The sequence below is a fragment of the Flavobacterium plurextorum genome, assembly GCF_024638035.1.
In the GTDB taxonomy this organism is placed as follows: domain Bacteria; phylum Bacteroidota; class Bacteroidia; order Flavobacteriales; family Flavobacteriaceae; genus Flavobacterium; species Flavobacterium plurextorum.
The window spans coordinates 403,066-460,736 of record NZ_CP100442.1; the positions used below are offsets into that span (position 1 = coordinate 403,066).

Sequence of the window (57,671 nt, forward strand, 5' to 3'; positions counted from 1 at the left end):
ATTTTGATAATGAAGGTAAAGTTGCCGTTCGCAGAGGAAGTTCTCCTATTGGAGATGATCCAAATGATATGCTTAAAAATGATTTTGGAGTAAATTATTATAATAAACATGGTGAGGAAGCCTACCAAAAGTATATTAGTCTTAAACAGGAAATGGCAACTGAAACCGATCCAAAAAGAAAAAAAGAATTACTCTTGGAAATCGTAAAACTCGGAGATACTTATAATTTCTAAATATGAGGAGAGTTATTAAAAAAGATGATTCAGAAATTACAAAATCCAATTTGAGTTACATAGAAGGAAATTCTAATAATAATTTAAAAATTTCGAAAATCTTATATAAAGAGCAAAAAGGGTTTTGCGTTTATACTGAAGAATATTTAGGAAGAGCTGATGCAAGGGACATTGAACATTTTGATCCAACTTTAAAAGGAACAAAAGATGATTCCTACGCAAATTGGTTTTTAGTCAAACATCAATGGAATAAAGAAAAATCAACAAAATGGGAAGGTTTTCAACCCATTTTACATCCGACAAATGCTAATTTTGATCATAGAATAGTTTATGATGATGGCGATTATCATGTTTCCGATTTAGATGATCAAGAAGCTGTTAATTTAGTAAAACTGTTAAAACTTGACGATATCATTTTAGCAGACGAAAGAAAGAAATATATTAAAAGAAAAACAAAAGAACTTTCATTATATGGTGAATCAGCGAAAGTCTTTTTTAAAATATTAATTGATGACGATATTAAACAAATATCTTATTTGAGAGCAATTGATCAAGAATTTGATATTGACATCAAAAGTCTACTTCCTGATCTATAATAAAAACATATTAAAATTAAGTCTCAGAAATAACTTGAAACCTGAAACAAAACAAACAAAAAACTCATGAGCAAAGTAGCTATTATAATGGGAAGCATCTCAGACATGCCAGTTATGCAGGATGCGATCGACATATTAAAACAATTTAATGTAGAAGTTGAAGTAGATATCGTTTCGGCACACAGAACGCCGGAAAAATTATTCGATTTCAGTAAAAATGCACATACTCGCGGAATTTCGGTAATTATTGCCGGCGCTGGCGGTGCAGCACATTTACCTGGAATGGTCGCTTCAATGTCTCCGCTTCCAGTAATTGGAGTTCCTGTAAAATCAAGTAATTCTATCGATGGATGGGATTCAGTATTATCGATTCTTCAAATGCCAGGCGGTGTTCCAGTTGCAACTGTGGCGCTAAACGGCGCAAAAAATGCGGGAATCTTAGCAGCACAAATCATCGGAAGTCACGATAAAAAAGTCCTTGAAACTATTATTTCTTATAAAGAAGAATTAAAAGCGGCTGTTAACAAAGCTGCTGAAGGTCTTAATAAATAAATTTAGTGATCAGTGGTCAGTTTTTTAGCGTTCAGTAGTTGTCTTTATGAGAACTGAACACTAAAAACTGACCACTGACTGCTTTTAAAAAACTTTACTTATGAGCGTCTTAACTCAATATTTCAATACCAAACATAATACTGCGCCTTTTTCGCAAATAAAAGTCGAAGATTATGTTCCTGCATTCAATGAAGGAATTGCTTTGGCTAAAGCCGAAATTGATGCAATCGTAAATAATCCAGATGCGCCGACTTTTGAAAATACTGTTGTTGCTATGGACTTTTCGGGAGACATTTTAGATCGTCTTTCGAGTATTTTCTTCAACTTAAATTCGGCTGAAACGAATGACGAAATGCAAAAAATTGCTCAGGAAGTTTCGCCTTTATTATCTGAATTCGGAAATGACATTACACTAAATGCAGCTTTATTTGCTAAAATAAAAGCCGTTTACGATCAAAAAGAAAGTTTAGGTTTAAATCCTGAACAAACAACGTTATTAGATAAAAAATACAAAAGCTTTTCAAGAAACGGAGCCAATTTGCCTGAAGACAAGAAAGACCAATTGAGAGAAATCGACAAAGAATTATCGAAATTGAGTTTACAGTTTGGTGAAAATGTTTTGGCCGAAACGAATGCTTTTGAATTGCATTTGACAAACGAAAAAGATTTATCCGGTTTACCAGAAGGAACAATCGAAGCGGCAAGATTATTAGCCAAAAATCAAGAAAAAGAAGGCTGGATTTTTACATTAGACCATCCAAGTTACGTTCCGTTTTTAACTTATGCTGATAATCGCGAATTACGTAAAAAAATGGCGATTGCTTTTGGTGCAAAAGCATTTCAAAATAACGAATTCGATAATCAGGAAAATGTTCTAAAAATTGCTAAACTGCGTTTTGAAAGAGCTAATTTATTAGGATACAAAACACATGCACATTTTGTCTTAGAAGAAAGAATGGCCGAAAGTCCAGAAAAAGTTTTCTCTTTTTTAAATGATTTATTGGCAAAAGCAAAACCTGCAGCTCAAAAAGAATTTGCTGAATTGACTTCTTTCGCAAAAGAGCTGGACGGAATCGAACAACTTGAAAAATGGGACGGTGCTTATTATTCTGAAAAATTAAAACAACAGCTTTTTAATTTAGACGATGAAAAACTGAAACCATATTTTCAATTAGAAAAAGTTTTAGACGGTGCATTTACAGTTGCCAAAAAATTATACGGTTTAACTTTTACCGAAGTTTTTGATATCGATAAATATCACGAAGAAGTTACAACTTATGAAGTAAGAGATGCTGACAACAATTTGGTTTCGATTTTCTACGCCGATTTCTTCCCAAGAAAAGGAAAAAGAAACGGTGCTTGGATGACTTCATTTAAATCTCAATATGTAAAAGACGGCGTAAACGAAAGACCACACATTTCGAACGTTTGCAACTTTACAAAACCAACAGAAACAAAACCATCTTTATTAACTTTTAATGAAGTAACAACTTTATTCCACGAATTTGGTCACGGTTTGCACGGAATGCTGGCCGATACAGTTTATCCGAGTTTATCTGGAACGTCTGTTTTTTGGGATTTTGTAGAATTACCAAGTCAGATTATGGAAAACTGGTGTTACGAACCAGAAGCTTTGGCTTTGTTTGCGAATCATTATGAAACCGGAGAAATTATTCCGATTGAATATGTACAGAAAATTAAAGAAAGTGCCAGTTTCCAAGAAGGTTTAGCAACATTGCGTCAATTAAGTTTTGGATTATTAGATATGGCTTGGCACGGACAAGATCCAACTAATATTACCGATTTAAAAACTTTCGAAACGGAACAATTTGCCAATACACAATTATATCCTGATGTAAAAGAAAATGCAATGAGTACTGCTTTTTCTCATATTTTTCAGGGTGGATATTCTTCAGGATATTACAGCTACAAATGGGCAGAAGTTTTAGACGCTGATGCTTTTGAATATTTCCAAGAAAAAGGAATTTTCAATGAAGAAGTGGCAAAAAAATTCAAAGACAATGTACTTTCAAAAGGAGGAACAGAGCATCCAATGATTTTATACAAACGTTTTAGAGGACAAGAACCAAAACCAGAAGCTTTATTAAAAAGAGCAGGATTGGTTTAGACTTCCTACCCGATTAGATATTTTGAAACCGAAGCAGAAACGCTTCGGTTTTTTTTATTTGGTTTTACTTTAACTATCTTCGTGTTTTTAAATCTTAATCTTACAAATACAAGCCGTGAAAAAATATTTTAAAATAGCCCTTTATCTTGCAATTATTGGACTAATTGCAATTATTTCGGTAAATTACTATGTAAAGTCTTCAACAAAAAAGAACATTTATTATTCGATTAAAAAATTCCCAAAAAATGATGTTGGAATTATTTTTGGCGCAGGAATAAATGGAGATCAGCCAAGCAAATATTTAAAAGATCGCTTAGACGCCGGAATTATGCTTTGGAAAGCAAAACGTATCAATAAAATTCTACTTTCGGGAGATAATGGCCGTGATGAATATGATGAATTAACCGTTATGAAAAGCTACTGTTTTAATCACGGAGTTGACACAACAAAAATATTTATTGATTATGCAGGTTTCGATACATATTCTACAATGTATCGTGCCAAACACATTTTCAAAATCAAAAAAGCCACTTTAATTTCGCAGGAATATCATTTAAATCGTGCCATTTACATTGGTCAAAAATTGGGAATTAAATCAGTTGGATATTCTGCAAATAAAGGAGAATATCTTGGGTATAAATATGTAACATTTAGAGAATACGGTTCTATATTCAAATCCTTTTTTGATGTTTTAAGAAATCGTGAACCTCGCTTTTTAGGCGGTGAAATTAATATTAACGGAGAATCCAATTATTCTAAAGAAGATAAACGATAAGGAACGAATAACATATCGCTCCGCTGGAGCTTTTTTGATATTTGAAAACCATATTTTCTTTAAATATTATGCTCCGCCGGAGCAATAAAAAAATGGGCTGAATCATTTCTGAAACAGCCCATTTTTTAGTAAATAATCTAAAATTAGAAATCTTTTTTCTTTGTTCTTTATTCTTTACTCTATATTCTCTATTTACTCTATATTCTCTAATTTACTCTTTCTCCAAAACTCTCTTTGCTAATTTCCCAACTGTCAATCCTTGAACTACAATTGAAAATAATACCACAATATAAGTTACTTCCAAAAGCAGGTTTTTATATTCGCCTTCAGGCATAGAAAGTACAAGTGCGATTGAAACTCCTCCTCGAATTCCTCCCCAAACTAAAACCATTAAAGAGCCTTTGTTGTAAGCCGATTTAATTCCGAAGAACTTAAATAAATCAAAGAATTTCCAAGGCAAAACTATAGATGTCAATCTTGAAAAAAGCACTATAAAAATCGCAACAAAACCTGTTAATAATTGTTTGTTCAAATCTGGCAGTAATAACAATTCAAAACCAATGAATAAAAATAGAACAGCATTTAAAATCTCATCAATAAGTTCCCAAAACTTCTCTAGATAATCTTTTGTTTCTTCGCTCATTGCCACTTTTTTACCGTAATTACCAATAATTAATCCGGCAACTACCATTGCTAAAGGACTTGAAACGTGTAAACTTTGAGCGATCAAAAAACCTCCCATTACAATCGAAAGTGTTATCAAAACCGAAACTTTATAATCATCAATTTTCTTTAAAACCCTTGATGCCGTAAATCCTAAAACAGCCCCCAATAAAAGTCCGCCAATACCTTCTTTTGCAAATAACCAAGCAATAGAACTAAAGCTCATATCAAATGTTGGATCAGTTGCCATTTTCAAAACAACAGCAAACATTACTACCGCTACTCCATCGTTAAACAAAGATTCGCCAACAATTTTAGTTTCTATTCTTTTAGGAACTTTGGCTTCTTTTAAAACCCCCAACACAACAATTGGATCGGTTGGTGAAATTAAAGTTCCAAAAACCAAACAAAATATATAAGGAATTGTAATTCCCAAAAGAGGTGCTATATAATAAAGAAGCATAGAAATAATCAAAGCCGACAATACTACACTAACGGTAGAATAAATCATAATTGGCACTTTCTGCTCTTTAAGATCAGACATATTCACATGCAGCGCACCTGCAAACAAAAGAAAGTTTAACATGGCTCCCATTAAGATTTCATTGAAATCAAATTCCTTTATTAACTCAAAGAAATGCTTTGTGGTAGCAGGAAAATAAGAGTCTCCTAAAAGGCGAATTCCAACCGAAACCAACATCGCAATAATCATAATTCCGATGGTTCCAGGAAGTTTTAAAAATCTCAAATTTAAATAGGCGAAGAAAGAAGCGAGTACAATAAGTACTGAAAAAGTGTAGTATAATTCCATAAAAGTGATTTTTACAAAAATAGCTGCAGCATTATTTAATCAAAATTTAATGCCTTGAATTAACATAACTTTATAATTCGTTAAATAACTTTCAATTATTTTTGAAAGTTTAAAAACTTTTGCTTACATTTGACTCATGGAATTCAAAGAAGCAAAAAATAAGTTTGTACAAACCTGGGGAGCATTAGGTTCTCAATGGGGAATTAATAAAACGATGGCACAAATCCACGCTTTATTAATGGTTTCAAACGAACCTATTTCTATGGAAGACATTATGGAAGAACTGCAAATTTCTCGTGGAAACGCCAGTATGAACTTAAGAGGCTTAATGGATTGGGGAATTGTTTATAAAGAATACAAAACAGGAGAAAGAAAAGAATTTTTTACTGCCGAAAAAGATCTTGACGAATTAGCCGTAAAGATTTCGAGAGAAAGAAGCAAAAGAGAAATAAAACCAACTCTTAAAATCTTAAAAGAAGTTTCGACAATTGAAGCAAAAGATTCTGCAGAAGAAAAACACTTTGTCGACCAGACCACTAAACTATATGATTTTGTTTTAAAAGCAGATAATATGTTGGATAAAATGACGGAATTTAATGAAAACTGGTTAGGGAAATTGGTTATCAAAATGATGAAGTAAAAAAATTTAATTAAAACTTTCATTTTTTTCTGAAAGTTTAAAAAAATCAATAACTATGAAAACTATAAATTACATCAATTCTTTTCTTCTTGGAATACCTCTAATCATTTTTATATTAGCTTTCTTAAAAATTATAGATTTAACGGTTTACGGTTTATTGTCCGTCATATTTATCGGGCTATTTCAAATTATTGTTAGTGGATATATGTTATTTAAAGAGCCTCAAAATAAATATCTTCAATTGTACATCATAGGAGTTGTTTTTTATTTTGTTATGATTTGCATCGATCCTTTTTCATCTCCTAATTTCAAAACTTATTTCGGAATCGGAATACCAACAATACTGGCATTTTATCTTTCAATATTAATTTATAAAAAAGCTGAAAAATGAATTTCTTAAAAGCAGAGTGGAAAAATTTAGCCTTATTTAACTTTGAAGTTAATAGCGGAATTTTAGAAAAATATCTTCCAGCAGGAACTGAAATAGATATTTGGAACAACAAATGTTATGTCAGCTTAGTTGGATTTATGTTTAAAAACACGAAAGTTCTAGGTTTTAAAATTCCTTTTCATATCGATTTCGAAGAAGTCAATTTGAGATTCTACGTAAAACGTTTTGAAAATGGCGAATGGAAACGCGGCGTAGTTTTTATTAAAGAAATTGTTCCTAAAAAAGCGATCACTTTTATTGCAAATACTCTGTATCAGGAACATTACGAAACTCAAAAAATGAGACATGAAATCATTGAGAATAAAAACACCAATACTTTTATTTATCAATGGAAAAACGACAAAAAATGGAATACAATTCAAATCGAAACCAAAAACAATCCTACAGAAATTGAGATTGATTCTGAAGCAGAATTTATTACAGAGCATTATTTTGGTTACACAAAAATCAATACTAAAACCACTTTTGAATATGAAGTTCAACATCCAAGATGGGAACAATTTGAAGTTTTAGATCATAAAATTGACATTGATTTCGAGAAAACTTACGGAAGCGATTTTGGATTTCTCCAAAACAAAAAACCGACATCAGTTTTCTTAGCCAAAGGATCAAAAATAACTGTTATGAATAAACGAAAATTAGAACCAGTAAAAGTTTCAGCAGAAATGACATAATAGTTTCTCAATTAATAATTTATAAATCGACAGCTATGAACTTTAATATTACAGGCTATTTTGTATATCTCAGCATTACGATTTTCATTATCCTAAGAGTTGGAAAAATCTGTTATAAAAACGGAAACATTTATGTCGCAGATTTGATTCCGAACCACGCTGATATCTGCCAGAAAATCAATCAAATTTTGCTTTTAGCATACTATCTTTTAAATATTGGCTATAGCGCTATGACTTTAATTTCTTGGCAAAAAATTACTTCCTCTACTCAATTAATTGAAACAATCTGTACAAAAACGGCTGTCATAATTTTTATTATTTCTATTCTGCATTATTTCAATATTTTAATCATAACCAAATACATTCAAAAAATCATTCATAACAACAAAAACTAAATATCATGGAAACTACAAAAATCTTAATCGGTTACGGAATTTATTTACCAATCGCTTTATTTCTTACTTATTACGTTTCTAAAACTCTTTTCAAAAACGGAAAAATCTTTATGCTCGATATATTTAAAGGCCGTGAAGATATTGCGCAGGCAACCAACAAACTTTTTGAAACTGGATTTTATCTTTTAAACATTGGTTTTGCATTAATGATTTTAAAATTGCAATTATACAGCAACAGTTATCAAGAATTAATTGAGAATTTAAGTTATAAAATCGGCGGATTTTCTATTTATCTTGGCGTTATGTTATTCTTTAATTTGTATTTCTTCTTTAGAGGAAAAAGAAAAGCAAAAGAAGCACAACGAGAAGAAAGATTGGTTTTTAAAGCTTAAAATTAAAATGGTTTGCCACGAATTACACGAATTAAACTCCAAGTTGACTTTATACATTTTTAAAAATTTGTGAAAATTTGTGTAATTCGCGGCTAAAAAAAACTCAGATGAAAAAACTCATAATCGCAGCAGGAACAGGATTTTTGGGACAGGTTTTAGTCAATCATTTTCAAAATAAATTTGAAGAAATTGTCATTCTAACACGAGGAAAATCGCAGATAATTAACGGAATTAAATACGTAAACTGGAATACCAGAACTTTTTCGGGCTGGGAAAATGAATTAGAAAATGCGACGGTTTTAATTAATCTTGCAGGAAAATCTGTTGATTGTCGTTATACGAAAGAAAACAAAAAAGAAATTCTGTTATCAAGAATTGAAAGCACCAAAATACTTAACAAAGCTGTTTTAAACTGTAAAAACCCGCCGAAACATTGGCTTAATTCATCGACGGCAACTATTTATCGCTTTTCTCTTGACAAGCAAATGGATGAAGTTGACGGCGAAATCGGAAATGATTTTTCTATAAATGTGGCACTTTCTTGGGAAAAAGCATTCTTTAAAACCGAAACTCCAAATACTTTAAAAACCGCCTTAAGAACTTCTATCGTTTTAGGAAAAAATGGCGGAGCTTTTATTCCGTTAAAGAATTTGGCGAAAACTGGTTTTGGAGGGAAACAAGGAAGCGGCAATCAATTTGTAAGCTGGATTCATGAAGACGATTTTGCCAATGCAGCTGCTTTTATTATTGAAAAAGAAATTTCTGGAATTATAAATGTCGTTTCTCCTGAACCTGTCCAAAATACAGTGTTTATGCAGAAACTTCGAAAATCAGTTGGTTTTCCTTTCGGAATTCCATTAAATAAATTCTTTCTTGAAATTGGAGCATTTTTTATTCGAACAGAACCCGAGTTAATTTTGAAAAGCAGAAACGTAGTTCCGAAACGTCTTTTAGAAAATGGATTTCAATTTAAGTTTGGAGATATTGATACGGCTTTTCGAAACTTACTTCGCTAAAACTGCACGCTTTTTTCTCATCTCGACGAAGGAGAAATCACACTAGAGAATCGACAAAGATTGGGTATTTTGATTGTGGAATTTCTGGTATGATTTCTCCTTCGTCGAAATGACAAGACTCTAAAAAAAATACACTAAATTAAATGACAACAATAAACCTGACAACTAAAATAAAAGCTCCAAAACAAATCGTTTTTAACGCTTCACGAAATATCGATATTCATCAGCAATCAGCAAGTCCATCAAAAGAAAAAGCAATTGCCGGCGTAACATCAGGATTAATAAACCTAAATGAAACGGTAACTTGGCGAGGCAGACATTTTGGTTTTTATCTTACACACAAAAGCCGAATTACGGCAATGAATCTCTATGATTATTTTGTGGATGAAATGGAAAAAGGCAAATTTAAATCGTTTAAACACAAACATTTTTTTGAGGAAGAAAACGGCATTACAATCATGAAAGATCAATTACAATATGAAACGCCATTTGGAATTCTAGGAAAACTATTCGATGTTTTACTTCTCAAAAAGCATCTTACTAACTTTCTTTTGGAGCGAAATAAAGTTTTAAAAGAAGTTTCAGAAAAATCTATTTAAAATAAATTTCCTACTTTTAAATAAAATAAATCTTAAAGAGAACTAAAAAATTAAAATATGAAATTGAAATTTATACTATCAACCCTTCTATTAGCTTTTTCTTTTATGGGATTTGCACAAAGCAATTGCAAAGATTTAAAAGGATGTGAAAGAAAATTATGTGAATTAAACATAAAATTAGCTGCAGCTAAAAAAGCTGGAAACCAAAATCAAATCAAAGGAGTTCAAGATGCAATCTCACAAACCAAGAAAAATTGCACCACCAAAACAGTCAATAATGATCTTGACAAGAAAGTAAAAGAGAAACAGCAAAAAGTCAATGAAAGAACTGCCGATTTGAATGAAGCCATCAAAGGGAAAGAAAGCAAAGAAAAGATCGATAAAAAAAGGAAAAAACTAGATGAAGCAAAAGCCGAATTAAACAAGGCCTTAACTGAACAAAAAACAAAATAAATTCAATCTAAACCGATGCTGCTGCTTCGGTTTTTTTTATAAAAAAATCACCATCAGCCACCAAAAAATTGGTACGCTTTCGACCCAAAAAGAGGTATAATATTTGGAGCGATTTGGATTAGCAAAAACAATAAACAACATCAAAGTAATTACCATTATCAAACTAATGAAAAGATCATGAACATTAAATGTTGAAATAAAAAGCTCCAAAGAACAAAATGGCACTAAAAGAAGTAACCCTAAATATTTTGTCCATTTGACTCCAATCGTCTGCGGTACAGTTTGAAGATGCGGATCATCATTTGCCAGATCAATTATTTCGAAAACCAAAATCAAAACAAAAACTAGAATAAACCGTTGTATGCATTTTATGAAGAAATCGGTTGTAAACGGAATTTCGGCATTAATTAACGGCAAAACCAAAGTCGCACCAACCCAGCAAAGTGCTACAATATAAATTTTTACTCCTGCCCAATTTCGGGCATTTTTTCTATTTGGAAAAAAAGGCAAGGTATAAAGCGCGGTTATCGCAAAAATGCCTACCGAAACAATCTGTGTAATTCGCTGCAAATGGAAAAAATAATACCCTACTAAAACCACCGAAACGAGACTCAAAAAAGCGATAATCTTTAGCTGATTTCCAATTGGATTTTTCTTTACTCGAACCAAAGCATCATATTTCACAAAATTATACCCGACAATTGTTCCGAAAAAAACAAACAACGCCATTGGTTCATCATACTGAATATGAAATACATGAAACGTAATTCGCGCCAAAGCATAACACGACAAAGCCACGTGAATACTACTGTTTAAATAAAAATCAAAAATTTGTTTTAGAAGTTTCATATATCCAAATCTAATCAATTGGTAACAAATCAACTCTTTAGTTATAAAATTGATAAAAATTGAAGTTAAAAATACCTATTAAATTATTAATAATACTTAATTTTGCCCCACAAAAAAACAACACATTTACTATAAAATGTAATAAACCTTGTGTTACATGAGATTAGCTCAAATAAAAACACTCGGCAAATTACGTTTTGATCTTTAAAAAATAGACTGCTACAAATGAAAACAGATGCTTTTGCTTTAAGACACATTGGTCCAAGAGAAACAGATCTTCAACACATGTTACAAACCATTGGTGTTGACTCGATTGAACAACTAGTTTATGAAACCCTTCCGGACGATATTCGTTTAAAAGCGCCTTTGAATTTGGATCCTGCAATGACAGAGTACGAATTCGCAAACCACATTCAGGAATTAGGAAAGAAAAACAAAGTATTCAAATCATACATTGGTTTGGGTTATCACCCAACGATCGTTCCAGCTCCAATTCAAAGAAATATCTTTGAAAATCCAGGATGGTACACAGCTTACACGCCTTACCAAGCAGAAATTGCACAAGGTCGTCTTGAAGCAATTTTAAATTTCCAAACTACTGTAATCGAATTAACAGGAATGGAAATTGCAAATGCTTCTTTACTTGACGAAGGTACCGCTGCTGCTGAAGCTATGGCGTTATTATTTGACGTTCGTACACGTGATCAAAAGAAAAACAATACAAATAAATTCTTCGTTTCTGAAGAAATTTTACCACAAACTTTATCAATACTTCAAACACGTTCAACTCCTATTGGAATTGAATTAGTTGTTGGAAACCACGAAACTTTTGATTTTTCAAATGAATTCTTTGGAGCTATTTTACAGTACCCAGGAAAATATGGTCAAGTAAATGATTACAGCGCTTTTGTTGCTAAAGCAAAAGAAAATGAAATCAAAGTTGCCTTTGCTGCTGATATTTTATCACTTGCTGCTTTAACTTCTCCAGGAGAAATGGGAGCTGCAGTAGTTGTTGGAACTACACAACGTTTTGGTGTACCAATGGGTTACGGTGGACCTCACGCTGCATTTTTTGCAACTAAAGATGAATACAAACGTTCAATGCCGGGTCGTATCATTGGAGTTTCTGTTGATACAAATGGAAATCGTGCTTTACGTATGGCATTAGGAACTCGCGAGCAGCACATTAAACGTGAAAAAGCGACTTCTAATATCTGTACAGCTCAGGTTTTACTAGCAGTTATGGCAGGAATGTATGCTGTTTACCACGGACCAAAAGGTTTACAATATATTGCAAACAAAGTTCACGCATCGGCAGTTACTACTGCTGAAGCTTTAAATAAATTAGGAGTTTACCAAACTAACACAGCTTATTTTGATACTATTTTGGTAAAAGCAGACGCTCAAAAAGTAAAAGCTATTGCTGAGAAAAACGAAGTAAACTTCTTCTATCCTGATGCCGATACAATTTCTATCTCGTTCAACGAAACGACTTCAATTGCGGACATCAACCAAATTATTGCAATTTTTGCAGAAGCTTTAGGAAAAGAAACTGTTATTGTTTCTGAATTAACTGAAGCTAGTCAATTACCTGCTTCATTAGAAAGAACATCTTCTTTCTTAACCCATGATGTATTCAACAATCATCATTCAGAAAGTCAGTTAATGCGTTACATCAAAAAATTAGAACGTAAAGATTTATCATTGAATCACTCAATGATTTCATTAGGTTCTTGTACGATGAAATTAAATGCAGCTTCAGAAATGCTGCCTTTATCAATGCCAAACTGGAACAGCATTCACCCATTTGCGCCAGTTGAACAAGCTGAAGGTTACATCACAATGCTTAAAAAATTAGAGCAGCAATTAAATGTAATTACTGGATTTGCTGGAACAACATTACAGCCTAATTCAGGAGCACAAGGAGAATATGCAGGTTTAATGGCGATTCGTGCTTACCATTTATCAAGAAACGAAGGCCACCGTAATGTATGTTTAATTCCTTCATCAGCTCACGGAACAAATCCTGCTTCTGCAGCTATGGCTGGAATGAAAATCATCGTTACTAAAACTACTCCAGAAGGAAATATTGACGTAGAAGATTTAAGAGAAAAAGCGATTGAGCACAAAGATGATTTATCTTGCTTAATGGTAACTTATCCTTCTACTCACGGAGTTTACGAATCTTCAATTATTGAAATCACAAAATTAATCCACGAAAACGGCGGATTAGTATATATGGACGGTGCTAATATGAATGCTCAGGTTGGTTTAACTAATCCAGCTACAATTGGTGCTGATGTTTGTCACTTAAACTTACACAAAACATTCGCTATTCCTCACGGCGGCGGCGGACCTGGAGTTGGACCAATTTGTGTGAACGAAAAACTAGTTCCATTTTTACCAACAAACCCAATCTTAAAAGTAGGCGGCGAACAAGCGATTACAGCTATTTCATCTGCACCTTACGGATCTGCTTTAGTATGTTTAATCTCTTACGGATACATCACAATGATGGGTGCTGACGGATTAAAAAGCGCTACTGAACATGCAATCTTGAATGCTAACTATATGAAAGCTCGTTTCGAAGGACACTATCCAATTCTTTATACTGGAGAATGTGGAAGAGCGGCTCACGAAATGATTTTAGATTGTCGTTCATTTAAAGAAAACGGAATCGAAGTTGGTGATATCGCAAAACGTTTGATGGATTACGGTTTCCACGCTCCAACGGTTTCTTTCCCAGTAGCAGGAACTTTAATGATTGAACCAACTGAATCTGAAGATTTAGCTGAGTTAGATCGTTTTTGTGATGCTCTTATTTCAATTAGAAAAGAAATTGAAGCAGCAACTGCCGATGATAAAAACAATGTATTGAAAAATGCACCTCACACATTAGCAATGTTAACCACTGACAATTGGGATTTCCCTTATACTAGAGAAAAAGCGGCTTACCCATTAGAATATATTGCTGACAATAAATTCTGGCCATCTGTTCGTCGTGTTGATGATGCTTACGGTGACAGAAACTTAGTTTGCAGCTGTGCTCCTATTGAAGCATACATGGAAAATTAGTCTTAGATTATTTCTATAAAACAAACCCGATAACATCATCGTTATCGGGTTTTATTTTTTTATAACATTCTTAAAAAAATTTGTTGCTTTTTATAACACATTAAAATAATAAAACAAAATAAAAATAGTTTCTAAAAGCGATCTCAAACGTTTGAAATCTCTATAAAATTAAAAAATCATTAAAAAATAGCCAATATATTACTCAAAAAACAATTATTTCACAATTATATGCATGCATAGTATTTTTTATGATAGTTATCATGATTTTATTTATACTTTAGCAATAAATTTATCGGATAATTAAAGGAAAAATGAAAATAAAAATAATTGGCATCGGGAGTTATATTCCTAATTTAGAAGTAAAAAACACAGACTTTGACAAGCATATTTTTTTGAATGAAGATGGAACTCCTTTTGGTTACCCGAATGAAGTCGTTATTAAAAAATTTAAAGGTATTACCGGAATCGAAAATCGCCGTTATGCCGAAAAAAATCATACTGCCTCAGACTTAGCATTTTTCGCTGCTGAAAAAGCAATTGCAAATGCAGGAATCGATGCTGAAACTTTAGACTATATTATTTTCGCACATAATTTTGGTGATGTAAAAGCTGGAACCAGCCAATCTGATATTTTACCAAGTTTAGCAACACGCGTTAAGCATAAATTAGGCATTAAAAACCCTAAATGTGTTGCTTATGATATTCTTTTTGGATGTCCAGGCTGGATTGAAGGAGTACTTCAAGCAAATGCTTTTATCAAATCTGGAATGGCAAAAAGAGTTTTAGTAATTGGTGCAGAAACCCTTTCAAGAGTTGTTGATGACCACGATCGTGACTCGATGATTTATTCTGATGGAGCTGGTGCTTCAATCTTAGAAGCTTCAACAGACGAATCTGGACTTCTATCTTACGAAAGTGCAACTTATGCTAATGATGAAGCTAATTTCCTTTTCTTCGGAAAATCATATAATCCAGATTTAGATCCAGATACTAAGTACATTAAAATGTACGGACGTAAAATTTACGAATTTGCTTTAAGCAACGTTCCTTGTGCTATGAAAAGCTGTTTAGACAAAAGCGGAATCTCAATTGATGAAGTAAAGAAAATCCTTATTCATCAGGCAAATGAAAAGATGGACGAAGCAATTATCGAACGTTTTTATAAACTATATGACAAAACTGCTCCTAAAGACATTATGCCAATGAGTATTCATGATCTAGGAAACAGCAGTGTTGCAACTGTTCCTACTTTATACGACTTGATTCTTCAAGGAAAAATCGAAAATCATACTATTAATAAAGGCGACGTTGTAATTTTTGCTTCGGTTGGAGCGGGAATGAACGTTAATGCTTTTGTATACAGATATTAGTATTCCGTTTACACTCACAGTAATCAATTTTCACACTGAAAACTGTAACTGAACACTGCAAACTAAAAAAGTCCGCACTATAAGATGCGGACTTTTTTAGTATATTTGCGCCTTTGTTGTTTAAAACATATATAATGTACGAAAAAACATTTCCGAATAAAAGATTCAAACTTACCTTAGAGTTTTTACAAAAGCACGTAAACACATCAGAAACCATTTTTGATTTTGGCGTACCAAATCCGTTTTCTAAAATAATGGAAGAGAATGGTTATACCGTAAAAAACACAAAAGGAGAAGATTTAGACAACGATCAAACTGCACTGCAAACAGAAGAATATACTGTTTTTACAGCATTTGAAATTTTCGAACATTTACTAAATCCATACACAATTCTAGAAAACGTAAAATGCGACAAATTGTTAATTTCAATTCCGTTACGTTTATGGTTTTCTCCAGCATATCGCTCTAAAACTGATATGTGGGACAGACATTATCACGAATTTGAAGATTGGCAGTTAGACTGGCTTTTAGAAAAAACAGGATGGAAAATAACAGATCGTCTACAATTTACACATCCGGTAAAAAAGTTTGGATTTAGACCATTATTAAGATATTTCACTCCAAGATATTATATTGTTGCAGCGGAAAGAGTTAAGAATTAAGATTGCAGATTAACGATTTTTGATTTTTAGATGATTTCCAAATAATCTAAAATCTAATTCCGAGGCTTCGGGACTAAAATTTTTCACATGAAATACTACATCGTCATTCCCGCTCATAATGAACAGGATTTAATTGGATTGACTTTACAATCTTTAATTTCTCAAACTGTTTTGCCTTCAAAAGTTGTGGTTGTAAACGACAATTCTACAGATAAAACGGAAGAAGTTGTATTGAGTTTTGCAAAGGAAAACCCATATATTTCTGTTGTAAATAAAACTTCAGACGCTATTCATTTACCAGGAAGTAAAGTAATTCAGGCGTTTCAAAAAGGCTTTGAAACTTTGGATTCTAATTATGACATTATTGTAAAAATAGACGGCGATTTAATCTTCCCTCCTAATTATTTTGAAACTGTAATCAAACATTTCGAATCTGATCCTAAAATAGGAATGGCGGGCGGATTTTGCTACATCGATAAAAATGGTGAATGGGTTTTAGAAAACTTAACCGATAAAGATCATATTCGCGGTGCATTAAAAGCATATCGCAAGGAAACTTATCAGCAAATTGGAGGTTTAAAACCTGCTATGGGCTGGGACACAGTTGACGAATTATTGTGTAAATATTACGATTGGAAAATTGTTACTGACGAATCTTTACACGTAAAACACTTAAAGCCAACTGGCGCAAACTACAACAAAACAGCTAGATACAAACAAGGAGAAGCCTTTTATTCTTTAGGTTATGGTTTTTGGATTACAGCAATTGCATCGGCAAAATTGGCTATGATGAAGAAAAAACCATTCTTATTTTTAGATTATATAAAAGGATTCTGGAAAGCAAAAAGCGCAAAAACACCTTTATTAGTAACTCCTGAACAAGCTAAGTTTATTAGAAATTATCGTTTACAGAAAATTAAACAAAAGCTTTTTTAATCTTAAAAAAATTAAAAAACTCCAAACTGAAACTATAAACTGTAAACTAATCCTTAATTTAGCCAATATTTAAAACTTATGATGCTAATTCGTTATTTATCTCAAATAGGGAAATATTTTTTAATGCTGAAAGAAATTTTCAATAAACAGACCAAATGGCCTGTTATGAAAAATTTAATTTACAAAGAAATTGATGATTTGATTATTGACTCTCTTGGAATTGTCTGCTTTATATCCTTCTTCATTGGTGGAGTTGTAGCCATTCAAACAGCACTAAATTTAACCAACCCCTTAATTCCAAAATATTTAATTGGTTTTGCTACACGTCAATCTGTAGTTTTGGAGTTTGCTCCTACTTTTATTTCGGTAATTATGGCTGGAAAAATGGGATCTTACATTACTTCTAGTATAGGAACGATGCGTGTTACAGAGCAGATTGATGCTTTAGAAGTTATGGGAGTTAACTCCGTAAATTATCTTATTTTCCCAAAAATAATAGCTTTATTAATGTACCCTTTTGTAATTGGTATCAGTATGTTTTTAGGAATTTTTGGTGGATGGCTTGCGTGTGCATACGGAGGATTTTCAACTGGTGATGATTTTATCATGGGAGCTCAAAAAGATTTCATACCCTTTCATATTACTTATGCATTTATCAAAACTTTAATCTTTGCCATGCTATTGGCAACAATTCCGTCTTTTCATGGATACTATATGAAAGGCGGCGCATTAGAAGTTGGTAAAGCAAGTACAACATCGTTCGTATGGACGTCTGTTACCATAATTCTTCTAAATTATATATTAACTCAATTATTACTAGGATAATGATAGAAGTAAAAAATATAGAAAAATCATTTGGTGACAGCAAAGTTTTAAAAGGCGTTTCGACGGTATTTGAAACTGGAAAAACCAACTTGATTATTGGACAAAGTGGATCTGGAAAGACCGTTTTATTAAAAACCTTGTTAGGAATTCATACACCAGACTCTGGAACAATTGAATTTGACGGAAGAGTTTATTCTGATTTAGACAAAGATGAAAAACGTGAATTAAGAACTGAAATTGGAATGGTATTTCAAGGAAGTGCTTTATTTGATTCAATGACAGTTGAAGAAAATGTTGCTTTCCCGCTAAAAATGTTCACCAACAATAACAAAGCGCAAATACAAGAGCGTGTTGATTTTGTTTTAGAAAGAGTAAACTTAATCGATGCTCATAAAAAACTACCTTCTGAGATCTCTGGAGGAATGCAAAAACGTGTAGCTATTGCCCGCGCTATTGTAAACAATCCGAAATATTTATTTTGTGACGAACCCAATTCAGGTTTAGATCCAAATACTTCAACTTTGATTGATAATTTGATTAAAGAAATTACGGAGGAGTACAATATTACAACTGTAATTAATACGCACGACATGAACTCGGTAATGGAAATTGGCGAGAATATTGTTTTCTTAAAAAAAGGATTAAAAGCGTGGCAGGGAACTAAAGAAGAGATTTTTAGAACAGACAACAAAGATATTGTCAAATTTGTTTACTCTTCTAACCTATTTAAAAAAGTAAGAGAAGCATATTTGAAAGGCTAAAAGCTTTACAATATTCAAAAATATAAAATCCCAAATTCCAAACTATTTAAAATTGGAATTTGGGATTTCTCTTTTTATTTGAGTTCTTAATCTATAAGCTCTACTTCGGCATTTGGATTAAAAAGATACGTTCGTCCTGAGCTTATTTCTATACATTCAAATCGTTTGGTTCTAACAGCAAGTTTCTTAAAGATTTTACCATTTTTTATTCGGAAAACGCTTCCGTACGGTATTTCGAAAACATAATTTTTATCACTTGCAGAATCATATTGTTTTAAAGCCAAAGACAAAGTAGTATCTGTATCACTGCTTGCTGATGGATTTTTAAAATGCCTTGCTAATAAAGGCAGCAATTGACTTGGAAATATCTCTGGCCTGATAAACGGAACCATCGTTCTTTGAAAGGTGTATTTCCATTCATTGCCGTGTGGTTTTATATTTCGTCCAAATTTTTCGAATGCAACCAAATGTGAAATCTCATGAATTAGGGTAATCAAAAACCTGTATTTGTTTAAACTCGCATTAACCGTTATTTCATGCTTACCACTAGGCCCGCGTCTGTAATCTCCATGCCTCGTTTGACGTTCATTTACAATTTTCAAATGAACCTGATTGGATACAATCAAATCAAAAACAGGCTTTACAGCATGCTCTGGAATATATTTTGCTAAAGTTTCGCTCAATTTAGGTTAAATGTTATTTGTTAAACGTCAAAAGTTCATTTCTATTTGAATCTGGAATTTAACTATTGAAATTTTCTTATGGATTAGTTGAAGAAACCTCCAATACCTTTCCGTTAAAATACTTATTTCCGTTGAGTGTAAAATCATAAATATAAGTTGCCATTCCTTCGGCAGAAATTGGCGCTTGATAACCTGGAAAAGCTTCGTTCAACATTTCTGTTTGAACAGAACCTAAAGCCAGCACATTGAATGAAATACCGCGTTCTTTATATTCTTCAGCTAATAATTCTGTTAAAGTAATTACAGCACCTTTACTAGAACTATACGCTGCCAAACCAGCAAACTTAAGACTTCCTCTAACGCCGCCAATTGAACTGATGGTTACAACATGACTTCCTTTTTGCAAATAAGGCAGACAAACTCTTGTAAGGTTTGCAACTGCAAAAACATTTACTTTATAAATACTTTCAAAATCGGCTTGAGTAGTTTCTGCAAAAGGCTTCAATAATAAAGCTCCTGCATTATGAACTAAGGCATCGACTTTTTTCCATGTCGAAGCAATAAAATGCTCTACTTCCTGCAAAGCGGTTTCATCTGCTAAGTCGATTGATAAGCAGGTTACATTTTTATGTTCTAAAAGTGTTTTTGGTGTTTTTCTAGAAATAGCTAAAACCTGATTTCCAGCATTTGCAAACTGCAAAGCCAGCTCATAACCAATTCCTCTACTCGTTCCTGTAACAATAATATTTTTCATAAAGCAAAAATAAACAAATACAATAGAAAGAAAGACTATTTATTCATTGTAATTTCTTCAGTTGGAGTAACTGCAATTTTTGTAACCGCAGGCAAAAACTCTTGAATAAATGAAGTAATATGAGGAATATCCATCACTTTGAACTCATCAGAAACATGGTGATAAAACTCAAAATTTTCAAAATCAAAAGTACTTATAGATTGACATGGTTTCTTGAAAACTTCATAAAACGAGTAGTTATCTGATCTATAAAATAATTCGTATTCAGCTTCTTTTGGCAGGAATCCGATTGTTTTTTTACCAGTATATTGATTGATTTTCTCCGCCATGTTCGATTTATCAAAACCTGTAACATAAGCCAAATAATCACGTTTCATTGGAACTCCAATCATTTCTATATTTAATTGTGTGTACAAATTAAAATTTTGCTTTTTCAGTTTTTGAACTAAACTTTTTGAACCCAACAATCCTTTTTCTTCTCCGGCAAAAAACACAATTAAAATGCTTCGTTTATTCGATTTTGTTTCTGCAAAGTATTTAGCCATTTGAGCAACAGCAGTTACGCCAGAAGCATCATCATTTGCTCCATTATTTATAACATCAGCTTGCTGCTTTTTCTCTATACCAATATGATCGTAATGTGCACTTAGAACTACATATTCATTTTTCAACGTTGGATCTGTCCCTTCAAGAACACCGACAATATTAAAAGCTGGAGATTTAAAATTTGTTAATGTATCTCGATATGTTTTAAAATAAGGTTTGACATTGTTCTTCTTTAAAAAATCCTCTAAAAAAACAGCCGCTTTTTCGATTCCTTTTGTTCCAGTTTCACGTCCTTCCAGTTCATCTGAAGAAAGATATTCTAAAAAATTAGAAACTTCATTTTGATTGACTTTATAAGTAACTTCAATAGGTTTACTTGACTTTGATTTTTTTTCGCTTACAGCAGTAGGGTTTGTTTTACATGCAAAAAAAATAAATGGTAAAAGAAAGTAGAGTTTTTTCATAATAATGATTTAGATTTCTATAGAAGACTGGTTAAAATACGTTTTTAATATCTGTTGATTTTTTAAGACAAAAAACGGTATTGCAAACTTTGAAAACTGATCTCTATATGAAAATGAACTTGTTAAATCATAATCAAACAAGCGTTTCAAAAAACAGCTGTCAAAGTTCCTGCAATATAATACTATTTTAACTTTTTTTCAATTGCAATCTACTTTCTGGTAAGTAAATATAAATTCAGATAGATTTCAAAAATTTACGATATTATTGTTTTGAAGTACATGAAGTTTGTATTCTCGCATTCCAACTTTATAATCTAAATATGGAACTCCCATTTTATGATTCTGCGCACTTATTTCGTACATATAGGTAATATGTTTGGCAAGTTCTCTCCAGGCAAACCAAACTGAATGTTTGGGATCGTAAATATGCGTTGGCTCGCTTGCAGCTCCATTAAGTTCTACTATTTGAAATTTTTCTCCTCTTTCTAACTCTTCAAATGTATTGTACATGATATCAAAACGCCCATAATAAAACTCTGGAATCTGATCTGCAATTTCATTAATCATTTCGGTTAATTTTGGCGTGATTAAATCACTTCCGTCAAGAAATTTAGCACCTCGAGCATGATTGCCAAACGGAACTAAATTTGTGACTTCTCCATTTTGTAAAACTCGCTGCAGCTGATCGCCATATTCTTCTTTTAAAACTTCAAACTGAATATGAAATCTTGGTGTTTTAAATATCAACTCTTCAATAGTCGAAACTCCATCGCCCGTAACATTCAAAAATTCTTTATAAACAATCCCTGTAATCTTTCCTTTCTTTTGTGATGGATAACGCACATAAAAAATTCCAACTTCATTTTTAAACGGAATTAAATCTTGAATTAAAAAATCAAAGTTTGCTTTATCTGCATATCTTTTCAATTCAGAAACCGTTTTAATCAATTTTACTCCAGAACCACGAAGACCAATATCTGGTTTAGCAATTAAGGGAAAACAAATTTCATGTTCGATTATAGTACTTACAATCTTTTTTAAATCTGTATTTTCTTTAATTAAAATTGTTTTGGGATAATGCTTTTTAGGAAGTAAATCATAAATTCTCTTTTTGCTTTCCATCAAAAAACCACCGTTTTTAATTCTAGGATTTGAGGCATTAAAGAAGAAAACTGATCTTGCTTTAACTGCATAATACGCCCAAAGAAAATATATGGGAAAATAGAGAACCTGAAACGGCCAATACTCCCAATTAGTAATTTTATGAAAGAAGAGTTTCATCTTTACGTTTTTTAAATACTTATAAAAGAGGTTGAAAAATCTTGTGCATTTACTAAATCACAATACCTGATTGTTCCTTTATTTTTTATGATAATCACTTGCGTTACACTCAGCGTTTTTATTGTATTTTCTCTATTGATAATCAAACCATTTCTAGAGTCATCACGTTTTGTATAACGATGAAAACCAAAAATTTCCGAAGCCGAAACTTGATTTTTCTTACTCAAAAAATCAAAAAACCAAGAAGCTCTTTCTTTTCTAGTTTGATCTGAATATAAAGTTGCAGAAGACCAGATATAATTTTGCAATTCATTTAATTGCGTTGTTCTTTTCTTCAAACCATCCCAAATTAACTCATACAATTTGTGCTGCTGACACAGAATCAAGGTAAACGGTTCGATGTTTTCTAAATCAATCAGTTTCCAAAAATCCTTTGGTGATTCGTTAGAAATAATCTCCAAAGCAATTAATCCCCTGCTTTTTCGATAAGCAAACGAAGAAATATGCTTTTTAAGACCTCCGTTTAGAAGTACCAAAACATTTCCGTATTCATCTACAGCAAACCAAGTTCCTCCAGCTTTAGGATCTTTTGGGTACGTGATATTTTTACCGTTGTGGTAATAATTTCTAGGCGAAATTGCTTCTGGCCGAATCACCTTCTCGTCTCGATTTGAAGTTATTATCACAACTCCATTATTATTTACATAACTTACTGTGCACATTGTTTTCTATATTCAATGGTTGAACGAGCTACACCAAAATTTTCATCAATCAAAATATTCTCAAATTGTAAAACAGCCACTTTTATCAAAGCTTGGTGATGAATGCAATGTTCTAGATTATAAAGTAATTCTCGGTAATAAGTACTCTGAATACTAAGAGCGGACTCATCACTTTTCTGTTCTAAGTAAATGATTTTGTTTTCGCTTTTCAATCTTGATTTTATTTCAATAATTGATTGCTTTGCAAATGCGGTTTGAGTCTGAATTTTGTTGTTTCTTTCTCGATTATCATAATTCAAAACACCACAATCATAACCATTTTCGAGACACTGAAACATTTCGATAATATGTCTGGTATGCTCGCCAATTGTTGCATTACTTAAAGCGATGCAAGATTTAGAATATTCTTTATCTGATAGTTGCTCTAAAAGATAAATTAATTCGTCTAAACTGTTCTGTATCGATTTTAATAGCATAGTTTTTACATTTTAGAAAATTAAATATTCTGTTTTTTATTGAAGTAAAGCAGTCCTGCGCAGCATATTAATGTAATAATGGCTAGTATAAAAAGAAAACCATTGTCATTTTGCACTTCTATGCCTAGTATAAATAAATGCGACAAAATTGCTGTTATCATGATTAAGCATCCGCCCAAAGCGCCAATAAATGTTGTTTTGGGAACTAGAATTAAAATCACTACAATTAACTCTGCTATTCCAGAACCAATTCTTCCGTAAGGTTCTACTCCTAAGGCCGAAAAAATATAAATACTTTCTGCTGCCCCTCCGAATTTAAAAAATAGTGTCTGCAATAAAATTGCTGCGGCAATAATTCTTAAAATCCATGTTATTTTTTCCAGTTTCATCACATTCTTATTTATTTATTTTTCTCCAATTATTATCCGCTTTAGCCATCAAACTTGTTTGGTCTTTGTTCCAGCTCTTTAATGTATTATTAAAATAGGCGTTGTAAAACAAGTAAAGTCTGCCTTCAACAATTTTAAAAGTTTCAGGATTTATTTCAACCTTTTCTCCACTGCTTCCCATTGCGTATGCACACCATCCGCCATATTGAGGTTCATATTTGGAAGGATTTTTCAAGAATGCTTCTTTATTTTGAATGGATGAAAATTTATAAACAACTCCTTGATAAGAAACTGCCAAATCATTTTTTCCTTTAATTGCTTTTCCTTCATTAAAATACCCAACAGGATCATAACCTTGAATTGCGATTTTATTTTTGAGATTAAACTGATCCGTTCGTCTTGTATCGTTTTGAGCAAATGAAATACTCGAAACTAAAATCAATAGTAGTATTGCTGTCTTTTTCATTTTCCTTTATTTAAGAGTTTTCAATACCGAAACAAGCAATTCATTTGATATGCGATGTTTGAAATTTGGAGAAATATATTCGAATAAAATCTCGCCTTCTTCATTGACAATAAATACAGACGGAACTGGCAGAAAACTTTTGTTCTCGCCATTAGAATTTGCATTAATTACTGTTTTATAGTTTTCTGGGACTTGAAATGCAATTCCCATGGCGTTTATAAGTTCTCCTTTTGAATCAGAAAGCAGTGTATACTTTACCTTATCTTTTTCCTCTGTTGATTTTAAATTTTTAGGCGCGTCTAGGCTGACTGCGACAATTTGGTATCCTAAATCCAGTATTTCTTTTTCGGCTTCAGCCAATGCTTGCAAATGCATATTACAATACGGACACCAGCCGCCGCGATAAAAAACTAAAACTGTTTTTTTCTTTTTAAGTAAATCCGAAATCTTTACATCTGTATTCTCAGATGTTTTTAAAGTAGCGTTTGGTATTTTTTCTCCTATCAATAAAGGAGCAATATCTAATGCTGTTTTTGGAACAGTATTTTGAGCATTAACAGTTGAAGTTACAACTGCTAAAACCATAAAAAAGAACTTTTTCATAATTTTTAATTTTACATCTTATTCGATATTGTAAAATTACTTTAGTCTGAAAAAGCAAAATGTCAGCTAATTTACACTTAGCTTAAAATAGTTATATTTTGGTGATATCCTGAATTATAATTTCTTTTCTGTTATAACTTAATAAATTATTAGATTCCATTTCGTTCAATAATTGTGTGGCGGTCTGTCTAGAAGTACAAATAATTTGAGCAATGTCATTTTGTGTCAAATAATTTTCGATCGTAACAACATTCCCATTTTTACTGCCTTCTTGTTCTGCCCAGTTTTTTAGAAACTGATACAACCTTGTTTTTGCATCTTTAGAAATTAAATTGGCGTAGCTGTTTTTTATTCGTTTCATTTTCAAGCCTACGAATTTTGTATACGAAAGTGCCAGTGTTGGATTTTTAAGCAATAAGTCCTCAAAGTCAGACATTAAAAAACTGCAAATTGTCACATCGTCTGAAAGGACTTTTGCATATTCTTCATTTTTATCATCCGATTCCAAAGTCAATTCTCCAAACAAATCACCTTTCTGAATAATATCTTTTATAGTTTCATTGCCTTCATCATCAACAGCAACAATTTTAATATTGCCTTTTTTAAGTAAAAATATACGCGGCAGATCTGAAGTCGAGAAATAAATAATTTCGCCTTTTGATGCTTTTTTAAAACCAGTAATAATGCACAACTGTTTGATTTGAGCATAACTCAAAGTTCGAAACAGTTTATGATCTCGCAAATACCAATACTTTAAATCTTCGTACATAAAAAACTTTCTTTTAGTAAAGATAACCAATTAAAAAAGAAAACCCTTTCAGACCAAGAAGCCAGAAAGGGTTTTATCGAAAATACTATAAATCTAATTATCCTGCGATAACTGATCTTGAAATTACAATTTTCTGAATTTCAGAAGTTCCTTCATAAATCTGAGTGATTTTTGCATCACGCATAAAACGTTCCACATGGTATTCTTTTACATAACCATTTCCGCCATGAATTTGAACAGCTTCAACCGCAGTATCCATTGCAACCTGCGAAGCAAATAATTTTGCCATTGCACCGCTTACATCATAGTTTTTATGCTGATCTTTATCCCAAGCTGCTTTCATACATAAATGACGCGCTGCTTCGATATTAACTGCCATATCTGCCAATTTGAAAGCAATTGCCTGATGATTGCAAATTTCAGTTCCAAAAGCTTTACGCTCTTTAGAATATTTTAAAGCCAATTCGTAAGCTCCAGAAGCAATACCCAATGCTTGAGAAGCAATACCAATACGTCCTCCAGCAAGTGTTTTCATTGCAAATTTAAATCCGAAACCATCTTCACCAATTCTATTTTCTTTTGGAACTTTTACATCACTAAACATTAAAGAGTGTGTATCAGAACCACGAATTCCCATTTTCTGTTCTTTTGGTCCAATTGAGAAACCTGGCATATCTTTAGTCATAATCAAAGCATTAATTCCTTTATGCTTTAATTCTGGATGAGTTTGAGCAATAACTAAATAGACAGATGCAGTATTTCCGTTTGTAATCCAGTTTTTTGTTCCGTTTACCAAATAATGGTCGCCCATATCAACAGCAGTAGTTTTTTGCGAAGTTGCATCACTTCCTGCTTCTGGTTCACTTAAACAAAAAGCACCGTGAATTTGACCTGAAGCTAAACCTGGTAAATATTTTTGTTTTTGTTCTTCTGTTCCAAATTCTTGTAATCCCCAGCAAACTAAAGAATTATTTACCGACATTACTACTGAAGCAGAAGCATCAACTTTCGAAATTTCTTCCATTGCAATTACGTACGAAACTGCATCAAGTCCGCTTCCGCCGTATTTAGGATCAACCATCATTCCCATGAATCCAAGTTCACCCATTTTTTTAACTTGTTCAGTTGGAAAAATTTGCTTTTCATCACGTTCAATAACTCCTGGCAACAATTCATTTTGAGCAAAATCTCTTGCTGCTTGCTGAATCATTAAATGTTCTTCGGTAAGATTAAAATCCATAGTTTTTTAAATTATTGTTTTTTTACCATCAAATGACAATGCACTGTGGCTGGTTTGTTTTTAAGTTTTCTTGAAGTCCTTTTTTTTCACAAAAAGGCTTTCAAAGATAAATTTTAAATGTGAAATTTACAATGCACGCATATAAAATTGAAAGATCAACAATATTTACGATAACGTTTTCGTTAATATTTAGCTTTTTTGACCAAGTAACAATAATCATGCAGCTTTTTTTCTAAATTTTAAGATTAAAAATGCAGATAAAAAATCGGAAAAATTAAATTCTAAGCACAATTCTTACTCTAAAAAAGTCATATTACTTATAAAAGACGCAAACTCACGTAAAATTAGTCCTACTAATTTGATTACTAAAACAATACGTCGAAAAACTCAGAAAAAAAGATTCTCAGAGAACGTAAATTTTTGACAAATTAACATTATTTTTGCTCAAAAAATATATAATTGATAGAATATGAAAAAGATTTTACTATTGCTTACACTCCTTTTAAGTCTACAATTTTCTACAGTTTCTGTACAAACTCAATTAGAGGTAAATGGTGTTACTGTTCCAAGAAAAATAGAATTTCAAAGCAAATCTTTGCAGCTTAATGGTGCCGGCGGAAGATCAAAAATGTGGTTGGAAGTTTATGTGCAGGCTTTGTACTTATCGCAATTAAGCCAAGATCCACAGTTTATTATTGACAGTGATACTGAAATGGCTATTAGAATTGAAATTACCTCATCGATGGTTTCTTCTAATAAATTAACAAAAGCAATGAATACTGGATTTGAAAAATCTGCAGGAAGCAATCTTGAGCAGCTGCGTCCGCGAATTGAGCAGTTTAAAACATACTTAAGCGATGCAATTACAGAGAAAGATGTCTTTATCTTATTTTATAATCCGCTTGACCAAACTGTCAATGTTTATAAAAATGAAGTTTTAAAAGGAAAAGTCCAAGGATTTGATTTCAAAAAAGCATTATTTGGCATTTGGCTTTCAGACAAGCCAGTTGACGAAACTTTAAAAAAGCACTTATTAGGAATATAATTCTTAATTCTTTAACATATTCGAAAGCCGAAAACCATATAGTTTTCGGCTTTCTTTTTTGTTTTAATAAATTTGAAGCAAAATACATTATTCGCATTATTCTATTTTATACTTTTACGCAAACTAAACATATCTCAACAAAATGAAAGATTTATTACAGCAATTTGAAAATAAAGCACCTGAAATTGTTTTTAACTGGAAAGATTCTGAAACAGAAGCTGAAGGATGGACCGTGATTAACTCTCTGCGTGGAGGAGCTGCCGGCGGCGGAACTAGAATGCGAAAAGGCTTAGATATGAACGAAGTTTTATCATTGGCAAAAACAATGGAGGTAAAATTCTCTGTTTCCGGCCCTGCTATTGGAGGTGCTAAATCTGGAATAAACTTTGACCCAAATGATCCTCGCAAAAAAGGAGTTTTACAACGCTGGTATAAAGCTGTTTCTCCATTATTAAAAAGTTATTATGGAACTGGAGGCGATTTAAATGTTGATGAAATTCATGAAGTGATTCCAATGACAGAAGAATGTGGTGTTTGGCATCCGCAAGAAGGTGTTTTCAATGGTCATTTTAAACCAACAGAAGCAGATAAAATTAATAGAATCGGGCAATTACGTCAAGGCGTTATTAAGGTTATTGAAAACCCAAAATTCTCGCCAGACGTAACTAGAAAATATACTGTTGCGGATATGATTACTGGTTTTGGCGTTGCTGAAGCTGTTCGTCATTTTTATGCAACTTATGGCGGAGAAATAAAAGGTAAAAAAGCAATTGTACAAGGTTTTGGAAATGTTGGTTCTGCTGCTGCTTTTTATTTAGCCGAAATGGGCGCAAAAGTAATTGGAATTATTGATCGCGACGGGGGGCTAATCAAAGAAGACGGTTTTTCTTTTGAAGAAATCAGAACTTTGTTTTTAAATAAAGACGGAAATAAATTAGTTGCCGACAATATGATTCCGTTTGAAGAAATTAACTCTAAAATCTGGACAATTGGTGCAGAAATTTTTACACCTTGTGCAGCTTCAAGATTGGTTACTCAAAATCAAATTGACAGTTTAATTTCAAACGGACTTGAAGTTATTTCGTGTGGTGCAAACGTTCCTTTTGCTGATGCAGCAATTTTCTTCGGTCCTATTATGGAAGATGTGGATCATAAAGTAAGTTTGATTCCAGATTTTATCTCAAACTGCGGAATGGCAAGAGTTTTTGCTTACTTCATGGAGAAAAAAGTTCAAATGACAGATGAGGCTATCTTCAACGATACTTCTGAAACTATAAAAAATGCGATTGTAAAAGCTCACGCTTTAAATTCATCAAAAACAAATATTAGTGCAACTGCTTTTGAAATTGCATTGAAACAATTAGTATAATTAATTTTATACTTTATTTCTAAAGCGGGCTAAATTATTTAGCTCGCTTTTTATTTAGATCTAACCGTAAAGTTCACAAAGATTTCTCTCATTTTATGTCATTTCGATCCCGAGGTTTCGGGATCGAAATGACAAACAGTGCGGTTTTAAACAATGTTTAAAAAAACATTTGTATTCTTTGCATAAAACCTTAGCTCCCGATCGCTATCGGGATTGCATTTAAATTCCCTCTTTCATTCTAAACAATTTTTACTACTTTTAAGCGTTTTTAAAATTATACATTTCAAAATTCAGAATTAAAATGAGTTTCACTATTTCTTCAGATCAAAAGAAATCCTTACTCTTCACGACAGCTATATATGCGGTAATATTAATATTACTGTTTTTCATACGTTTTTGGCCTCCTTACAATCCAGATAACAATGTTGCTCTTGCCAGCGGAGGCGGCGGAGGCGGTGTTACTGTAAATTTTGGCGACAGCGATTTAGGTTCTGGTGCTAATTACAAAAGTGAAGTTCTTGAGGTAAAAAACAATGTAAAGCAGGCACCTGCAAAAGCAACTCCAGAAGAAGAAGCTATTATTACTCAGGAAAACTCAGTATCTGATAAAGCAGATGTTATTATTCCAACAAAAGAAAAACCTAAGAAACCTGTTCCTGTTGAAAAACCAATACAAAAACCAGCACCTGAAAAACCAAAAGTTTCAAATTCTACAAATGATGCTTTATCAAGTATTTTAAAAGGATCAAATAAAGGCGGCGACGGCGATGATAAAGTTGCAGGAAACAAAGGAAAAGCAGGCGGAAGTTTAGGTTCTAATGGATATTACGGAACTGGAGGTTCTGGCGGAGGAACTGGTGACGGTAATGGAACTGGAAACGGCATAGGAACTGGAAGCGGTTACGGAGCGGGAAGCGGCGGCGGTTCTGGAGGAGGATCAGGTTATTCTCTTGGAAACAGAAAAGCTTTATCTAAACCAGCACCAAAATACACTTGCAATGAAGAAGGAAAAGTTGTTGTTGAAGTAAGTGTTGATCAAAACGGAAAAACAATAAGCGCAACTGCAGGAATTAAGGGTACAACGAATACAGCGAAATGTTTACTTGATCAAGCACGAATTGCAGCAATGAATACAAAATGGGAATCTGATAATGATGCACCTGTAAAGCAGGTTGGGAAAATTATTTATAATTTCAGCTTGAATTAAAACACGGATTTACACGAATAACGTTTATATAAAAAAAGGCTTTCTGATGATTTCAGAAAGCCTTTTTTTTCGTCCAGTTTGTCATTTCGACCGAGGGGAGAAATGACAAGATTGTGTTATACGTGAGATTTCTTCACTCATCGCAATGATGTAGTTTGTTTTTTATCATTCGCGTGAGGGATAGAAGGAAGCTACCGAAGTAGCCCGGATAGCCCGACCACAATAAAAAAATGGGCCTATCAACGCTTTGCTGATTAGCCCATTTTTTTATTGTGGTCACGCCCTATTGATTATTCTACTTGGGACTTGTAGCAATTACAAACTTCAAATTGTTCTTTACTCCTATTTGCAAAACATCAACTAAATCTTGAACCTGCAAATTAAACGGAATTCTAACGACAACTGTTTGATCTTTATCAGCACCAATTTTTGTCATTAAACTCGTTTCTAGATTTTCAAAATCTACTGGTTCTTTGTCGATGTAGAATTTTTTATCTTCGGTAACGGATAAACTTATTAATTGTTTATTTGTTTTTTCATTTGCCTTGGCTTTTGGCAAAGTCATCTTGATAACATTAGGGTTTGCAAGTGTTGAAATAATTAAGAAAAACAACAACAGGAAAAACATAATATCACTCAGCGATGAAGTTGCGACCTCAGCATGAAATCTTCTTTTTCTCTTAATAGACATACCTTATGCTCTTTGAATTATGTTTACAAATTCTAATATTTGTTTTTGAATTTTTAAGGCAAAATCATCAATTTTTCCATTCAATAAATGATAAGCGCTATACGCAATAATTCCAACAATTAATCCTGATCCCGAGCTGATCATTTTTTCATACAAACCTCCAGAAATGTTCCCAATACTAATATTTTCTGTTACTGAGATACTGTAGAAAATTTTAATAACTCCCGAAATTGTTCCAATAAATCCAAGTGTTGGCGCAATACCTGCAATAAGTCCAAGATGACCTAAACGGCGTTCCATTTCACCAATTTCAATATCGGCAGCACGATCCATATTTGATTCGATTTCGGCAATTGGTCTTCCAATAACCAGAACTCCTTCTTTCAAAATGTTTCCTGCAGCGGTATTACTTCTTTCTACAATTGTTCTAGCCAATTCGATATTTCCTGCATTCAATTTATCACCAACATCCTGCATTAATCGATTATCAATTTTTGAAGCTTTACTGATATACATATAACGCTCAAAGATGATATAAATAGTATAAAATAATAAAAGCGCGATTGGAATTAGGAAGAAACCTCCTTTTAAGATAAAACCTAAAACAGAAATTTCGGTATTTGGAGCAATTTTTTCGATAACTACGTTAGATGCGTTTGCAATGGTATCTGTTTGTAATTGAATGAGGCTAAACATATTTTAATTCTTGTTTTTAATAATTAATTCTAAAAAATATTTCAATTTTGCAATAAAGATAATTTTCATTGTAATATTAAACTAAAAAAAACGAAAATTATTTCAATTACCAACTATTTTATCCAAATAAAATGAACTATCAAGAGACTACAAACTGGATGTTTAATCAATTACCAATGTATCAGCTTCAAGGTGCTTCGGCATACAAAGAAGATCTCACAAACATAAAATTACTGGCGGCGCATCTTGGTAATCCGGAAACGCAGCTAAAGTGTATTCATGTTGCTGGAACAAACGGAAAAGGGTCAACATCGCATATGCTTGCTTCGGTTTTACATGAAGCTGGATATAATGTAGGTTTGTACACTTCGCCGCATTTAAAAGATTTTAGAGAACGTATTAAAATTAACGGTCAAGAAATTTCAGAAGATTTTGTGTGCACGTTTATCGAAAAACATAAAAGCTTTTTTGAAGCAAATGATATGAGTTTCTTCGAAATGTCTGTTGGTTTAGCATTTGGCTATTTTGCAGCCGAAAAAGTAGATATTGCTATTATTGAAGTTGGTCTTGGCGGAAGACTCGATGCTACTAATATTATTACTCCATTAATTTCTGTAATTACAAACATTGGACTAGATCACACTCAGTTTTTAGGAAATACACTCGAAGCAATTGCTGGTGAAAAAGCAGGTATTATAAAACCAAATGTTCCTGTTGTTATTGGCGAATATACTATTGAAACGCAGCCTGTTTTTTTAGCTAAAGCCGAAGAAAAAAAGGCACCTATTTATTTTGCGTCTGATTTAATTAGCGAAGTATTCCCATCTGACTTAATTGGAGATTATCAGTTTCACAATAAAAAAACGGTACAGCAGACTATTAAAATTATAAATGAGACTACTGACTTTAAAGTTTCAGAAGAAAGTGTAAAATCTGGTTTATTGAATGTGGTAAAAAATACGGGATTACTGGGAAGATGGCAGCAGCTTGGCGAGAATCCGAAGATTATTTGCGACACTGCACACAATAAACATGGACTAACGGTTGTAATGAACCAGATTCAGAAAGAAACCTTTGAAAAATTACATATTGTTCTAGGCGTTGTAAATGATAAAGACCTAGATTCTATTTTACCGCTTTTCCCTCAAAATGCACAATATTATTTCTGCAGACCTGATTCATCAAGAGGTTTAGCTACTGAAATCCTCCAAGAATCTGCCAAAAAGTATAATTTGTTGGGAGATAAATATGATTCTGTGGAAAAAGCTTTCTTATACGCGAAGAAAAAAGCCGCAAAAAATGACTTTATTTATGCAGGCGGAAGCACATTTGTTGTTGCTGAACTGCCTTTGGGTTAAAATATACTTTTGATCTACAAAAAACTTTAAAAAAATCATTTTAATAACAAATTCATAAACAGACAGATATAAAATATTTTAAAAAAAGTTTTATTTTTTCTTCAAAATCCTTTGCAGAACTCGAAAACTAGCGTATATTTGCACTCGCAATCACAAACGATAGCAACCTAGTAAAATAGGGCGATTAGCTCAGCTGGTTCAGAGCACCTCGTTTACACCGAGGGGGTCGGGGGTTCGAACCCCTCATCGCCCACCAAGAAACTCCTTAAGAAATTAAGGAGTTTTTTTTTTATAATTTATCTTCATAACTTTTAATAAACGCAAAGTATTGTCATTTCGACTGAAAGGAGAAATCACACTCAGATATCGACAAATATTGGCGATATACTTTACGGAATTTCTAGTGTGATCCTTCGTTCCTCAGGATGACAAATCTTTATCTAAAATTTAAGTCTGAGAAACAGAATTCAAAAATACTTACCATAAAAATCGTATTTTTGTTTACCGCTCCCCAAGAAAATCTGTAACATACATTTAAAATCTGTTTTTTACAGTTCTGGTTTATTCACTTAATTATTATCTTTGAATTATGAGCACACTATCAAGACCAAAACACATCGGAAGAAACATAAGCCGTATTCGCGAACTTCGTGACATGAAGCAGGAAGCATTGGCGCAAGCTTTGGGAACTAACCAGCAAACGGTTTCCGCCATGGAAAACAGCGAAACTATAGATGACGCAAGACTAGCTGAAGTTGCAGAAGCGCTTGGCGTTACGACTGAAGGCATTAAGAATTATAGTGATGAAACTATATTGAGTATTATTAATAATACATTTAATAGTCATGATACTTCAACAATAAACGGAATCAATGTTCAGCCTACCTTTAATCCACTTGATAAAGTTGTAGAACTTTATCAAGAAAAAGAAAAGCTTTATGAACGCTTAATCCAAGCTGAAAAAGATAAAGTTGAATATCTCGAAAAATTAGTAAAAGAAAAATAGCCTTTTAAAGCATAAAAAAACTCCATTAGAAATAATGGAGTTTTTTTATGCTTTCAGATCAGACAATCAATATTCACGATCAATCATTACTTTGTAATTTCTCACATACTTTTTCAAGAAGCTTCTTAGTCTGTTTAAAATACCTCATCTTATCATCTATCTCTTTTATTTTTGACTGAAAAAGCTCAAGTGTTTCAGGTTTCGAATCAGTACTTTCAAACCAAGTGGTTAATATTTTTTTTATTTCTGCCAAGGTAAAACCAACTTCTCTAGCTTCTATAATGATTTCTAAACGTTCAACAACATTATCATCATAATTCTTATAATTATTAGATTTCACTTCTTCATTAGCCAATCCCTTGATCATTCCTAGATTTTCATAATATCTAATAGTATGAATTGATAATCCCGTTTTCTTTGATAATTCGTTTATAAGCATAGCTTTATTTTTTTTTAAATAAAAAAACAATAAACCATAGAGTATAGTTTATACTTTACGGTTACAAATATACTAATTGTTTTTGCTTTTTTAAATTTATAAAACACAAAAAAAACAAGAGGTAAAATAATTTCAAAAACAGAAAACACAGGCAGAATTAAAAAAAACTTTATTTCTAATGGAGTTTCTTTTATGCTGTGAAAACAGCTAAGGTTTTGTAAATTCGTAACTCTTTGTTTGAACGAAGAAAATCATTCCTAATTTTTAAGAATAGCACAGAATTAAAAACATTATAAATAAAATGGAAATATTAATAATAACAGGTCCTCCGTATTCTGGAAAAGGTACACAATGCGAAATTTTAAAAGACGAACTTAAATTTGAGCATATTTCAACTGGCGACAGATGCCGTTTGGAAAAACAAAATGAAACGGAAATCGGCAAAATAATGTCTCGATATGAAGAAAAAGGAGATTTGGTTCCTGATACTATAATGAAAGACCTTTTTAGCAATATATTGGATGAAAATATAACTGCCAATGGAATTATTTTAGATGGATATCCAAGAACTGAACCACAAGTAAATGATTTACTAGAGCTTGTTAAATCTAAAAATCTTAAAATTGGAAAAGTAATTAATATTGATGTTCCAAAAGAAGAACTTTTAAAAAGAGCAAAAAAAAGAGCTGAAACTTCTAATCGAAAAGATGATAAAGATGCGAGCATTCATCTTAAAAGAATTGAAGTTTTTGAAAATTCAACCAGACCTGCAATTGAATATATGAAATCAAAAATTAAAGTTTTAACTTTTGACGGAATGGGTACAATTGAAGAAATTACAAAACGAATTAAAGATAGTTTATAAAATAATCAGTTTTTATTCAATAAGCGCTTTAAAAAAAACTCCAAAATCTAATGCTTTTGGAGTTTTTTAATAGCTGTCATTTTCCTAAAGACTCAATTTGTGTAAAGGAATCAAAAAACTATTTAGCCAGCAGTTTTTTTATTTCGGCTGCAATGTTATCTAAATTCTCCGGAGTATTTCCTGTTGACATAAATCTTAAAACTCCATCTTGATCTAATAAAAAGTTTTTCGGGATTGAACCTTTTCCAAACTCATTCCATATTTTCTCATTTGGATCAATTCCGAAATTAAAGTCCATTCCGTCTTTTCTAAGTTTAGTAACTTTTTTCGAAACAACTTCCTGAGTTTCGCCTCTTGAAACTGCTAAAAACACAAAATTTTTATTTTTATTGGGCTCAAGAATTTTCGATGGTACATCATAAAACTCCATTAAACAAGGTGCGCACCAAGTAGCCCAGAAATTTACAAGAACCACTTTGCCTTTTAAATCAGAGAGTTTTACTTCTTTACCATCTACCAATTTCAAAGTAAAGTCTTTTGCTTTTTCGTTTAATTTTAAAATATACTCGTCATCTTTTACAAGATTTTGGCTTTTTTCAGACTGAGCGGCAATTTTTTTATCATTTTCAATTTTTTCTTGCTCACTGAAAATCCCAATTAAAATTACGAACTCCTTATCTCCTATTTTATCTCCAAACTTTTTGGCTAGTTCATTTCTTTCGCTTTCAGAGACTCCTTTAACCATAGATTTAACATAACCTTCGGCACCATATTTTTCAACATCTGCCATTGTACCAATCTCGTTGTTGATTATCAATACATATTCAGGCTTTTTTATCACTTTATCCTGCCCGTAAAAAGATTGAGCAATTATTATAAAAACAAAGAAGAATAGTTTTTTCATATTTTGATTGGTATTTAAGAGGATTATTGTTTTTATAAACAGCAAACACATAGTCCTGAAGCTTCAAGACTATGTGTTAAAAAAATACTTTTTGCTAATATAAGAAATATCTTTATTTGTAATAATTTAAAATTCAAGCTGATAAACATTACTACGAAACAACTATTTCCCTTTATTGGTTAATTCAACTTTAGTATTAAGATTATCTCTTGTTAAGGTTACAGAATTTACTTTTCCATCGCTGAAACCAAATTTTAGCAAATTAGGATAATCAATAATTTTAAAATATCCATTTTTAAGATATACCAACTCATTATCGTTTTTTCCTTTAAAATGATCTAATAATACAGATTCAACATAAAGACGATTATTTTTTTCTACAATTTTTGTTTCTACACCTTGTGCATAAAGGAAATCATCGTAAGTCCCAACTAGTTTTTCTTTTAGACTTGAAGGCATCTCCTGAATTTCCTCATTAGAGGTCTTATTTTCCCAACCCATCACTTTTAAAATCGTTTTTTGAGTATTTCCCATCACAGGAAAACGATTCTTTTTTTCGCCATTGGTTAAAAATGTAAAGCCGTTTCCATCTGTCATCGTTGCAAAAATACTTCCACCAACTCCTGTATTCGAACCGTTACATATAAACCAATCATAGTTATTGTAACCAAAGGACTTTTGCCATCCGTAACTCCAACCGCCAACAGCATCTTTCAAGGCAGTTACTTCTGTTACTTTTTGAGCAACATCATAAGAAATCACTTTATTATTTTTATTGCGCAAAGCATTTTGCATTTCAATAGCGATTAAGGCTAGATCAGTTGGCGTAGACCACATTCCTGAAGCTCCAACTTGCGGTGTAATTGGCAGACCTGTTCTAATAACTTTTTCATTTTCATCATGTACAAGAGCTACATTAGTTGGAAAGCCTTTTTCATTTGGCTGTATCATTGTAGTGTTTTTTAATCCAAGAGGCGTAAAAATGTACTCTTTTGCAAGTTCACCTATAGATTTTTTAAAAGTATCTTCTAAAGCCATTTGAACAATTACATAACCGCCGCCGCTGTATGCCCAATCTGTTCCTGGTGCAAACAAAAATTCAATTTCTTTATCGTATCTCGGAATTTTCCCTAAAAGACTTTCTTTTATTGTTGGAATTGTATCACCTTCATAGTGATCTGCAAATCCGCTTTGACTTGTACCAGCTGTATGATTTAGAAATTGTTTCCATGTTGGTCTATTGTTTTCGATAAACTTACTTTTTGGTAAATGCCAGCGTTTTAAGTAACCATCGATTGGATCGTCTAATTTAATCAATCCTTTTTCTTCAAGAATAAAACAAAGAAGCGCTGTAATTGGTTTTGAAATTGAAGCCGTAGAAAAAGCAGTGTTTTGATCTATTTTTTCTTTTGAGTCTATTGATTTTACACCAAATTGGTTCGAGTACACGATCTTGTAGTTTTCGAAAACAACAAGACTAAATCCCGCAAGTTTATATTTTTCTAATTGTGGATCAATATTTAAACTGTCTGTTAGAAAGCTATAATCTTTACTTTTTGCAGATGCTTTTTTATTTGTTTGAGCACTTGCGACTGTTACTATAAGAAGTAATAAATAAATAATGTTTTTCATGGTATCGTAAATTTTAAGGTTAGAAATTTATTTCGGTACAAAGATGTGGGAGAAATTAAACCTATGCGACCGAATAAAACTATTCGAACGCATTTGTCTCCAATAATAAGTACGAATAATCACAAACCCCTTAAAAACAACACATTGAAACAACAAACAAATACATTCTTGATAGGCGTTTTTTTTTATTCGGACTAAAAAAAATCTCTGTTTCTAAAAATTCGAACCTCAATATTATTTACACAACAGATAAAATTGTTTGATTTATTCTAAAACAAAAAGAATAGATTATGTTTTTCTCTCCTGATTTATTCCACTTTCTTATTAACGCATAAAAACCATTCGATGAACTACAAAAAAATTAAAAAAACAGCTTTGCATTATCTCTGTAACAAATTAAATAATTGACTACTTATACTATATCAAAACGCCAATCATATTATAATTAATTATAACAACAAATTTTTTCAAGTAGATCTAACGGAAACAGCATTAAAACTTCATAAACAAACAACTAATAAAACTCCAAAATATGAATTTATCAGAATGGCTCATTTTTATTCTAGTTATGTTAATTATTCATGGAATTTCTACTTGGAAACTTTACGAAAAAGCCGGAAGAAAGCCGCTAGAATCATTTATCCCAATTTACAACTTAGTAGTTTTAATGAAAATTATAAATCGGCCTCGTTGGTGGGTTTTACTGCTTTTTATTCCTATTATTAATCTTTTAATGATCCCGGTAGTTTGGATAGAAACCATACGAAGTTTTGGCAAAAATTCTAAACAAGATACTGTATTAGTTTTACTTACGTTTGGATTCTACATCACTTTTTTAAATTATAGATCTGAAAAACTTACTTACATTGAAAACAGAGATTTACAGCCCAAAACTAAAACAGAAGATACTGTAAGTTCTCTTTTATTTGCAGTTATTATTGCAACACTCGTTCACACTTATGTTATACAGCCTTTTACGATTCCGTCTTCGTCATTAGAAAAAACACTATTAATTGGAGATTTTTTATTTGTAAGTAAGCTTAATTACGGAGCAAGAACTCCTATGACTTCAGTTGCATTACCTATGGTTCATGACTCAATTCCTTTTACTGGTCTAAAATCATATTTATTTAATGATGATGTTACAAAAAAAGAAACATCTTGGGTAAACAAACTTCAATTACCTTATTTTAGATTCCCTGCCATAGAAAAAATTAAACGAAATGAAATTGTAGTTTTTAACCAACCTGCAGATACACTTCGCGATATGGATAATTTTCATCCCGATCGAAATTATTACAAACCAATTGATAAAAAAACAAATTTAGTAAAACGATGCGTTGGCATGCCAGGCGATACTCTGGAGATTCGAGATGGAGATATTTATATTGATGGTAAAATATCTAAATTACCTCCAAGTGCAAAAGCGCAATATAATTTCCTTATCGATACGCAAGGCCAAGCTATTAGTCAAGATGCTCTTGTACATACTTATGGTGCAAAAGAAGGCTTAAAGTATGATAATGGAAATTTTGCTCTTACAGATAAAGGACAATACTTTTTGACATTAACAGATGAAGAAGCTGCATTAATCGCTTACAATCCAGTTGTAAAAAGCGTTAAAAAACATTTAACTCCAAAAGGACAAAATGAAGATGTTTTTCCTCATATTTCTTCTTTGGGTTGGAATATTGACAATTTTGGACCAATTTATATTCCTAAAAAAGGAGAAACCATTAAACTGGATATAAAGTCACTTCCATTTTATAAGAGAATTATAGAAGAATATGAACACAATAACCTAAAAGTTCATGGTAGCAAAATTATAATAAATCAAAAATTAAGCACCACTTACACTTTTAAACAAGACTATTACTGGATGATGGGAGATAATCGTCAGAATTCTTTAGATGCAAGATTTTGGGGATATGTTCCTTATGATCACATAATAGGAAAACCAGTATTTATTTGGTTTAGCTGGAATAAAGACGGCAAAGGCATTAACAAAGTAAGATGGAACCGCGTTTTTTCTGTAGTTAACGGAAAAGGAGAACCTAAGTCTTATTTAGTACATTTTGTAATACTAATAGTTATTTGTACTGCCACAAATAAAATACTAAAGAAAAAGAAGAAAATATAACCACATTATATATTCTCAAAAAGCTCCAAAATCTTACAGTTTTGGAGCTTTTATTTTCACTTTATATTCCTGATGGTTAAAACCAATGACAATGCAAGCAATTATTATTAAACACCTTGATTAGGTTTCATATCTTTCAAGATTGTATCATAAATTGAATTCAGAAGTGTTTGTCTCATTTTTGAGTTTCTATAATCTAATAGTATTATGATTCCCCACGCTGCCGTACGAATCCTTTCGTGTGCCATGTTGCATTTAAAACCGTAAATACAATAAACTTTGGTCCTACTTTCCCTTTGTGTTACTATGTATTTCTAATCTATAAGCCACTTTCAGCCTATCACAACACGAAAGGATTCGTGCGGGAGCAGCGAACCTCAATATTATTTACACAACAGATAAAATTGTTTGATTTATTCTAAAACAAAAAGAGAGAACCAAGAAAGGAAAATATAATTTATTCTACTTTCCTATTTATTTATAAATACATCCGATAAAGAAAAAGATAATTTGAATACAGGTTTATCAAAACATAAAACCTTTTGTAGAAAGGAAACTTAATGCTAAAATTAAATTTGCGGTAAATGCTAATAATATAGCAGACATGGATGCAACTGAAAAAATTATAAAAGTGCTAGATGATTTAGGTAAGCCTAGTGTTAAGGCTGCTGAAGCAATGAGAATTGCTTATGATACACGCAGAAGCAGAAAGACTGGCAAAAATCTAATACACAGGTTTACTGAAAGTAATTATCAGGATCTAGTTTCGTTAAAAAAAACAAACTGAAAATTTAGGCTAATAAGAAAACATTTTCTTACTCTAGGAAGTTTAAAAGCATATATTTATAGATATTTACTTAACTATTTACAGTACTATGAATGAAAATATTTTCAAATAAAAACAATATTTATATAGTATTAACAATTATAGTGGTTCTATTTTCAGCTTATTATTATTGGGAAAACAGATATGTCGAACTCAGACCAGTAATTCCAAAAGAATATACCCGCCAATTAATATTTTTTGATAATGATCTTTATAAAATTGCCAAGCCAAATGAAGTTTCGCCAAAGTATTACAAAAATATAAAATTTGTTTTAGACCGATCTAGTCAAGAATATATCATAAAAAAAGGACTGATTTATGTTAAATTTAAATATATGCATGACATGAATCTCATGTGGAATTATACAACTAGAGCTACTGATCCTACTTGGTTTAATTTAAAAAGAGAAATGGATAGTATTAATGGTAATGTAAAAGGTCAAAGAGAAATGGATAGTATTATTAAAACATTCAACCTTAAATAACTTAAGCTGTTCAATTTGAACAGTTTTTTTCTTCAACCTGTCTAGCAAGTTAACTCAGGAACTGATTTCACCCGTTTTTTTTCGTTTTCTGTATAAATAATAGATGCTGTCCGAAATAATTTTCGGACAGCATCTTTGCATTGTATTTTAAAGATTATGTCTGTTACAAATTTGCATTATCAGGTTTCATATCTTTCAAGATTGTGTCATAAATTGAGTTCAGAAGTGTTTGTCTCATTTTTGAGTTTCTATAATCTAATAGTATTATGATTCCCCAATTTTTAGCTCTGTCATAACATATTATTGAAGATTGTCCCATTGAGTCTCCCGATTTCATATAAATTGTGTTTTTATCATCTGTCATAATATTTAACCCCAATCCTAATTCTCTCTTTTCATCTTTATAAAATATTTTTTCAGTAATCACAGCTGCCTTACCTACTTTATTGTCTTTGTTTAAAACTGCTTTTAAATATGTAACCATATCAGAAGCATTCGATTTAACTAATCCTGCTGGTGCAGTAACATTCCAATTAAAAAACTCTTGAATTCCTCCTTCAGGATTGTGAGCAACTGTACGGTTTTTTACATTAAAATCCTTAGTTAAAGTATTGGTCATTTTTAAAGGTTTTATCATTTTGCTTGTGATAATCTCATCATAACTTTTATTATATACTTTCTCTAATATTTGTCCAAGTAAAGTAAACCCAATTGTAGAATAACGGTATTTACCATAATCTTTTAATTCAGAACAGTTATTGACCATTGCAACCAATGATTCTTTAGTTACACTACTCACAGGCTGTTGTGGATTTAACTCCATTAGTTTTCCAAAATCGATATCTGGCAAACCTGATTGATGAGAAGCTAAATCTGAAATTCTAATTTTGTTTTTAAGATTGCTTTGCAGTACATATTCTTTTGGAAGATAGCTGTCTATATAATCTTCCAATTTCAACTTTTTCTCAATAGCGGCTTGTGCTATTAAATTTGAAGTTAAAATTTTAGTAATTGATGCTATTTCAAATATAGAGTTCTTGTCAATTTTAGTTTGACTCTCTGCGTTCAAATTCCCGTATGCGGTATAATATTCTTCATTGTTTAGAACAAAGCCTACACTAATGCCTACATTGGGATTTTTTTGATGACTATCTTTTATTATCGAATCTATTCTTTGAGAAATTCCTTGTCCAAAAGAAAAGTTAGTTACTAATAAAAGTGCTGCTAAAAATTTTACTGAAGTTTTCATCGTATCGTATTTTTATGGTTATAAATTTATTTCGATACAAACTTGCGAAAGAAACTTATGATACGCGACCGAATAAAACTACTCGTACGCATTTGTTTAAAAAAACGCGTACGAATAATTACAAAACCATGAATTACAACGCCTTGCGGAAATCAGTAGGAGTAAAACCGGTATGCTTTTTAAAAGCAGTATTGAAAGAAGATTTTGAATTAAAACCTACTTCGTACAGAATTTCTAAAATTGTCACTTTACTTTTTGCAACATCTTTTAAAATATTCTTTGCATTCTCGATACGATAGGCATTAATAAAATCATAAAAATGCTGTTCTAATTTATGATTGATTAAAAGCGATAAATCTCGTACCGGAATTTGAGTATCATTTGAAACATCTTGTATTGTCAAAGAAGGATTAAGAAACGGCTTTTCTTCATTCATATATTGCTGCAGTTTCAATAACTCTTCACTGTATACTTTTTCAGTTACAGCTGTGGGTGTATTGATTTTTTCTTCAGAAACAATGTCTTTTACCAGTTTTAATTTTGAATCAATATTCCTGAATAAATCCGGATTATTTAAAGCCTTAAATAAATACCAGCAAATAATAAAAGGCTGCATTACCATAATTCCAGCTTTTATCCATTCGGAGATATCTGGATATTCTGAAAACTTGAAAATATTTTTTACAATAGCAACTACATACAAGATTGAAAGAAGTGTCGCAAACTGAAATAACCAATTATAGGAATTAATATGAGTACCTGCATTATTTTCGAGATACAGTTTTTTGGCTCTTTTTAATAACATAAAAATGGCCGCAAAATAAACAATGATCTGAACATGAATTAAAACATGAATAAACTGCAATTCGATCATACTTTGACGATTTATTATAAAATCCATTTTTGCAGCATCATCTACAGCATAGAAGCGCGGTACCAAAACAGCATTTACAATTAAAAACGGAATTGCATGCAGAAGATATTTGGGCTTAAATTTAAAATCAGAATAAGAAACTGATAATACATATAAGTAAAAAACCGGGATTTGAAGAAAAGCAATTGTAGATCTGAATATTCCTAAATTTGAAGGTCTGTCGAACATTAATCCGAACAAAGGCTCACTTGAATCGATTGCATTTATTAATAGAAAAACAGCAAAAAGAATATTACTTGTTTTGTCTTTTGTTTTAACTGTGAGCAGAAAAAATATTAGCAATAATGAAATGAACAAAGTAATTATGGTTGCAACAATTAATAAATTAATCTTATCCATTTTTGTTTTTTAGTGGTATTATTGTTTATAATTAACCTGCTTATTTATATCAGCCTCCAAACATTAGTACATTTTCTAACTGTATTTCAGCAGTAAGCATGTTCTTTTTCAAAGCGAATATATGAAATATTTTCACTTTTTATTATTTCCTTTTTCTTGAAATAGAAATAATTTCTTACTGTTCTAATATTGCCTTTTTCTTAAAGTCAAGCGCAAAAGTAAAACCCTGAAATATTGAATTTTATACTTTCTATTCTTGTTTTAATGATTTAAAAAGAGTTTCAAGTGTAGATTTTTTCTGATTCACTATTATCAATTGACTTTTATCATTTAAGAAAATCATATCTATAAACTCCTTCTCTGGATTAAATTTATATTTTTTCAACTCTGCAAATTTTCTTTGTACCAACTTTAACTTTTCTGCACTGTTTTTTGAAATAATTATAACCTTGGTAAGTGGTGTTTTTTGCATTTTGTCAATACTTGCTTCTGTTAATTCCGAATCATATTCGGTTCTTGAACGATAACGAAACATTCTTCTTATCGCACTTACATCTTCTTCATTTTCAGAAATAACATATCTATAAGCCATGATATTATCAAGGTCGTTTATCCAATTCGGATAATTTTTCTCATACAGATTGATGTAATTATCTATAAAACTCTTGTCAATTGGTTTCTTCCGATTAATATATTCAGTAATCATTGGATAAATTTGTTTTGCCATAAGACTAATATATTTTCTATTATACCAATCTCCAGCATCAATTTTTCCGTCTAATTGTTCATAAACATATCCATTTCCTAATGCTGTTGCCAAAACTTCATTCATCAGCTGATAAGCATAATTACTGCACTTTGATTTATTTTGTTTAAAGTAAGAATCTATATCTTTTTTTACTTCAAGCGATTGTTCGTCATAAATGATATGATAGGTTTCATGCAGCATAACACTAAACAAATCTTTGTATGAATCTAAATCGGTCTGCACGGCACTAATAAAGTTATTGCAAAAAGCCTGCGCAGTAAATCCTTTAGAATTAGGCAGCGGATAAAAAGCTATTTCGAATGGAATTGAAGTATCCCAGCTGGAATTATAAAACGTGAGTCCCGTTTGAAAATACTTTTCCATGTCATGTTCCTTAGCGTATTTTGTGATCTCTACAAGCTGCTTTTCGAATTTCTCTTTGTTTGGATTATAAATCAGTTCGTTGTAAATAGGTGTAAATTCTAAAATACTTGCTGCTAAATCATTCAGCTGTTTATTAGGAATAAAACCGATTGATCGTATTTTGAAATCTTTTAAATTATCAGTTTCAATCAAGTTCTTTTTCACTATATCTTCCGTTTGCATCGACTTTTTTAAGCCGTAAGGATAATCATCAAATGGAAAACTATAGTAAATATTTAAAAGGTCAAATTTTGAAGCTATACTTTTATATTTCTCCGTATAATATTTTGATTTTTGAAATTCTGTCTTGAAAACATTCTCAGGAGAATTCTCTGCAAGATTTTGCAAAAAAACAAAAACAGCCAATTGTTCTGAATATTTAATTTTAAAAACTGCCTTTTGTCCAAATGCCAAAGTTGTCAAAAGTAAAAAGAAAAGCGAAAATTTATTTTTCATACACTCTATTATGATTTATGCTAATTATATAATTTATTGAAATTATGAATCAAATTTTATTTCTTTAAACCCTTAACGAACCGCGAAATCCTCTGGCGGCATAATACGAATCTGCACCATTATGATATACAAAAACGGTGTTATAACGAAAATCTGAAAAAACAGCACCGCCAAGTTTTCTAATATCAGCAGGCGTTTCGATCCAACTTGAAGTTTTAGCATCAAACTTGCCCAGTTTCTGAAGCTCTCGATATTCTGATTCGTTCAAAATCTGAATTCCCATTTCTTCTGCCATGTTTATGGCACTATCTTTAGGTTTGTGTTCTTTTCGTTTTTCAAGCGCTTCATGATCATAACAAATACTTCGACGCCCTTTTGGACTTTCTGGTGAGCAATCATAAAAAATATATTCTCCTGTTTTCGAATCGTAACCTACAACATCTGGTTCGCCTTCTGTCCTTTCCATTTCATCAAGCGACCATAATTTCTCTGGATTTGCTTTTAGTTTTGCCTCCACTTTACTCCAATCAATTCCTTTGTGTCTATTCAAATTTTTCAGAAAACGAGTTTCCAAAACCCGAAGCAGTTCTTCAGTTCCTTCAGCCGATAATTTTTTATTAGTATTCATGATCTTGTATTTTTTGTTTTGAACTTTCCATTAAACAAATTAATCTTTCAATCCTTTTCCTTCTAAAATCTGAGGAATATTTTTTTCGACTCTTGACTCTCTGGTTTTAGATTGTTTTGGCTGCGAAAAATGCAGTAAATAAGCCCTTTGTCTTCCCGGCGTTAAGGCTTGAAACGCTTCTTTTAAATTAGGCATTTCATCTAATTTTGCTTAAAATTCTGCAGAAACCTCAAAATCTGTTGTCTCTTTCAATTCGACTTTCAAACCCGCTTTTTCGATTTCTATTGCTTGATAAATGTATGTTTTCAGAATTGTCTTTTGATCGATTATTTCTTTAAGATTAGTAAATCTAATTTGACGTGCGGCCTGAACATTCTCAGATTGTTGAATTAAAATACCGTCAGTATCTTTTAATAAAGCACCTTTAAAAAACAAAAAAGCGCAATATTCTTTAAACTCATGAATCAAAACAATATTGCTTTTTCCTAAAGTATAACAAGGAGTTCCCCATTTTAATTCTTCGGTAAGCTGACAATCGAGCGCAATTTCTCTGAGTTGCTCCAATTCCTTTTGCCACTTTTCAACTTTATCAAAATAAAAATCAACTTTAGGATTCTCGTTGCCTTTTGTCATGAAATTTTACTTTACGTTAGTCCCTTTTTAAACTATATACTTTTGCTAATTTAGAAAAAATCCTACTTAAGAAATATGCTGCTCAATAATTTTTAAAAGCATAATAAATGAATAGACTATTATATTTTAATGAAATATTATTCAATCAAACAAATCTCGAAAACAGTTTTCCCATTTTCATTCTTATTTGCAATATAGCCTCCGTGCGCTTCAACAATATTTTTAGACAATGTTAGACCAATTCCTGCACCTTCATTTCTTGTTGTAAAAAATGGCAGGAATATTTTGTTCTCAATTTCCTTTTCTACTCCAGTTCCAGTATCACTTATCCTAATAAAAGTTCTATTTTCTTTGGCTTCAGCCGAAATCACAATTTGTTTTTCGCTGCTGTTTTTTAAAGCATGAATCGAATTTGTCAGCAAATTGATTAATACTTGTTCCATTTGATGCGCATCAATATTAATCCAGTATTTAAACGAAATTGCATTTACAACATTTATTTGCTGCTCGACAAATAACGGATTCATAATTTGAATACAATTGTCGATTAAATGCCTCAACTCTATTTTTTCTTTATTAGGAGAAGGCAGCATTGCGAGTTTTCGATAACCTTCGACAAATTTTTGCAAATGATCGCTTCGTCTCAGCATAGTTTCAACACTATTTTTTACATCTTCTAAATCTTCTGCTGACAGTGAATCTTGATCGACTAAATCTTGTAAGTTTTGGCAAATAGATCGAATTGGTGTTATCGAATTTAAAAGTTCATGCGAAATCACTTTCATTAAATTCACCCATGCTTCCTTTTCTTTTTTCTCAACAACATTCTGAATCGAATCGAGCAAGACAATACAATAATCACGTTCAAAAATCTCAGTTCGCGAAGCCTGTAAAACAAACGTCTGCTGATTTTGCTCGTTTACTCGAATTTCTATTGATGTTTTTATTTCCTGAAAATCATCCTTTTCAATGATTTCACATAAAGTTGGAAGTTGGTTTTTAAGATATTTCCATCTTGAAACTTTTGGAACATTGAAATAGGAAGAAAAATAATCGTTCATTAAAAAAACGTTCCAGTCCTTTTCTTGTTTTTGCAGAATAACGATTCCTGTTTCAATATTATTTAAAATCGAACGATAAATAATATCTTTTGAAACTTGCTCGTTTTGTCTATTCTTCATCGTATCATACAACAGAAACAGCTCTGCATATCTTTTGTCCGTTTTATGTTTGGTAAAATCTGATGTGAAATCATTTTGCAAAATCGAAGAAATGGTTTTGTCGTACAGCAAAACAAAATTTCGGACATAAAAATACATTTCACGAACTATCAAGAAAACAACAAAAAGTCCAAAAACACCAGTGAACAATAATCCTGTTTTAAAAAAATAAATAGAAAACTCGATTCCAATCACAATTAAAATCAATCGGAAAAACAGCAATTTATAAGTTTGAAAAGCTTTAAACATATTAACCAATATTGATATTATACTTCTCTAAACGTCGATACAACGAACCTCTTGACAATCCCAATTCATCGGCAGTTTTACTAATATTATTGCCGTTTTTAAAAAGCGCCTTTTCTATAGCCGTTTTTTCTACTGAAGAAAGCTGAATATCATCTGGATTTTCGTCATAAGGCGTTATAATTTCCAAATCTAAATCGGAGACAGAAATGCGATTGTTTTCGCAGAGAATTACTGCGCGTTCAATTTTATTTTCCATTTCACGAATATTCCCATTCCAAGCATGTTTTTCAATTTGTTCCAAAACTTTTTTATCAAAAGTAATTTCATCTCTTTCATACTTTAAAGCCATTTTTTCTAAGAGATATTCAGCCAAAGGAATTTTATCTTCGTTTCGCTCTCTTAACGGAGGCAGAACAATTTCCATAGTATTGATTCGATAATACAAATCTTCCCTGAAATTTTTGTCGGCAGCTTCTAATTTTAAATTTAAATTAGTTGCCGTAATAATCCTGACATTTAATGGTCTGGCTTTTGTTTCGCCTAATCTTGTTACGGTTTTAGTTTGAATAACCTGTAATAATTTTGATTGCAGATGCAAAGGCACATTTCCTATTTCATCTAAAAAAATAGTTCCGTTTTGCGCCATCTCAAAACGTCCCGGCGTATCGATTTTTGCATCTGTAAAAGCACCTTTTGCATAACCAAACAATTCACTTTCAAAAATATTTGAGTTCAACGAACCTAAATCAACAGCAATAAAAGGATTGTTTTTTCTTTCAGATTTACTGTAAATATGATGCGCAAGAACAAACTTCCCAGTTCCGTTTTCACCAAGAATTAAAACATTCGCATCTGTTTTTGCTACTTTATCAGCCAATAAATAAGCCTTTTTTATAATCTCTGAAGTTCCAATAAAAAAGTCATTTTCGATTTCGACCGTTTTTTGTTTTTTCTGATCCTTTCTCGATTTATCAACGGCCTGTTTTACTGATTCTAATAGTTTTTTATTTTCCCAAGGCTTTAAAATATAATCAAAAGCTCCCGATTTTAATCCTTCAACTGCTGTTTCTACTTTACCAAAAGCCGTCATTAAAATCACAACCGTTTTTGGAGAAAGTGTTTTTATTTCTTTCAAAAGATACAAACCCTCCCTTCCGTCTTCAAAACCAATTCTGTAATTCATGTCGAGTAAAACAACATCAATGCTTTTTTCTGATAATAATTCGACAACATTTTTTGGATTATTAAGCGTATAAATCTCTTCAAAGTACTTTTTTAAGTACACTTTTGATGCAAAAAGAATGTCTTCTTGATCGTCGATGATTAATATTGAAGCGTTTGTTTTTTTCATTTTTGTTCGGTTTTGGACGAAAGCTGTCCATTTTTGGACAGTTAGGTTTGCATTGAAAAAATAAAAACGTAAAAATAAAGCAGTTACAGATTTTAAATTTTTGGCACGAAAATCACATTTAGAGTATTAAATCATCAAATATGAGAATCTTTTTTGCTGGTAAAAGTAACAAAAATAGGCATTTATCAATTATATTGTAAACATCTTAATTTTAGAACTGTTTCTTTTACTTCGGCACTAAAAATAACCATCAAACACCAATCTTTAAAACAACAATTATGATCAGTATTACAAAGCTTTCAAAAATTTTTAGAACTGAAGAAGTAGAAACAAAAGCATTAAGCGAAATTTCCTTAACAATTAATCAAGGTGATTTTATTTCGATTATGGGACCTTCTGGAAGTGGAAAATCGACTTTATTAAATATCATCGGATTATTGGACAGTGCTTCTGGCGGAAGTTATAAGTTGTTGGATCAGGAAATGATTGGCACAAACGAAAAGGTAAAATCGAAAGCAAGAAAAGAAAACATTGGTTTTATTTTTCAAAATTTCAATTTAATTGATGAGTTATCTGTTTATGATAATATTGAATTGCCATTGATTTACAACAACGTTCCAGCATCTGAAAGAAAAAATAAGGTAACCGAAATTGCAAATATTCTTGGTATTGCACACCGTTTGAAACATTTTCCGCAGCAACTTTCAGGTGGTCAACAGCAGCGTGTTGCCGTAGCAAGAGCTTTGATTAACGATCCTAAAATTATTCTTGCGGACGAGCCAACTGGAAATCTAGACAGTAAAAACGGAAATGAGGTGATGGAATTGCTAACAGATCTTCATGCAAGCGGCTCAACAATTTTAATGGTAACGCATTCTGATTACGATGCTTCTTTTTCGCAAAAAACAATTTTAATGAAAGACGGAATCATACTTTCAGAAAAAATAAATAATAAAAATGTTGATGTTTTTGCTGCAAACTTAAGCAACTAAAATCATGCTGAAAAACTGGATTAACATATTTATATATCACATCAAGAACAACAAGCTCTTTACGGGTTTGAATGTTTTGGGTTTGAGTATTGGAATTGCAGGATTGATATTTGCGATTTTGTATTGGAACGACGAACAGAGTTACGACCAATGGAATCCAAATAAAGACAATATCTTTTTAGTCGCAAATCAGATGGATCCTACTACATATTGGGCTTCAAGTTCAGCTCCAATTGGATCTACAATAAAAAACATAAGTCCTGAAGTCGAATCTTATTGTTATGTAAACGGAAATTATGATAATGAGATTATTCATTTTGACGATAAAAAAATACAGTCTGACAAAATTCTTATTGCTCAAAAAAACTTTTTTGACTATTTCCCCTATCAATTTACCGAGGGAAATCCAAAAACAGGTTTACCAGATACGAATAGTATTTGTTTATCTGAAGATTTGGCAGCGCAGCTTTTTGGAAATAAAAGTGCATTTGGCAAAAAAGTAGTTCTTCAGAATCAGGTTTTGGTTGTTCGAGGAGTTTACAAACTAGACAAAAAGTCGATTTTTAATCCTTCTTGTGTAGTTAATTTTATGGATGTACGAGTAAAAAATACTATCCAGCAATGGGGAAATTTTCAGTTTATCCTTTTATTAAAACTAAAAAATCCAAATAATACCGATTTAGTTATCAAAAGTCTGTCTAAAACGTACTATGATAATATGACCGTACCTCAAGCCAAATTTCAAGGTATGGCTCCAAAAGAGTTTATTAAAAAATATGGAGAAGTAAAGCCTCATTTAGAATCTTTGGCCTCTATTCGTTTGCATACCAAAACTGGCGGTCTTATAGAAACCAATGGAAATTATCAGCTTTTATTAATCTTTGTAGGTTTATCAATTTTAATCTTGATATTATCTATTGTCAATTATGTAAATTCTGCTACTGCAAATGCTGTGAAAAGAGCTAAGGAAATTGGCGTACGAAAAGTTATTGGAGCTTCTAAAGCGAATATAATACAACAGTTTATTTTTGAAACGGCAATAATTTTATTGTTTTCAATTTTGATATCTCTTGTAATTGTCGAACTTTCAATCCCATATTATAATACTTTCTTAGAAAAAAATCTCGTATTACAAGGCGGACAATTCTATCTTCAGTTAGCAGTTATTTTTATTGCGACTGTAATTATAGCTGGAATATTTCCTGCAATTTATGTTTCGAATTTCGAAGTTTTAAAAGTCTTAAGAGGAAATTTTATTCGGAGTAAAAGTGGTGTCTGGCTTCGTAACGGAATGTTGATATTTCAATTTGCCGTAGCAGCTTTTTTTATCATCGGGTCTTATATTGTATATCAACAAATTGATTATATGAATTCAAAAGACCTAGGTTTTAACGGAAACCAGGTTCTTAATATATCTTATCGAAACATCTATGGCGAAAAAATCACAGATAAAAATCAATTTAGCAGATATAACAGTATCAAAAACCAATTGCTTCGCGTAAAAGGCGTAAAGCAAGTTGCAGGCGGCGGCTTTGTTATGGGAAGAGGTGCAAAATCTGTAATTTCATATCATTACAAAGACATAAATATAGATGGGAGTAATATTCCTATAGATTTTGGACTTCTTGAAATGATGAAAATAAAAATAGTTAAAGGGCGCTATTTAAATCCTGCATATTCTCAGGACACCATTAATTCAATGTTAATTAATGAAACCGCTTTAAAACTATTAAACGAAAAAGATCCTATAGGAAAAAAAATAAACTGGAATGGACAGGACGCAATTATCGTAGGAGTTGTAAAAGATTTTAATATTGGACATCCCGGCGAAGCTATTCCACCAATGTCTATATTTCATTTTAAAAGTGTATCGTGGTTTAACGGTCTTTTGAACAATATTTATATAACAGCAGATCCCAAAACTATGCAGCAGACTATTGCTGATATAGAAAGTTTATGGTTAAAGAAAGTTGACACAGAATATCCTTTTATATATGATTTTGTAGATAAAGAATACAAAAGATCGTATAGTGGTTATGTTAAACAAAAGAATCTTTTTTCATTACTGAACGTGATTGTTATTATAATTGCTCTTATTGGTTTATTTGCGCTGGCTTCTTACTCCATCGAAAGACGCATGAAAGAAATCGCAATTCGAAAAACTCTTGGTGCCGAAACTAATGTTTTATTAAAAGAGCTTTGTAAGCAATATATTCTTTTCAGCATTATAGGATTTATGATCGCTTTATTCCCTGCTTATTATTTATTGAACAAATGGTTAGAGAATTTTGCTTATAGAGTTTCTATTTCCATTTCTCCCTTTTTAATTGGTTTTACTATTTTATTACTGCTTACTCTCGCAGTAGTTATTTCTCGAGCTTATCAAGCTACAAAAGTTGATGTTTTACAATATTTAAAATACGAATAACATGCTAAAAAATTGGATTAACATATTTATCTATCACTTCAAAAATAACAAGCTGTTTTCAGCTTTAAATATCTTAGGGTTATCAATCGGAATTGCGGGATTAATTTTTGCATTACTTTATTGGAATGACGAACAGAGCTACAATGCTTGGAATCCTGAAAAAGATTCAGTTTATCAAGTATTAGTTCAATTAACTGATACACCTGTTGGAACTGATCATCCTGTGCGATTTAAACCGTATTTAGAAAAAGATCCAAATGTCGAGAAGGTTGTTTTTGCAGACAGCTGGTATCAAAAGAGTAAAATAATTTATAAAGGGAAAAAAGAATTCGTTGATAAAATAGTCAATGTCGAAAGTGATTTCTTTTCGCTGTTTCCTTTTAAAATTATTCAAGGAAATGGCAGCGATGCAATAAAAGACGGAACAAGTATTGCCATTTCCGAAGATCTTGCAAAACGTGTTTTTGGCAACGAAAACCCAATTGGCAAACAAATAAATTGTTTAGATAATTTGTTCGTAGTTCGTGCAGTATATCAGATTCCTGGTAATTCATCAATTGCGCCAAATGTTGTTGTAAATCAAATGAAAGATCTGGTAAATCCAGATAACAGTCGAAGTTTATTTGCTTTAAAAATACTTTTAAAACTTAAAGATCCATCAAAAGCAGAGCAAACAAGAAAGATGCTCGAAAGAACATATTACGAGGAAGTAATTGTGAAGGAAGGTAAACAAGCCGGTTTTACTCCTGAAGAAATGGAAAAAAAGATAGGACATTTTAGTGTTTTCATGGAACCGCTTTCAAAAGCCAGATTACAATCTGTCACAGATGGCTATCCTGAAGGTCGAGGCAACTATCAGTTCCTTCTGATTATGTTAGGATTATCAATTTTGATTCTCGTTTTATCTATAGTCAACTATATAAATTTGGCTACAGCCAATGCAATAAAACGCGCTAAAGAAGTAGGTATTCGTAAAATTGTTGGCGCATCGAAAACTAATATTATATTCCAATTTATATTTGAAACGATCCTGATTAGTTTGTTCTCAATTTTATTGGCGTTAGTAATTGTAGAATTGACTTTACCGTATTACAACAATTTTTTAAACAAGAATTTAATGATTATTGGAGGTCAGTTTTATTTACAATTGATTCTAATTTTTGGCATTACTATTTTAGCTGCAGGAATATTTCCAGCCATTTATGTTTCTAATTTCGAAACACTAAAAGTCTTGAAAGGTAATTTTTCAAGAAGCAAAAACGGCGTTTGGTTACGTAACGGAATGCTGATTTTTCAATTTGCTATTGCAGCTTTCTTTATTATTGGTTCAAACATTGTCTATCAACAAGTAGAATACCTTAACGATAGAGATCTTGGTTTTAAAGGAGATCAATTGATTGCTATTGACTTAAATCTTCCGCCTTCTTATTATGAAGGAGAAAATATTGGTCAAACCATTTTCACAAAATATAATACAATAAAGCAAGAGATAAGTAAAATTCAAGGAGTTGAAAACGTGTCAACCGGACTTGTATCCTTTGATGGTTCAGACAACACTTTAGCGCCGCTTTTATATCACGATGAGCTTTTTAAAGCAAAACACATCGGAGTAGATTTTGGAATGCTTGAAATGTTAAAAACTAAAATGGCAAAAGGTAGAGGACTTGATAAAAAACTTGCTTCAGATACCATAAATTCAATCCTGATCAATGAAACTGCTGCCAAGTTAATGAACATGAAAAATCCGATTGGCGAAGAAATTCTGATTAGAAATCAAAACTTAAAAATTATCGGAATTGTAAAAGATTTCAATTTATTAAGTCCAGAAGTTCAAGTTCCTCCAATGACATTTTTTCATATGAAAACCTTACATCTTGCTGAAAATATGAATGCCGTTTATGTAAAGTTAAAATCAAAAAATATAGAAAACACTATTGCCGACATTGAGAAATTTTGGACTGCAAATGTTGATAAAGAATTTCCTTTTAAATATGATTTTGTAGACAAACAATATGCGAGAACTTATGAAGCATACGTAAAACAGAAAAATCTTTTTTCACTATTAAACATAATTGTAATTCTTATTGCTCTGTTCGGACTATTTTCTTTGGCTTCTTACTCAATACAAAGACGAATGAAAGAGATTGCAATACGAAAAACTCTAGGCGCAGAAACGAATGTATTAATAAAAGAACTATCAAAACAATACATTCTATATTGCATCGTAGGATTTTTAATTGCTTTATTTCCTGTTTATTATTTATTAAATAAATGGTTGCAGAATTTCGCCTTTAGAATAGATGTTTCACTATTTCCTTTCATTTTCGGATTCATAATTTTATTAATTCTAACCCTAATAATTGTATTATCTAAAGCCTATGCAGCAACAAAAACAGATATTCTGAAATATTTAAAATACGAATAACAGGAATATAACAAAAACATTTTTAAATTAAATTGTTTATAATTAGTCGCGAAAGGCTCCTTAAGAAATTAAGGAGTCTTTCTAGTTATAACAGTTTAGACTTTAATATGAAGAGCCTTTTACAATTCCTCTTTTTGATTGTTTTATAAAATCGAGAATCGAATTTCGCTCTGTACTTTCTTCAAATTGACTTTCAATTAATGCCAAAGCCAAACTTGTATTCCTTTTTTCTTGAAAAATAATTCTATAAATTTCCTTTAATTCATTGATTTTCTCTACATCAAATTTTCTTCTTTTCAAGCCAATGCTGTTCAAACCAACATAACTTAAAGGTTCATGTGCAACTGTAATATAAGGCGGAATATCCTTTACAACTCTGCTCATTCCTGAAATCATGCTATGATCTCCAATATTTGAAAATTGATGTATTGCAGAAAAACCACTAATATTAACCCAATCTCCAACAGTTACTTCTCCAGCTATTCCCACATTGAACCCGATAACACAATTATTGCCAATTAAACAATCATGACCAATATGAGCATTTGCCATAACCAAATTATGATCTCCTATTTTAGTTCTCCCTTTAGAAGCCGTTCCTTTATTTATCGTTACAAACTCGCGAATAATTGTTTCATTTCCAATTTCAAGCAATGAATATTCACCTTTAAACTTTAAGTCCTGCGGATTTCCAGCTATTACAGCTCCAGAATGTATTTCGCAATTTTCTCCAATTCTAGCACCGTTTAACAAAGTAACATTATTTCCTATCCAAGTATTATCTCCAATTACAACATCGTTTTCAATCGTAGAAAAATTACCAATACGAACATTGTTTCCAATAACAGCAGAATTACCAACAACACTATTTTTCAATATTTACTAATTTAATAAGAGCACAAATATTGAAAAAAAGAAACTGCAATTTCTTGATCTAATGTCAAGTAATTGAAGCCCGAATTCTGCTTAATGTTTCCTGGCTGACACCAATAAGTGAGGCAATGTCTTTCAGCTTAGCTTTTTTAATAATTTGAGGAAATGATTTAAGAAGATATAAATATTTCTCCTGAGCACTCATTAATCTAAACTGATGATGAAATTCATTTATTTTAGAAAGATAACGCCGAAGCAATTTCAAATGAAAACTAGAAAATAACGGATAGCTTAGCAAAATTTGTTCATCATCGAAAGACAACGAATATACAGTAGTTTCTTCTGAAGCTTGAAAAATCTCAAATGATGTCTTTTGCTCAAAAAAACTGCTCATCGAAGTAACAAATTGATTGTCCGTATAAATCCATTTTGTAACCTCAATGTTTTCGTCCATTGAAAAGCGACGAATAGTACCAGATTGAATAAAATAGATTTTATCACATATTTTTCCTTCTTCAATGATAACTTCGTTTCTCTTAAACTTTTCTTCAACAAAATATTTTTTTATTGCTTCTTCAGTCTCTTCATCCAGCTTTTGAAAGCTATTAATTACATGTAGTAGTTCCCTCATATCCTAAATTATAGTAACCCAAATTTATCAATATAATTAATAAGCTTCAGAATTTCTTTTTAATCCAACAAAAGCAGCTTCTTCCCTAAAATAAAAGCCACAGAATAACTTTTTTCATCCGAAGACAATCTTGTTCATAAAAAACAAAAAACAGCTTTAAAACTGCTAAAAGTAAAAACC

At 31.7% G+C, this 57,671-nt stretch carries 58 protein-coding genes, 1 tRNA gene and 1 pseudogene (1 of these 60 running past the window's edge); 32 read left to right on the plus strand and 28 right to left on the minus strand.

Translation table 11 applies throughout. From position 1 onward, the window contains the following. From NLG42_RS01960 to NLG42_RS01980, 5 genes are all read left to right on the plus strand, one after another. On the plus strand, positions 1-233 hold the 3' end of the coding sequence (locus tag NLG42_RS01960) for an AAA family ATPase (protein WP_257682858.1). It extends 1,078 nt beyond the left edge of the window; only the last 233 of its 1,311 coding nucleotides appear in the window; the start codon falls outside the window, past its left edge; the stop codon is at positions 231-233. 2 nt (positions 234-235) lie between these two features. Beyond that, the gene (locus NLG42_RS01965; RefSeq protein ID WP_257682859.1) at positions 236-829 is read left to right on the plus strand and encodes an HNH endonuclease domain-containing protein; all 594 of its coding nucleotides are present in this window, start codon (positions 236-238) and stop codon (positions 827-829) included. A 66-nt stretch (positions 830-895) separates the two neighbouring features. Then, positions 896-1,381 carry a 5-(carboxyamino)imidazole ribonucleotide mutase gene (purE, locus tag NLG42_RS01970; RefSeq protein WP_089055348.1) on the plus strand — a complete coding sequence of 162 codons (486 nt, stop codon included), beginning with the start codon at positions 896-898 and terminating at the stop codon, positions 1,379-1,381. Positions 1,382-1,481: 100 nt separating this feature from the next. Next, on the plus strand, positions 1,482-3,509 hold the full coding sequence (locus NLG42_RS01975) for a M3 family metallopeptidase (RefSeq protein WP_257682860.1): 2,028 nt from the start codon (positions 1,482-1,484) through the stop codon (positions 3,507-3,509). Between the two features lie 115 nt (positions 3,510-3,624). Continuing rightward, positions 3,625-4,284 carry a SanA/YdcF family protein gene (locus NLG42_RS01980; RefSeq protein ID WP_257682861.1) on the plus strand — a complete coding sequence of 220 codons (660 nt, stop codon included), beginning with the start codon at positions 3,625-3,627 and terminating at the stop codon, positions 4,282-4,284. 211 nt (positions 4,285-4,495) lie between these two features. Here NLG42_RS01980 and NLG42_RS01985 read toward each other — a convergent pair whose 3' ends face one another. After that, positions 4,496-5,758 carry a cation:proton antiporter gene (locus tag NLG42_RS01985; RefSeq protein ID WP_257682862.1) on the minus strand — a complete coding sequence of 421 codons (1,263 nt, stop codon included), beginning with the start codon at positions 5,756-5,758 and terminating at the stop codon, positions 4,496-4,498. 136 nt (positions 5,759-5,894) lie between these two features. On the opposite strand from NLG42_RS01985, the gene NLG42_RS01990 reads away from it, so the two are divergent. The 8 genes from NLG42_RS01990 to NLG42_RS02025 all read left to right on the plus strand — a co-directional run bounded on the left by NLG42_RS01990 (position 5,895) and on the right by NLG42_RS02025 (position 10,378). Continuing rightward, on the plus strand, positions 5,895-6,398 hold the full coding sequence (locus tag NLG42_RS01990) for a GbsR/MarR family transcriptional regulator (RefSeq protein WP_089058778.1): 504 nt from the start codon (positions 5,895-5,897) through the stop codon (positions 6,396-6,398). 55 nt (positions 6,399-6,453) lie between these two features. Then, positions 6,454-6,789: a hypothetical protein gene (locus NLG42_RS01995; RefSeq protein ID WP_257682863.1), complete on the plus strand. Its 336-nt coding sequence runs from the start codon at positions 6,454-6,456 to the stop codon at positions 6,787-6,789. Then, complete coding sequence (locus tag NLG42_RS02000) at positions 6,786-7,523, plus strand: YqjF family protein (RefSeq protein WP_257682864.1); 738 nt, start codon at positions 6,786-6,788, stop codon at positions 7,521-7,523. Before NLG42_RS01995 ends, NLG42_RS02000 begins: the two co-directional genes overlap by 4 nt. Before the next feature lie 35 nt (positions 7,524-7,558). Then, positions 7,559-7,918 carry a hypothetical protein gene (locus NLG42_RS02005; RefSeq protein ID WP_089056986.1) on the plus strand — a complete coding sequence of 120 codons (360 nt, stop codon included), beginning with the start codon at positions 7,559-7,561 and terminating at the stop codon, positions 7,916-7,918. A gap of 5 nt (positions 7,919-7,923) precedes the next feature. After that, a complete protein-coding gene (locus tag NLG42_RS02010; protein WP_089056985.1) occupies positions 7,924-8,310 on the plus strand; it encodes a hypothetical protein in 387 nt (128 codons plus the stop codon). Between the two features lie 107 nt (positions 8,311-8,417). Then, positions 8,418-9,326 carry a TIGR01777 family oxidoreductase gene (locus tag NLG42_RS02015; RefSeq protein WP_257682865.1) on the plus strand — a complete coding sequence of 303 codons (909 nt, stop codon included), beginning with the start codon at positions 8,418-8,420 and terminating at the stop codon, positions 9,324-9,326. Between the two features lie 143 nt (positions 9,327-9,469). Continuing rightward, complete coding sequence (locus NLG42_RS02020; protein WP_099720366.1) at positions 9,470-9,925, plus strand: SRPBCC family protein; 456 nt, start codon at positions 9,470-9,472, stop codon at positions 9,923-9,925. A gap of 57 nt (positions 9,926-9,982) precedes the next feature. Continuing rightward, positions 9,983-10,378 (plus strand): DUF1090 family protein, encoded by a 396-nt coding sequence (locus NLG42_RS02025; RefSeq protein ID WP_099720365.1) that lies wholly within the window; start codon positions 9,983-9,985, stop codon positions 10,376-10,378. Positions 10,379-10,414: 36 nt separating this feature from the next. Here the strand turns inward: NLG42_RS02025 and NLG42_RS02030 are convergent, their stop codons facing one another. Then, positions 10,415-11,227, minus strand: a complete 813-nt coding sequence (locus NLG42_RS02030; RefSeq protein WP_257682866.1) for a UbiA prenyltransferase family protein — start codon at positions 11,225-11,227, stop codon at positions 10,415-10,417. A gap of 225 nt (positions 11,228-11,452) precedes the next feature. Here NLG42_RS02030 and gcvP point away from each other — a divergent pair, with 225 nt between their 5' ends. From gcvP to NLG42_RS02060, 6 genes are all read left to right on the plus strand, one after another. Then, positions 11,453-14,302, plus strand: coding sequence for an aminomethyl-transferring glycine dehydrogenase (gene gcvP / locus NLG42_RS02035; RefSeq protein ID WP_099720364.1), 2,850 nt, complete (start codon positions 11,453-11,455; stop codon positions 14,300-14,302). A gap of 311 nt (positions 14,303-14,613) precedes the next feature. Then, a complete protein-coding gene (locus NLG42_RS02040) occupies positions 14,614-15,672 on the plus strand; it encodes a 3-oxoacyl-ACP synthase III family protein (protein ID WP_089056979.1) in 1,059 nt (352 codons plus the stop codon). A gap of 134 nt (positions 15,673-15,806) precedes the next feature. Continuing rightward, the gene (locus NLG42_RS02045) at positions 15,807-16,334 is read left to right on the plus strand and encodes a methyltransferase (RefSeq protein ID WP_099720362.1); all 528 of its coding nucleotides are present in this window, start codon (positions 15,807-15,809) and stop codon (positions 16,332-16,334) included. Between the two features lie 87 nt (positions 16,335-16,421). Further along, the gene (locus NLG42_RS02050; RefSeq protein WP_257682867.1) at positions 16,422-17,270 is read left to right on the plus strand and encodes a glycosyltransferase family 2 protein; all 849 of its coding nucleotides are present in this window, start codon (positions 16,422-16,424) and stop codon (positions 17,268-17,270) included. Between the two features lie 78 nt (positions 17,271-17,348). Further along, positions 17,349-18,095, plus strand: a complete 747-nt coding sequence (locus NLG42_RS02055) for an MlaE family ABC transporter permease (RefSeq protein WP_089056976.1) — start codon at positions 17,349-17,351, stop codon at positions 18,093-18,095. After that, positions 18,095-18,856, plus strand: coding sequence for an ABC transporter ATP-binding protein (locus tag NLG42_RS02060; RefSeq protein ID WP_099720361.1), 762 nt, complete (start codon positions 18,095-18,097; stop codon positions 18,854-18,856). The genes NLG42_RS02055 and NLG42_RS02060 overlap by 1 nt, the downstream gene beginning before the upstream one ends. Positions 18,857-18,942: 86 nt before the next feature. On the opposite strand, the gene NLG42_RS02065 is transcribed toward NLG42_RS02060, so the two are convergent. The 11 genes from NLG42_RS02065 to NLG42_RS02115 form a co-directional block, all read right to left on the minus strand. After that, positions 18,943-19,539, minus strand: a complete 597-nt coding sequence (locus NLG42_RS02065) for a SprT-like domain-containing protein (protein ID WP_089056974.1) — start codon at positions 19,537-19,539, stop codon at positions 18,943-18,945. Between the two features lie 76 nt (positions 19,540-19,615). Next, positions 19,616-20,293 carry an SDR family NAD(P)-dependent oxidoreductase gene (locus NLG42_RS02070; protein WP_089056973.1) on the minus strand — a complete coding sequence of 226 codons (678 nt, stop codon included), beginning with the start codon at positions 20,291-20,293 and terminating at the stop codon, positions 19,616-19,618. 35 nt (positions 20,294-20,328) lie between these two features. After that, the gene (locus tag NLG42_RS02075) at positions 20,329-21,303 is read right to left on the minus strand and encodes a M20/M25/M40 family metallo-hydrolase (RefSeq protein ID WP_089056972.1); all 975 of its coding nucleotides are present in this window, start codon (positions 21,301-21,303) and stop codon (positions 20,329-20,331) included. Positions 21,304-21,549: 246 nt separating this feature from the next. Beyond that, positions 21,550-22,584, minus strand: coding sequence for a D-alanine--D-alanine ligase (locus NLG42_RS02080; RefSeq protein WP_257682868.1), 1,035 nt, complete (start codon positions 22,582-22,584; stop codon positions 21,550-21,552). Between the two features lie 11 nt (positions 22,585-22,595). Next, a complete protein-coding gene (locus tag NLG42_RS02085; protein ID WP_257682869.1) occupies positions 22,596-23,306 on the minus strand; it encodes an NRDE family protein in 711 nt (236 codons plus the stop codon). Continuing rightward, positions 23,294-23,782 (minus strand): DinB family protein, encoded by a 489-nt coding sequence (locus NLG42_RS02090; protein WP_257682870.1) that lies wholly within the window; start codon positions 23,780-23,782, stop codon positions 23,294-23,296. Before NLG42_RS02090 ends, NLG42_RS02085 begins: the two co-directional genes overlap by 13 nt. Before the next feature lie 20 nt (positions 23,783-23,802). Further along, complete coding sequence (locus NLG42_RS02095) at positions 23,803-24,171, minus strand: DoxX family protein (protein WP_257682871.1); 369 nt, start codon at positions 24,169-24,171, stop codon at positions 23,803-23,805. Between the two features lie 7 nt (positions 24,172-24,178). Further along, a complete protein-coding gene (locus NLG42_RS02100) occupies positions 24,179-24,637 on the minus strand; it encodes a YHS domain-containing (seleno)protein (RefSeq protein WP_089056967.1) in 459 nt (152 codons plus the stop codon). A gap of 6 nt (positions 24,638-24,643) precedes the next feature. Next, complete coding sequence (locus NLG42_RS02105) at positions 24,644-25,240, minus strand: peroxiredoxin family protein (protein WP_257682872.1); 597 nt, start codon at positions 25,238-25,240, stop codon at positions 24,644-24,646. Positions 25,241-25,331: 91 nt separating this feature from the next. Continuing rightward, a complete protein-coding gene (locus tag NLG42_RS02110; protein ID WP_099720356.1) occupies positions 25,332-26,009 on the minus strand; it encodes a Crp/Fnr family transcriptional regulator in 678 nt (225 codons plus the stop codon). Between the two features lie 97 nt (positions 26,010-26,106). Next, positions 26,107-27,249 carry an acyl-CoA dehydrogenase gene (locus NLG42_RS02115; RefSeq protein ID WP_089056964.1) on the minus strand — a complete coding sequence of 381 codons (1,143 nt, stop codon included), beginning with the start codon at positions 27,247-27,249 and terminating at the stop codon, positions 26,107-26,109. Between the two features lie 469 nt (positions 27,250-27,718). Here NLG42_RS02115 and NLG42_RS02120 point away from each other — a divergent pair, with 469 nt between their 5' ends. From NLG42_RS02120 to NLG42_RS02130, 3 genes are all read left to right on the plus strand, one after another. Next, positions 27,719-28,294 carry a chalcone isomerase family protein gene (locus NLG42_RS02120; RefSeq protein ID WP_257682873.1) on the plus strand — a complete coding sequence of 192 codons (576 nt, stop codon included), beginning with the start codon at positions 27,719-27,721 and terminating at the stop codon, positions 28,292-28,294. 142 nt (positions 28,295-28,436) lie between these two features. Further along, positions 28,437-29,663: a Glu/Leu/Phe/Val dehydrogenase dimerization domain-containing protein gene (locus NLG42_RS02125; protein ID WP_129025185.1), complete on the plus strand. Its 1,227-nt coding sequence runs from the start codon at positions 28,437-28,439 to the stop codon at positions 29,661-29,663. 301 nt (positions 29,664-29,964) lie between these two features. Further along, positions 29,965-30,870 carry an energy transducer TonB gene (locus NLG42_RS02130; protein ID WP_257682874.1) on the plus strand — a complete coding sequence of 302 codons (906 nt, stop codon included), beginning with the start codon at positions 29,965-29,967 and terminating at the stop codon, positions 30,868-30,870. Positions 30,871-31,165: 295 nt separating this feature from the next. Here the strand turns inward: NLG42_RS02130 and NLG42_RS02135 are convergent, their stop codons facing one another. Further along, the gene (locus tag NLG42_RS02135) at positions 31,166-31,561 is read right to left on the minus strand and encodes an ExbD/TolR family protein (protein WP_089056961.1); all 396 of its coding nucleotides are present in this window, start codon (positions 31,559-31,561) and stop codon (positions 31,166-31,168) included. A 3-nt stretch (positions 31,562-31,564) separates the two neighbouring features. Further along, positions 31,565-32,257: a MotA/TolQ/ExbB proton channel family protein gene (locus tag NLG42_RS02140; protein ID WP_089056960.1), complete on the minus strand. Its 693-nt coding sequence runs from the start codon at positions 32,255-32,257 to the stop codon at positions 31,565-31,567. Between the two features lie 131 nt (positions 32,258-32,388). Here NLG42_RS02140 and NLG42_RS02145 point away from each other — a divergent pair, with 131 nt between their 5' ends. From NLG42_RS02145 to NLG42_RS02155, 3 genes are all read left to right on the plus strand, one after another. Continuing rightward, complete coding sequence (locus NLG42_RS02145) at positions 32,389-33,615, plus strand: bifunctional folylpolyglutamate synthase/dihydrofolate synthase (protein ID WP_257682875.1); 1,227 nt, start codon at positions 32,389-32,391, stop codon at positions 33,613-33,615. Positions 33,616-33,793: 178 nt separating this feature from the next. Next, positions 33,794-33,871, plus strand: a tRNA-Val gene (locus NLG42_RS02150). A gap of 333 nt (positions 33,872-34,204) precedes the next feature. Beyond that, positions 34,205-34,621: a helix-turn-helix domain-containing protein gene (locus NLG42_RS02155; protein ID WP_257682876.1), complete on the plus strand. Its 417-nt coding sequence runs from the start codon at positions 34,205-34,207 to the stop codon at positions 34,619-34,621. A 79-nt stretch (positions 34,622-34,700) separates the two neighbouring features. Here the strand turns inward: NLG42_RS02155 and NLG42_RS02160 are convergent, their stop codons facing one another. After that, positions 34,701-35,060: a MerR family transcriptional regulator gene (locus tag NLG42_RS02160; RefSeq protein ID WP_257682877.1), complete on the minus strand. Its 360-nt coding sequence runs from the start codon at positions 35,058-35,060 to the stop codon at positions 34,701-34,703. A gap of 301 nt (positions 35,061-35,361) precedes the next feature. Between NLG42_RS02160 and NLG42_RS02165 the strand changes: the two genes are divergently transcribed. Beyond that, entirely contained in the window at positions 35,362-35,925 is a 564-nt protein-coding gene (locus NLG42_RS02165; protein WP_099720351.1) for an adenylate kinase family protein, read from the plus strand. Between the two features lie 118 nt (positions 35,926-36,043). Here NLG42_RS02165 and NLG42_RS02170 read toward each other — a convergent pair whose 3' ends face one another. Beyond that, positions 36,044-36,829 carry a TlpA family protein disulfide reductase gene (locus NLG42_RS02170; RefSeq protein ID WP_257682878.1) on the minus strand — a complete coding sequence of 262 codons (786 nt, stop codon included), beginning with the start codon at positions 36,827-36,829 and terminating at the stop codon, positions 36,044-36,046. A gap of 162 nt (positions 36,830-36,991) precedes the next feature. Further along, complete coding sequence (locus NLG42_RS02175; RefSeq protein WP_257682879.1) at positions 36,992-38,461, minus strand: serine hydrolase domain-containing protein; 1,470 nt, start codon at positions 38,459-38,461, stop codon at positions 36,992-36,994. Between the two features lie 532 nt (positions 38,462-38,993). Here NLG42_RS02175 and lepB point away from each other — a divergent pair. Further along, the gene (lepB, locus tag NLG42_RS02180; RefSeq protein ID WP_257682880.1) at positions 38,994-40,601 is read left to right on the plus strand and encodes a signal peptidase I; all 1,608 of its coding nucleotides are present in this window, start codon (positions 38,994-38,996) and stop codon (positions 40,599-40,601) included. 107 nt (positions 40,602-40,708) lie between these two features. Here lepB and NLG42_RS02185 read toward each other — a convergent pair whose 3' ends face one another. Beyond that, positions 40,709-40,849, minus strand: a complete 141-nt coding sequence (locus NLG42_RS02185; RefSeq protein WP_257682881.1) for a hypothetical protein — start codon at positions 40,847-40,849, stop codon at positions 40,709-40,711. Between the two features lie 356 nt (positions 40,850-41,205). On the opposite strand from NLG42_RS02185, the gene NLG42_RS02190 reads away from it, so the two are divergent. Together NLG42_RS02190 and NLG42_RS02195 are read left to right on the plus strand one after the other, a co-directional pair. Beyond that, positions 41,206-41,388, plus strand: coding sequence for a hypothetical protein (locus tag NLG42_RS02190; protein WP_257682882.1), 183 nt, complete (start codon positions 41,206-41,208; stop codon positions 41,386-41,388). Between the two features lie 92 nt (positions 41,389-41,480). Beyond that, entirely contained in the window at positions 41,481-41,912 is a 432-nt protein-coding gene (locus NLG42_RS02195; protein ID WP_257682883.1) for a hypothetical protein, read from the plus strand. Positions 41,913-42,075: 163 nt separating this feature from the next. Here the strand turns inward: NLG42_RS02195 and NLG42_RS02200 are convergent, their stop codons facing one another. The 7 genes and pseudogenes from NLG42_RS02200 to NLG42_RS02230 form a co-directional block, all read right to left on the minus strand. Continuing rightward, positions 42,076-43,161 (minus strand): serine hydrolase domain-containing protein, encoded by a 1,086-nt coding sequence (locus NLG42_RS02200; protein WP_257682884.1) that lies wholly within the window; start codon positions 43,159-43,161, stop codon positions 42,076-42,078. Positions 43,162-43,294: 133 nt separating this feature from the next. Then, positions 43,295-44,434, minus strand: a complete 1,140-nt coding sequence (locus NLG42_RS02205) for a helix-turn-helix domain-containing protein (RefSeq protein ID WP_257682885.1) — start codon at positions 44,432-44,434, stop codon at positions 43,295-43,297. Positions 44,435-44,684: 250 nt separating this feature from the next. Continuing rightward, positions 44,685-46,061 (minus strand): hypothetical protein, encoded by a 1,377-nt coding sequence (locus NLG42_RS02210; RefSeq protein WP_257682886.1) that lies wholly within the window; start codon positions 46,059-46,061, stop codon positions 44,685-44,687. Positions 46,062-46,125: 64 nt separating this feature from the next. Then, on the minus strand, positions 46,126-46,689 hold the full coding sequence (locus NLG42_RS02215) for a DUF4256 domain-containing protein (RefSeq protein WP_089056947.1): 564 nt from the start codon (positions 46,687-46,689) through the stop codon (positions 46,126-46,128). Between the two features lie 39 nt (positions 46,690-46,728). After that, positions 46,729-47,322, minus strand: a pseudogene (locus NLG42_RS02220) (YdeI/OmpD-associated family protein). Positions 47,323-47,459: 137 nt separating this feature from the next. Further along, entirely contained in the window at positions 47,460-48,791 is a 1,332-nt protein-coding gene (locus NLG42_RS02225) for a sensor histidine kinase (RefSeq protein ID WP_257682887.1), read from the minus strand. Between the two features lies 1 nt (position 48,792). Then, positions 48,793-50,142: a sigma-54-dependent transcriptional regulator gene (locus tag NLG42_RS02230; RefSeq protein WP_089056944.1), complete on the minus strand. Its 1,350-nt coding sequence runs from the start codon at positions 50,140-50,142 to the stop codon at positions 48,793-48,795. Positions 50,143-50,420: 278 nt separating this feature from the next. Between NLG42_RS02230 and NLG42_RS02235 the strand changes: the two genes are divergently transcribed. Genes NLG42_RS02235 through NLG42_RS02245 form a run of 3 tightly spaced genes read left to right on the plus strand, consistent with a single transcriptional unit; the run spans position 50,421 to position 55,987 of the window. Continuing rightward, positions 50,421-51,134 (plus strand): ABC transporter ATP-binding protein, encoded by a 714-nt coding sequence (locus NLG42_RS02235; protein ID WP_257682888.1) that lies wholly within the window; start codon positions 50,421-50,423, stop codon positions 51,132-51,134. A 4-nt stretch (positions 51,135-51,138) separates the two neighbouring features. Beyond that, positions 51,139-53,562: an ABC transporter permease gene (locus NLG42_RS02240; protein WP_257682889.1), complete on the plus strand. Its 2,424-nt coding sequence runs from the start codon at positions 51,139-51,141 to the stop codon at positions 53,560-53,562. 1 nt (position 53,563) lies between these two features. Then, the gene (locus NLG42_RS02245; RefSeq protein ID WP_257682890.1) at positions 53,564-55,987 is read left to right on the plus strand and encodes an ABC transporter permease; all 2,424 of its coding nucleotides are present in this window, start codon (positions 53,564-53,566) and stop codon (positions 55,985-55,987) included. A gap of 102 nt (positions 55,988-56,089) precedes the next feature. Here NLG42_RS02245 and lpxA read toward each other — a convergent pair whose 3' ends face one another. Beyond that, positions 56,090-56,863 (minus strand): acyl-ACP--UDP-N-acetylglucosamine O-acyltransferase, encoded by a 774-nt coding sequence (lpxA, locus tag NLG42_RS02250; protein ID WP_099720342.1) that lies wholly within the window; start codon positions 56,861-56,863, stop codon positions 56,090-56,092. Positions 56,864-56,927: 64 nt separating this feature from the next. Continuing rightward, a complete protein-coding gene (locus NLG42_RS02255; protein ID WP_099720341.1) occupies positions 56,928-57,491 on the minus strand; it encodes a Crp/Fnr family transcriptional regulator in 564 nt (187 codons plus the stop codon). Positions 57,492-57,671: the final 180 nt, after the last annotated feature.

What these genes read in the sequence shown, in the direction of transcription:
- NLG42_RS02255 (WP_099720341.1), bottom strand. Translation starts at nt 57,491, where the DNA reads ATGAGGGAACTACTACATGTAATTAATAGCTTTCAAAAGCTGGATGAA.
- NLG42_RS02090 (WP_257682870.1), bottom strand. Translation starts at nt 23,782, where the DNA reads ATGCTATTAAAATCGATACAGAACAGTTTAGACGAATTAATTTATCTT.
- NLG42_RS02120 (WP_257682873.1), top strand. Translation starts at nt 27,719, where the DNA reads ATGAAAAAGATTTTACTATTGCTTACACTCCTTTTAAGTCTACAATTT.
- NLG42_RS02185 (WP_257682881.1), bottom strand. Translation starts at nt 40,849, where the DNA reads ATGGCACACGAAAGGATTCGTACGGCAGCGTGGGGAATCATAATACTA.
- NLG42_RS02130 (WP_257682874.1), top strand. Translation starts at nt 29,965, where the DNA reads ATGAGTTTCACTATTTCTTCAGATCAAAAGAAATCCTTACTCTTCACG.
- purE (WP_089055348.1), top strand. Translation starts at nt 896, where the DNA reads ATGAGCAAAGTAGCTATTATAATGGGAAGCATCTCAGACATGCCAGTT.
- NLG42_RS02015 (WP_257682865.1), top strand. Translation starts at nt 8,418, where the DNA reads ATGAAAAAACTCATAATCGCAGCAGGAACAGGATTTTTGGGACAGGTT.
- NLG42_RS02100 (WP_089056967.1), bottom strand. Translation starts at nt 24,637, where the DNA reads ATGAAAAAGACAGCAATACTACTATTGATTTTAGTTTCGAGTATTTCA.
- NLG42_RS02060 (WP_099720361.1), top strand. Translation starts at nt 18,095, where the DNA reads ATGATAGAAGTAAAAAATATAGAAAAATCATTTGGTGACAGCAAAGTT.
- NLG42_RS02200 (WP_257682884.1), bottom strand. Translation starts at nt 43,161, where the DNA reads ATGAAAACTTCAGTAAAATTTTTAGCAGCACTTTTATTAGTAACTAAC.
- NLG42_RS02000 (WP_257682864.1), top strand. Translation starts at nt 6,786, where the DNA reads ATGAATTTCTTAAAAGCAGAGTGGAAAAATTTAGCCTTATTTAACTTT.
- NLG42_RS02005 (WP_089056986.1), top strand. Translation starts at nt 7,559, where the DNA reads ATGAACTTTAATATTACAGGCTATTTTGTATATCTCAGCATTACGATT.
- NLG42_RS02055 (WP_089056976.1), top strand. Translation starts at nt 17,349, where the DNA reads ATGATGCTAATTCGTTATTTATCTCAAATAGGGAAATATTTTTTAATG.
- NLG42_RS02170 (WP_257682878.1), bottom strand. Translation starts at nt 36,829, where the DNA reads ATGAAAAAACTATTCTTCTTTGTTTTTATAATAATTGCTCAATCTTTT.
- NLG42_RS02230 (WP_089056944.1), bottom strand. Translation starts at nt 50,142, where the DNA reads ATGAAAAAAACAAACGCTTCAATATTAATCATCGACGATCAAGAAGAC.
- lepB (WP_257682880.1), top strand. Translation starts at nt 38,994, where the DNA reads ATGAATTTATCAGAATGGCTCATTTTTATTCTAGTTATGTTAATTATT.
- NLG42_RS02195 (WP_257682883.1), top strand. Translation starts at nt 41,481, where the DNA reads ATGAAAATATTTTCAAATAAAAACAATATTTATATAGTATTAACAATT.
- NLG42_RS02010 (WP_089056985.1), top strand. Translation starts at nt 7,924, where the DNA reads ATGGAAACTACAAAAATCTTAATCGGTTACGGAATTTATTTACCAATC.
- NLG42_RS02145 (WP_257682875.1), top strand. Translation starts at nt 32,389, where the DNA reads ATGAACTATCAAGAGACTACAAACTGGATGTTTAATCAATTACCAATG.
- NLG42_RS02085 (WP_257682869.1), bottom strand. Translation starts at nt 23,306, where the DNA reads ATGTGCACAGTAAGTTATGTAAATAATAATGGAGTTGTGATAATAACT.
- NLG42_RS02070 (WP_089056973.1), bottom strand. Translation starts at nt 20,293, where the DNA reads ATGAAAAATATTATTGTTACAGGAACGAGTAGAGGAATTGGTTATGAG.
- NLG42_RS02125 (WP_129025185.1), top strand. Translation starts at nt 28,437, where the DNA reads ATGAAAGATTTATTACAGCAATTTGAAAATAAAGCACCTGAAATTGTT.
- NLG42_RS02245 (WP_257682890.1), top strand. Translation starts at nt 53,564, where the DNA reads ATGCTAAAAAATTGGATTAACATATTTATCTATCACTTCAAAAATAAC.
- NLG42_RS02155 (WP_257682876.1), top strand. Translation starts at nt 34,205, where the DNA reads ATGAGCACACTATCAAGACCAAAACACATCGGAAGAAACATAAGCCGT.
- NLG42_RS01995 (WP_257682863.1), top strand. Translation starts at nt 6,454, where the DNA reads ATGAAAACTATAAATTACATCAATTCTTTTCTTCTTGGAATACCTCTA.
- NLG42_RS02140 (WP_089056960.1), bottom strand. Translation starts at nt 32,257, where the DNA reads ATGTTTAGCCTCATTCAATTACAAACAGATACCATTGCAAACGCATCT.
- NLG42_RS02020 (WP_099720366.1), top strand. Translation starts at nt 9,470, where the DNA reads ATGACAACAATAAACCTGACAACTAAAATAAAAGCTCCAAAACAAATC.
- NLG42_RS02160 (WP_257682877.1), bottom strand. Translation starts at nt 35,060, where the DNA reads ATGCTTATAAACGAATTATCAAAGAAAACGGGATTATCAATTCATACT.
- NLG42_RS02225 (WP_257682887.1), bottom strand. Translation starts at nt 48,791, where the DNA reads ATGTTTAAAGCTTTTCAAACTTATAAATTGCTGTTTTTCCGATTGATT.
- NLG42_RS02095 (WP_257682871.1), bottom strand. Translation starts at nt 24,171, where the DNA reads ATGAAACTGGAAAAAATAACATGGATTTTAAGAATTATTGCCGCAGCA.
- NLG42_RS01975 (WP_257682860.1), top strand. Translation starts at nt 1,482, where the DNA reads ATGAGCGTCTTAACTCAATATTTCAATACCAAACATAATACTGCGCCT.
- NLG42_RS02135 (WP_089056961.1), bottom strand. Translation starts at nt 31,561, where the DNA reads ATGTCTATTAAGAGAAAAAGAAGATTTCATGCTGAGGTCGCAACTTCA.
- NLG42_RS02165 (WP_099720351.1), top strand. Translation starts at nt 35,362, where the DNA reads ATGGAAATATTAATAATAACAGGTCCTCCGTATTCTGGAAAAGGTACA.
- NLG42_RS02050 (WP_257682867.1), top strand. Translation starts at nt 16,422, where the DNA reads ATGAAATACTACATCGTCATTCCCGCTCATAATGAACAGGATTTAATT.
- NLG42_RS02190 (WP_257682882.1), top strand. Translation starts at nt 41,206, where the DNA reads ATGGATGCAACTGAAAAAATTATAAAAGTGCTAGATGATTTAGGTAAG.
- NLG42_RS02105 (WP_257682872.1), bottom strand. Translation starts at nt 25,240, where the DNA reads ATGAAAAAGTTCTTTTTTATGGTTTTAGCAGTTGTAACTTCAACTGTT.
- NLG42_RS02045 (WP_099720362.1), top strand. Translation starts at nt 15,807, where the DNA reads ATGTACGAAAAAACATTTCCGAATAAAAGATTCAAACTTACCTTAGAG.
- NLG42_RS02040 (WP_089056979.1), top strand. Translation starts at nt 14,614, where the DNA reads ATGAAAATAAAAATAATTGGCATCGGGAGTTATATTCCTAATTTAGAA.
- NLG42_RS02175 (WP_257682879.1), bottom strand. Translation starts at nt 38,461, where the DNA reads ATGAAAAACATTATTTATTTATTACTTCTTATAGTAACAGTCGCAAGT.
- NLG42_RS02110 (WP_099720356.1), bottom strand. Translation starts at nt 26,009, where the DNA reads ATGTACGAAGATTTAAAGTATTGGTATTTGCGAGATCATAAACTGTTT.
- NLG42_RS02240 (WP_257682889.1), top strand. Translation starts at nt 51,139, where the DNA reads ATGCTGAAAAACTGGATTAACATATTTATATATCACATCAAGAACAAC.
- NLG42_RS02115 (WP_089056964.1), bottom strand. Translation starts at nt 27,249, where the DNA reads ATGGATTTTAATCTTACCGAAGAACATTTAATGATTCAGCAAGCAGCA.
- NLG42_RS02080 (WP_257682868.1), bottom strand. Translation starts at nt 22,584, where the DNA reads ATGAAACTCTTCTTTCATAAAATTACTAATTGGGAGTATTGGCCGTTT.
- NLG42_RS02205 (WP_257682885.1), bottom strand. Translation starts at nt 44,434, where the DNA reads ATGGATAAGATTAATTTATTAATTGTTGCAACCATAATTACTTTGTTC.
- NLG42_RS01990 (WP_089058778.1), top strand. Translation starts at nt 5,895, where the DNA reads ATGGAATTCAAAGAAGCAAAAAATAAGTTTGTACAAACCTGGGGAGCA.
- NLG42_RS01985 (WP_257682862.1), bottom strand. Translation starts at nt 5,758, where the DNA reads ATGGAATTATACTACACTTTTTCAGTACTTATTGTACTCGCTTCTTTC.
- NLG42_RS01965 (WP_257682859.1), top strand. Translation starts at nt 236, where the DNA reads ATGAGGAGAGTTATTAAAAAAGATGATTCAGAAATTACAAAATCCAAT.
- NLG42_RS02025 (WP_099720365.1), top strand. Translation starts at nt 9,983, where the DNA reads ATGAAATTGAAATTTATACTATCAACCCTTCTATTAGCTTTTTCTTTT.
- gcvP (WP_099720364.1), top strand. Translation starts at nt 11,453, where the DNA reads ATGAAAACAGATGCTTTTGCTTTAAGACACATTGGTCCAAGAGAAACA.
- NLG42_RS02215 (WP_089056947.1), bottom strand. Translation starts at nt 46,689, where the DNA reads ATGAATACTAATAAAAAATTATCGGCTGAAGGAACTGAAGAACTGCTT.
- NLG42_RS02235 (WP_257682888.1), top strand. Translation starts at nt 50,421, where the DNA reads ATGATCAGTATTACAAAGCTTTCAAAAATTTTTAGAACTGAAGAAGTA.
- NLG42_RS02210 (WP_257682886.1), bottom strand. Translation starts at nt 46,061, where the DNA reads ATGAAAAATAAATTTTCGCTTTTCTTTTTACTTTTGACAACTTTGGCA.
- NLG42_RS02030 (WP_257682866.1), bottom strand. Translation starts at nt 11,227, where the DNA reads ATGAAACTTCTAAAACAAATTTTTGATTTTTATTTAAACAGTAGTATT.
- NLG42_RS02075 (WP_089056972.1), bottom strand. Translation starts at nt 21,303, where the DNA reads ATGAAAAAACTCTACTTTCTTTTACCATTTATTTTTTTTGCATGTAAA.